The following is a 56,809-nucleotide window of genomic DNA, read 5'->3' on the forward strand; positions in this document are numbered from 1 at the left end:
AGCGGCCCTGGCGACTGTTCGGGTTCAATGGAACGGCGGACGGAGACCCAGGCTCTCCCACGGGCTTGGTGTCCCAAAGGTGCGTCGGTCTTCCATCCGCCACCGCGATCGGCATTACAGCCTCGATAGCGGATAAAGGGAAGTTACAAGGTGGCGGCAGCCGGATGAGGGGGGCCCCGGGTCGCAAACCTTTCCAAGTCGACGCAAAACAAAAAAGCCGGCGCCTTTTCAGGCAGCCGGCTTTTTCCTCCCAAGTATCCCTTTGTTAGAAGGCAAAGGCCTTCGATGTCAGTGGCGCCGATGTTGCATCCGGGCCGAAGTCGGCTTCGCCGGTGATCTGCAGCAGTTCCTGCAGCCGCTGGCGGGCGCGGTTCACGCGGCTCTTGATCGTGCCGACGGCGCATTCGCAGATTTCCGCGGCCTCTTCGTAGGAAAAGCCCGAAGCGCCGACGAGAATGATCGCTTCACGCTGGTCCGGCGGCAGCTGATCGAGCGCCTTCTTGAAATCCTGCAGATCGAGCGCGCCATATTGCGACGGATGCATCGCCATGGACTCGGTAAACAGGCCGTCGCTGTCCTGGATTTCGCGGCCGCTCTTGCGCATCTGGCTATAAAGCTCGTTGCGCAGGATCGTGAACAGCCACGCCTTCATGTTGGTGCCCATCTCGAAATGGTCCTGCTTGGCCCAGGCCTTCATGATGGTGTCTTGAACGAGATCGTCGGCGCGGTCGTGGCGGCCGGTCAGCGAGATGGCGAATGCGCGCAGGCTTGGCAGGGCTGCCAGCATCTCGCGCTTGAAGCTCGGTTGCTCTTTTTCCATCAGCTCACCCTATTCTGCCAGCTTCGCCGAGGCCATTTCGGCCTGGTCGAGCTTTTCGAGCAAATCAAGGAACCGGTCTGGAATGGCCTCATCCTGCGCCGCCGCGTAAAGCGAGCGAAGCTTCACACCGATCTGGTTGTTGGGATCGAGAATATCGCTCGCCCTTACATCCAGCCGCTGCTGATCTCTTTCTTCATTCTGCTGTGTAGCCATTAAATCGTCACTTCTCGCCTGTTGTCTGTAAAACCGGGCAGCTTTTCCGTTGAAAGCGGCTATCGACACCGATAGCACCAGCTGCCTGTTGGGCAGTTGATGCCGATACGCTGCCTAAGTCCTGCTTCAAGCTGGTGCGCCCTTTATTCGTCGGCAGGATAATGCGGCTGTCTGAAAAAAGTTCCGCAAGCTCCGGAACTTTTTTACCCGTCTCACGTTTCTGCCTCATTAGCGCCAGTTACCGGCCTACAGACGGGAGTTTTTAATGACACTTTCTACTCGAATTGCGCCGCACCTTCCTTATCTGCGTCGCTATTCCCGGGCTCTTACCGGCACTCAGACCTCTGGCGACGCCTACGTAGCCGCCGTGCTTGAGGCAATCATCGCCGACCTATCCATTTTCCCGGATACCGCGAACGACCGTGTTGCACTCTACAAACTGTTCACCAAACTGTTTGGTTCCACGGCAGTCCAGATTCCGGAACCGGCGTCTCCCTACGCCTGGGAACAGCGCGCGACCGTCAATCTCGCCAAGGTTTCTCCCCGCGCCCGCCAAGCCTTCATTCTCGCATCGGTCGAGAACTTCCGCGTCGGCGAAATCGCCGAGATCCTTGAGATCGCCGAACAGGACGTGATGGGCCTTCTGGACACCGCCTCGCAGGAAATTTCCCGCCAGGTGGCGACAGACATCATGATCATCGAAGACGAACCGCTGATCGCGATGGATATCGAGCAGATGGTCGAAAGCCTCGGCCACCGGGTCACCGGCATTGCCCGCACGCATACCGAGGCGGTTGCGCTTTACAACAAGACCAAGCCGAGCATGGTTCTCGCCGATATCCAGCTTGCCGACGGCAGTTCCGGCATCGATGCGGTGAACGACATCCTGAAGACCTCGAACGTGCCGGTGATCTTCATCACCGCCTTCCCCGAACGCCTGCTGACCGGCGAGCGTCCGGAGCCGACATTCCTTGTCACGAAACCCTTCAACCCCGACATGGTCAAGGCGTTGATCAGCCAGGCGCTGTTCTTCAATGAATCCACCAAGGTTGCAGCCTGATACCGGGTTTCCGGATGACGGAACAAAGCAATAGCCGGGGCGTTCCAGCATGACTGGTGCGCTCCGGCGGCTTTAACTGTTTCTGCAACGCTTGGTTATAAACTGACCGGCGGGTTGGCTGATGGGCCAACTTCTATCCAGCTGCACCAGACGGATCGAAGGAAAGGCGGCTTGGTGAATACGACAGAACCATTGACCGGCAAGCCGTTCCGCACGGATGGCAAGGCCGCAATGATGGAGCGGGCGCTGCGCAGCGCCGGAATCTCGATTGTCTTCCAGGACTCAAGGCTTGAGATGGCATATGCCGAGAATCTCCCCGCTCATTTCCAAGATTTATTCAGACCCGGCATGACGGACGCCGATCTGTTCGGCAGCGCCTATGGCGACTATCTCCATGCGTTGAAACTGAAGGTGCTCGACACCGGGCTCGCCACGACCGCAGAAATCGAAGTGAATGTCGGCGGCGAGATGCGCAGCTACGAGCTGAAGGTCGAGCGCGCCAGCGAACGCGACAGCCATGGCGTGCTGACGGTGCTTTCCGAAGTGACAGAAACCCGCCACCGCGAGAAGGTCCTAAAGTCGCTGCTGCGCGAACTCTCGCACCGCTCCAAGAACTTGCTGGCGATCATCCAAGGCATCGCCACACAGACGGCAAGAAACACGCTGTCGCTCGATGGCTTTCTGGTGAAATTCCGCGGCCGCCTGCAGTCGCTCTCCAATTCGCAGGACCTGATTACCGATTCCAGCTGGCGCGGCGCCTATCTGTTCGAGCTCGCCCAAAAACAGTTCGCGCCCTACTGGCCGGAGACTGCTGGCTCGCTGCCGATCTATGGGATCAACGCCCATATGACGCCGAACGCCGCCGTCCATCTCGGACTGGCGCTGCACGAACTCATCGTCAACTCCGCCTCCTTCGGCGCCATCGCCGGCGGCGCGGCGTCGATCACGCTGAACTGCCGCGAGGCGGAACTGAACGGCAGGCGGGCGATCGAAGTCACTTGGGCGGAAGCGCTGCCTGATAAGACCGAGATCCATGAATTCAGCGAAAACAGCTTCGGCAAGACAGTTCTAGAACGCGTGGTGCCTTCCTCTATGAATGGCAAGGCAGAACTGAAGCTGATCCCCGGGCGCATCGAGTACTCGCTGCTCGTTCCCGAGACCGAATTCGAAATCCTCAAGCGGGCGTGAGATAGCCCCCGTCTCCCGTTACAGCGCTGCAAACCGGACAAAGTAAAACAGCCAGTGCGAGGGCGGCGCACTGGCTGTTTTTACTCACCGGGAGGGGACCGTGAGTAAGATCCGGATGATGGGTTGGGGGCGCGCATGTTGGGTCGATGCGGTCATCATCTGGATATCCCAATAACGGCGCCGTTAACCTTTGGTTCCAACGCTGCGGAAAAAAAGTGGACTTTTGTGAATCTTTTTTTGCCTGGCCCTGAGCGCCCAGCCCCAGGCAGCATTTCAGCTCACGATTCCAAAACAAAAAACAACATGAAATCAGCCTGATAGGCTACAAAACATTCCAAAATTTTACCATTTGATAAATTTTTAGACCTGAGTTACGCTTTCCCTCACAGGCCGTTTTACCAATAATGAGGGAACTTCAATGGAACGTCTGGAAACTGGGATTCATGCCGGCCGGCTTTCGCCCGCCGAGTATGACGCGAACTTTTCCGATCTTCATCCGCGCCTCGACAAGCACGAGGCGCTGGTCGCTTCCGACCGCTGTTATTTCTGCTACGACGCGCCGTGCATGACGGCCTGTCCCACCTCCATCGATATCCCGCTGTTCATCCGGCAGATATCGACAGGCAACCCGCTGGGTTCGGCGAAGACGATCTTCGACCAGAACATCCTCGGCGGCATGTGCGCCCGCGTCTGTCCCACCGAAGAGCTCTGCGAACAGGCCTGCGTGCGCAACACGGCAGAAGAGAAGCCTGTCGAGATCGGCCGCCTGCAGCGCTACGCGACTGACGCCGCGATGAACGCCGGCCGCCAGTTCTACGATCGCGCCGCTTCCTCGGGCAAGAAGATCGCCGTCGTCGGCGCCGGCCCGGCCGGTCTTGCCGCCGCCCACCGCCTTGCGGTCAATGGCCACGACGTCGTCATCTACGACGCCAAGCCGAAATCCGGCGGCCTCAACGAATATGGCATCGCCACCTACAAGTCGGTGGACGACTTCGCCCAGAAGGAGGTCGATTACGTCCTTTCGATCGGCGGTATCGAGGTCAGGAACGGCGAGCAGCTCGGCCGCGACTTCTCGCTCTCCGATCTGCAGCAGCAATATGACGCCGTCTTCCTCGGTCTCGGTCTTGCCGGCGTCAATGCCCTGAAGGTCGATGGCGAGAGCCTGCCGGGTGTCGAGGACGCCGTCGATTTCATCGCCGGTCTGCGCCAGTCTGCAGACAAGGGCGCGATCGCCATCGGCCGCCGCGTCGTCGTTCTCGGCGGAGGCATGACGGCGATCGACGCCGCCGTCCAGGCAAAACTGCTCGGCGCCGAAGAGGTGACGATCTGCTACCGCCGCGGCAAGGAACACATGAACGCCTCGGAATTCGAACAGGATCTCGCAAGCTCCAAGGGCGTCATCATCCGCCACTGGCTGGCGCCGAAATCGATCGTCGCCAACAACGGCAAGGTCGCCGGTATCGAGGTCGAATATACCGCGCTTGCCGAGGGCCGTCTGGTGACAACGGGCGAAACCGGCGTCATCGCCGCCGATCAGATCTTCAAGGCGATCGGCCAGACCTTCGAGGCCTCCGGCCTCGGGGCACTGCGCATGGAAAACGGCCGCATCACCATCGATGCCGAAGGGCAAACCTCGATCGAAGGCGTCTGGGCCGGGGGCGACTGCGTGCTCGGCGGTGACGACCTCACCGTCTCGGCCGTGGCGCAGGGCCGCGATGCCGCCGAATCGATCAACCGCATGCTGACTGCAGGTTTGCAGCCGGCCGTTGCCGTCGCGTGAAGGGGAGAATGAACAATGGCTGATCTCCGCAATAATTTCGTGGGCATCAAGTCCCCGAACCCGTTCTGGCTGGCGTCTGCGCCGCCGACCGACAAGGCCTACAATGTCGAGCGCGCCTTCAAGGCGGGCTGGGGCGGCGTGGTCTGGAAGACGCTTGGCGAGGAAGGCCCGCCTGTTGTCAACGTCAACGGCCCGCGCTACGGCGCGATCTGGGGCGCCGACCGCCGCCTGCTCGGCCTCAACAATATCGAGCTGATCACCGACCGCGACCTCTACACCAACCTGCGCGAAATGAAGCAGGTGAAGATGAACTGGCCGGATCGCGCGCTCATCGCCTCGATCATGGTGCCTTGCGAGGAGGAGAGCTGGAAGGCGATCCTGCCGCTGGTCGAAGAGACCGGCGCAGACGGCATCGAGCTCAACTTCGGCTGTCCGCACGGCATGTCCGAGCGCGGCATGGGTGCCGCGGTCGGTCAGGTGCCCGAGTATATCGAGATGGTGGTGCGCTGGTGCAAGCAATATACCCGCATGCCCGTCATCACCAAGCTGACGCCTAATATCACCGACATCCGCAAACCGGCCCGCGCTGCGAAATCGGGCGGCACCGATGCAGTCTCGCTGATCAACACGATCAACTCGATCACCGCTGTTAATCTCGACACCTTCTCGCCGGAACCCTCGATCGACGGACGCGGCAGCCACGGCGGCTATTGCGGCCCGGCCGTCAAGCCGATCGCGCTCAACATGGTCGCCGAGATCGCCCGCGATCCCGAGACCTATGGCCTGCCGATCTCCGGCATCGGCGGCGTGACGACCTGGCGAGATGCCGCCGAGTTCCTCGTTCTCGGCGCCGGCAACGTGCAGGTCTGCACCGCAGCCATGACCTACGGCTTCAAGATCGTCCAGGAGATGATCTCCGGCCTCTCCGACTGGATGGACGCCAAGGGCCACCGCAACCTCGACGACATCACAGGCCGCGCTGTTCCGAACGTCTCGGACTGGCAGTACCTGAACCTCAATTACATCGCCAAGGCGAAGATCGACCAGGACGCATGCATCAAATGCGGCCGCTGCCACATCGCCTGCGAGGACACCTCGCACCAGGCGATCACCCAGTTCGTTGATGGCGTCCGCCACTTCGAGGTGATGGAAGACGAATGCGTCGGCTGCAATCTCTGCGTCAACGTCTGTCCGGTCGAGAACTGCATCACGATGGAAGCCCTGCCCGCCGGCGCGCTGGACGAACGCACCGGCAAGACCGTCGATCCGAACTATGCCAACTGGACGACGCATCCGAACAACCCGATGGCGAGACAGGCCGCGGAGTAAAGACTGGCGCCGCGGAGGATTTTGCTCGGCGGCGTGCCCCATCCACCTCCCTCATTCCTGTGCTCGTCACAGGGATGAGGGTGGCCGGAGGCACTCACCCCGCAAACGTCTTCCGGTACGCCCCCGGGCTCGTTCCGAGCCGCTTGCGAAAATGGTGGCGCATCGTTGCCACTGTCCCGAAGCCACTGGCGGCGGCGATGTCGTCGAGCGAGGTGGCGGCCGGTTTTTCCAGAAGTTCGCGCGCGTGGCGCAGGCGCTCCTTCAGCAGCCATTCGCCGACGCTAAGGCCTGTCGTCTTCTCGAAACGCCGCTGGAATGTGCGCTGGCTCATGCCAGCTTTTTCGGCAAGCAGGGTGATCGGCTGCTCCTCATCGAGCCTTTCGCGCATCCATTCGATCAGCGGCCCGAGCCGGATGCCTTCGCGCTCCTGCGGCACCGGCGCATGGATGAATTGCGCCTGCCCGCCCTCGCGATGCGGCGGCAGGACGAGGCGGCGGGCGACGCTGTTTGCGGCCTCGGCCCCGAAATCGCCACGCACGACATGCAGGCAGAGATCGATCCCCGCCGCACTTCCCGCCGCGGTCAGAATGCTGCCCTCGTCCATGTAGAGAACGCCGGCGTCGAAGGTGATATCGGGGTAGCGCCCCGCAATCGCGGCGACATAGCGCCAATGCGTCGTCGCCCGGCGTCCGGACAGCAGCCCTGATGCCGCCAGCACCGCGACGCCTGAGCAGAGCGACATGATGCGGGCGCCGCGCTGATGGGCAGCGCGCAGTGCGGCGATCAGATCGTCGGGTACCGGCGCATCGATCGCCCGCCAGCCGGGAACCACGATCAGGTCTGCATGTTCGAGGACGTCGAGGCCGTGATCGGCAGAGACGGTCAATCCGCCTGCGGCCAGCAACGGCCCCGGCTCGATGCCGCAGACCGAATAGCGGTACCAGCCCTCGCCCATCTCCGGACGTGGCAGGCCGAAGACTTCGTAGGCAATGCCGAATTCGAAGGTGCAGAGCCCGTCATAGGCCAGCACCGCGACATGAGGTCCATTTGGCATGATCTTTACGCTGATCGTCATCCTGGCCAATTTTGCCAAGCCATAGCATCGGCGATAACGGGCGGCAACCCGAACGAAAGGAACCGCCCATGCCAAGCCACGTCAGCGAAACCCCAGCCGCCTCGCCGGAAGCCACCGCCGCCTATTATGCCCGCAAGCTCGCCTTCGAGACGGATTGCTGGGATGTCCACGCATCGCTTGCTGCAGGCAATGCCGATTTCGTGCTGCTCGACGTCCGCTCGCCCACAATGTTTGCCGCCTCGCACATCCCCGGTGCCATCAACCTGCCGCATGGCAAGATGACAGCGCATCGCATGTCGGAATGGCCGGAGGATACGCTCTTCGTCGTCTATTGCGCCGGTCCGCATTGCAACGGCACCGACAAGGCAGCGCTCCGCCTCGCCCGTCTCGGCAAGCAGGTGAAGGTGATGATCGGCGGCATGACAGGCTGGGCCGATGAAGGCTTCCGCTTCGAGAGCGAAGCGGCCGCGGCGTGAGGATGGAAGGCTCCCGCGCGATTGCGGGAGCCGGTTTCTCAGAATTCGATGACGAGTTTGCCGAATGGGCCGCGGTCAAGATGCGCCAGCGCCTCCGGCAGTTCCTCGAAAGCGTAGCGATGATCGATGACCGGCTTGATGCCTGAAACATCGACGGCGCGGACGAGATCCTCAAGCGCCCGGCGATGGCCGACGCTGATGCCCTGCACCGTCGGTGATTTCAGAAGCAGCGGCCCGATGGGACCGGACACCTCGAAACCGTCGAGTACGCCGATGACATGGATATGCCCGCCGACGGCAACCGCCTTAAGCGCCTCGCCAAAATTGGCGCCACCGGCGATTTCCAGAATGTGATCCACACCGTAATCGCCTGTCAGGCTATAAAGCGTCTCCACCCAGTTTTCCCGCCCGAAACCGTGGTCGGCTCCGATGGCGCGGGCGCGCTCGAGTTTCTCCGCGCTGCCTGAGGTGATGAAAACCTCGGCGCCATGGGCCTTGGCGATCTGCACGCCGAACAGCGCAACGCCGCCGGTCCCCTGGATCAGCACCTTCTGTCCGGCCTTGAGATGGCCGCGCTCGATCAGCGCGAACCAGGCGGTCAGGCCGGCGCAGGGCAAGGTGCTGGCCTCGGCCGCATCGAGGCTGTCCGGCGCCCTGGCGAACCAGTCTTCGGAAAAGGTCAGATAGTCGGAAAGCACGCCGGGATAGAAGCCGCCGAGCGTGCGGTAGGGCGGGTTGCGCGCATTCCCGGCATTCGTGCCGTCGATCCAGCCGGGAGAGAAGGTCGAGATCACCCGGTCTCCCGGCTTGAAGCGCGTCACACCGGGGCCGACGGCTTCGACGACACCCGCCATATCGGAGGCCGGCACGAGGGGAAATTGCAGCGGCAACCCCATGCCGGTTTCGAGCATCAGCTTGTCGCGATAATTCAGCGAGACGGCCTCGGTCCGCACCAGAATATCGCGCCCCGAGGGATCGTCCATCCGTCCTTCCGATATCGTCAGGTTCTGTGGGCCGATGCCGTCGATCGTCCACTGCCTTATCTTGGTCATCGCATGTGCTCCTTTGCATATTCAGCGAAGAGAGCCATGCTATCGTTGAAAAGATGGCGGCAGTTGCGATATAAATTCCCAAGATAGGTTCCCTTGAGGATACAATTCATGGAAAAGCTTGGCGGTATCTCCGTCTTCGTCGAGGTCGTCGAAGCAGGCGGATTTTCAGCCGCCGCAAGCGGCCTGAACCTGACGCGATCCGCTGTCGGCAAGACGATCGCCAGGCTCGAAGAGCGCCTCGGCGTCCGCCTCTTCCACCGCACCACCCGCTCGCAGAGCCTGACGGAGGAAGGCCGCTTCTTCTACGAGCGCTGCCTGAGGGCTCTGGAAGAGATCAAGATCGGCGAAGCGCTTCTGGAGGCCGGCAAGCAGACCGTGCGCGGCAAACTGCGGGTGTCCATGCCAGTTATCTTCGGTCGGCAATGCATTGCGCCGATCCTGATTTCACTGCTCGACGACCATCCCGAACTGGAACTCGACCTGTCCTTCAACGACCGGATCATCGATCTTCTTGAAGACGGCTACGATCTGGCGATCCGCAACGGGCCGCTCAAGGACGATCAGGACATGATGGCGCGGCTCGTCGCCCACCAGCGGCTGACCGTCTGCGCCTCGCCCGATTACCTCGCCAAACACGGCACGCCGCAGTCGCTGGAAGATATCCCCAAACACGTCGGCATCATCTATGGCCGGCAGGACAAGCACCGCACCTGGGTGTTCCCGACCGACGACGAACCCTGGCGGCAGGTTCTGCCGAAATCGCGGATGCGGCTCGACGATCTCGCCACCATCTGCGACGTGGCGATCGAAGGTGCCGGCCTCGTTTGGCTGCCCTGCTGGATGGTGCGTGAGCACGTTGCCGCCGGGCGCCTGGTGCGGGTGCTGAAAGACGTGCGCCCGGTCATTTTCCAGTCGCATGCGATATGGCCGCGCTCGCCCGTCATGCTGCCGAAAGTCCGCCTCGCCATCGATGCGCTGGTTGCGAGATTGCCCGGCCTGATGGAGTGACGTTTTGAAATTTACCAAGCCGCTGAAGTGGCTGAATTTTTTATTGTATTCACTGGAAATCATGAAATGCTGCCGTATATCGCCATGATGATGCGCCGTACGGGGCGGTGCATCGGCCACCATCAACCGGATTTGCAATAACCATGTCACTTCGAACTGCGCTGCGCGCCGGCACCAGCGATTGCCACGCTGATGTTGATCAAATTTTCGGCCGGTTCGATCTCGGACGTAAAGCAGATTACGGAGCCTTCCTCTCCGCCCACGCCCGCGCCGTTCCGGCCGTTGAGATAGCGCTGGAAGAAGCCGGCATCGAGCGGCTGATCCCCGACTGGGCGGAGCGCCGCCGCCGCGATCTGTTGCTCGACGACCTCGCAGCCATGAATGCGCCGCTGCCGCCTTCTCTCGATGCGCCTTTGATGCAAGACGATGCAGCGCTTCTCGGCGCCGTCTATGTGCTTGAAGGCTCGAAGCTCGGCGGCGCGATGCTGGCCAAGGCCGTCGGCGAAGGGCTGCCATCCGCCTATCTCAGCCCCTTCGGCCCCAAGGGCGGCATGAAGGCTTTCATGGATATGCTCGATAGTGCAGGCGCCGATGAAGCGGGGGCCGTCGAGGCTGCCCGCGCCGTCTTTGCACTCTTCCGCAAGGCTGCCGAGATGGAACTGGAGATGGCCGCCTCGTGAGCGAAACCTTCGACCGCGTCGACCTGACGAATTGCGACCGCGAACCGATCCACCGCCTCGGCGCCATCCAGCCGTTCGGCTTCCTGCTCGTCTCCTCGGCCGATTGGCTGGTTGCCCGCGCTTCCGAAAATCTCGAACAGTTCATCGGCGTCAGCTACAAGGATGTACTCGGCCGCCCACTGTCCGAAGTGATCATGCCGCAGACGCTGCATACGCTTCGAAACCGCCTTGCCGTCATTAGGGGCCCTGATATCGTCGAGCGGCTTTTCGGCGTGCAATTTTCCGAGAACGGTGCTGCCTTCGACGTGGCGCTCCACATCAGCGACGGTCAGGTCATCATCGAGGCCGAGCCCTCGCAGGACGGTGCCCAGGGCGGCGCGACCATGTCGATCCGCAGCATGATGGCCCGTCTCGACCAGGCGCAGACGCTGGAAGCCTTCTACCGCGAAGGCGCCCGCCAGGCCCGAGCGCTGACCGGTTTCGACCGCGTCATGGTCTATCGTTTCGACGAAAAGGGATCTGGCGAAGTCGTCGCCGAAGCGGCGCGCCCCGGCATAGGCTCCTTCCTCGGCCTGCACTATCCGGCCTCCGACATCCCGGTTCAGGCCCGCGCGCTCTATGTCCGCAACCTCTTCCGCGTCATTGCCGATATCGATGCGACGCCTGTCGCCATCCATCCAGAGCTCGACGAGCACAGCCGCCCGCTGGATCTGTCGATGTCGATCCTGCGCTCGGTCTCGCCGATCCACATCGAATATTTGAAGAACATGGGCGTCGGCGCCTCGTTGTCGATCTCGATCATCGTCGACGGCAAGCTCTGGGGCCTGTTTGCCTGCCACCATTATTCCGCCCGCCTGCCCTCTTTCGAGCGGCGTTCGACCTCCGAGCTTTTCGGCCAGATGTTCGCCTCTCGCCTCGAAAGCCGCGAGCGACGGCTGGCGCTGGAATTCGAAACCAAGGCCCGCCAGATCGCCGACAGGCTGCTGACCTCGGTCGCCGACAATGCCAGCCTGCTCGACGACCCGACCTGGCTGATCGACGCGCTCTCGGACGCCATTCCCGCCGATGGCATCGGCGTCTGGATCAACGGCCGCTCGGCGCTGACCGGGCTTTCGCCGACGCAGGAGCAGTTCTCCGGCCTGGTGAAGGTGCTGAACCGTACCTCGTCGGGCCGTGTCTTCACCACCGACCATCTGCAGGAATTCTGGCCGGACAGCGATATCGACGGCACGGTCGCCGGCCTGATGGCGATCCCGATTTCGCGCTCGCCGCGTGACTATGTGATCCTGTTCCGCCAGGAGATCGTCCGCACCGTCCGCTGGGCTGGCGACCCGCACAAGCCGGTCGAATACGGGCCGAACGGCCCGCGCCTGACACCGCGCAAGAGCTTCGAAAGCTGGTCGGAACTGGTCCGGGGGCGCTCGCACCCCTTCACCTCGGCCGAAAAGCGCGTGGCCGATACGATCCGCGTCACGCTGATCGAGGTCATCCTGCGCCTTGCCGACGAGGCGAGTGCGGTGCGCCAGCAGGCAAACGAGCGCCAGGAAATCCTGATCGCCGAGCTGAATCACCGCGTCCGCAATATCCTCAGCCTGATCAGCGGCCTGATCCGCCAGTCGCGCACCAGCGATGGCGATATCGGCGAATATGTCGGCCAGTTGGAAGGTCGCGTTCAGGCGCTGTCACGAGCTCACGACCAGATCACCCGGGATCATTGGGCCCCGGCTTCGCTGCGCTCGCTGCTGCAGGCCGAAGCCGCCGCCTATCTCGGCAAGAATGCTGCGCGCGTGGTCATGCGCGGCGAAGAAGTGCTGCTCGGCCCGCAGGCCTTCTCGACGGCGGCCCTTGTCTTCCACGAACTCGTTACCAACAGTGCCAAATACGGCAGCCTCTGCGACAGCGGAACGGTCAGCGTCGCCTGGACCGAGGACGACACGGGCAATCTGCTGGTCGAATGGCGCGAGAGCGACGGTCCGCCGGTAAAGGCGCCGAAACGGCAGGGCTTCGGCACCACCATCATCCGCCACTCGATCCCCTACGATCTCGGCGGCAAAGCCGAGGTGCGCTATGAGCCCAAGGGGCTGCAGGCGGATTTCACCATACCGGCGAAATATGTCACCTTCGCCGATGGGCCGGTCTCGATCGTCCCGGAAGTGCGCCAGCAACCGGCCGCCAAGACCGCGACGATCATTTCCGAGAAACCGCTGCAGGGCTGCAGCATCCTGCTGGTCGAAGACAATTTGATCATCGCCATGGACGGCGAGGATATCTTCCTGCAGCTTGGCGCCAAGGATGTGACACTGGCGCCGAGCGTCTATCAGGCTCTCGAATATGTGGCGGAGAAGCATTTCGATCTCGCCGTGCTCGACGTCAATCTCGGCGACGAGACCAGCTTCCCGGTCGCCGAGAAACTGGTGCAGGCAGGCACGCCGCTTGTCTTTGCAACGGGGTACGGCGAAGCGGTCGCCAAGAACTTCAGCGGCGCCAACATCCTGCAGAAGCCCTATACGATCGAAAGCGTCGCGGCGGCGCTCGACAAGATGATGCCATTGAAGAAGGTCTGACGCTCAGACCGGCTGCACCATCAGCCCGCCGACGAAGAGCTGTTCCAGAAACCGCGCGGCATCCTCGAAGCGCCCGGCGCCGGAATGCTCCTGGCCGAGCACCGCCCGCACCTGCACGTCGAAGTCGGCGTAATGCTGGGTCGTCGACCAGATCGAGAAGATCAGGTGATAGGGATCGCATTTGGCGATCTTGCCGGCCTTGGCCCAGACGCGGATCACCTCCGCCTTCTCGTCGACCAGGCTCTTCAGCGGCCCCTTCAGCTCGTCCTCGATATGCGGCGCGCCCTGCAGCACCTCGTTGGCGAACAGCCGGCTTTCGCGCGGAAAATCACGCGCCATCTCCAGCTTGCGCCGGATGTAGCTGCGGATTTCGGATTCCGGGTTGCCCTCGGCATTGAAGGCCCTGAGCGGCTCCAGCCAGGTGAAGAGTACCCGGTCGATCAGCGCCCGGTGCATCGCTTCCTTGGTGCGGAAATAATAGAGCAGATTGGGCTTCGACATGCCCGCGGCGGCAGCGATCTGGTCGATGGTCGAGCCGCGGAATCCGCTGACCGAAAACACATCCAGCGCCGCTTCGAGGATCTGCTCTTCCTTCTCCTCCTGGATTCGCGTCCGACGCTGGGTCCTCGCTGCTCTCGGAATGGCCATATGGCTCTCGTTTCCCTCACAAATTCAACTGCTTCACTCAAGTTTTCAGAAGCAGTTTCCGGCTCGCAAATTTGTCAGTATTTTTGCTGTTTTACGTCTTGAGCCCGGCGCCGGAAGCTGTAATGTTTACCAATCGGTCAAATTATCCGTCAGATGCAAAATAAAGGCAACGTCGGATTTTCCAGCGCAAAGAAAACAAACAATCGCGCCGGGAATTGACCAAGGGAACAGACCGGACATGCTCAGCGCATGACTGATGAAAACAGGCGAGGACTTCAGATATGGTGGCAGCACCAGGCGAAAACATGCGCGTCAACGGCGACCGTCTGTGGGACAGTCTCATGGACATGGCAAGGATCGGCCCCGGTATCGCCGGCGGCAACAATCGCCAGACGCTGACCGATGCCGATGGCGAGGGCCGCAGCCTCTTCAAGACCTGGTGCGATGCCGCCGGCATGACCATGGGCGTCGACAAGATGGGCACGATGTTCGCGACCCGCCCCGGCACCGATCCTGACGCCCTGCCGGTTTACGTCGGCTCTCACCTGGACACCCAGCCGACCGGCGGGAAATATGATGGCGTCCTCGGCGTGCTCGCAGCCCTCGAGGTCGTTCGCACGATGAACGACCTCGGCATCAAGACCAAGCACCCGATCGTCGTCACCAACTGGGCCAATGAGGAAGGCGCGCGTTTCGCGCCCGCCATGCTCGCTTCCGGCGTCTTCGCCGGCGTGCACAGCATCGACTACGCCTATGGCCGCAAGGATCCTGAGGGCAAGACTTATGGCGACGAGCTGAAGCGCATCGGCTGGCTGGGCGACGAGGAAGTCGGCGCCCGCAAGATGCACGCCTATTTCGAATATCACATCGAGCAGGGCCCGATCCTTGAGGCCGAAAACAAGCAGATCGGCGTCGTCACCCATTGTCAGGGTCTGTGGTGGCTGGAATTCACGCTCACCGGCCGTGAAGCTCATACGGGCTCTACGCCGATGAACATGCGCGTCAATGCCGGTCTCGCCATGTCGCGGATCATCGAGATGGTTCAGGGTGTTGCGATGGGCGAACAGCCCGGCGCCGTCGGCGGCGTTGGTCAGGTGTTCTTCTCGCCGAATTCCCGCAACGTGCTGCCCGGCAAGGTGGTCTTCACCGTCGATATCCGCACGCCTGATCAGGCCAAGCTCGACCGCATGCGCGCAAAGATCGAGGGCGAAGCCGCGAATATCTGTGAAGCACTCGGCGTCGGCTGTTCGATCGAGGCCGTCGGCCATTTCGACCCTGTTACCTTCGACCCCGTCCTGGTCGGCCGCGTCCGCGATGCCGCCGAGAAGCTCGGCTACTCCCACATGAACGTCATCTCCGGCGCCGGCCACGACGCCTGCTGGGCCGCCAAGGTGGCGCCCGCGACCATGGTCATGTGCCCCTGCGTCGGCGGCCTCAGCCACAACGAGGCGGAAGAGATTTCCAAGGAATGGGCGACGGCGGGTGCCGATGTGCTGTTCCATGCGGTGGTCGAGACGGCGGAGATTGTGGTGTGAAACAATTGCGCCTATATTCCGAAGGAAAATTGCCGCCAACGGAGGCCGGTGAATGTCTACCGACAACCTCATACTTGAGCACTTGCGTGCCATCCGGGGCACCGTCGAACGGCTCGCCGACGACATGCAGGTCGTCAAGCAGCGTCTCGGCATCCTCGAACATCAGTATGCGACCATTTCGACACGGCTCGACCGCATCGATGAACGCGTCTTGCGGATCGAAAAGCGGCTTGATCTCGTCGAGGCATAGCCCCCTCGAGCATTTACCGAACATCACCCGACTGCTTCGCACGCAACCTCTCCACTAGGGGATGCGATCGGTCACCTGACTCAATAAGAACAGGGAACAGCCATGACCACAGTCATCAAGAATGGAACCATCGTCACCGCCGACCTGACCTACAAGGCCGACGTGAAGATCGAAGGTGGCAAGATCGTCGAGATCGGGCCGAATCTTTCGGGCAACGAGGTGCTCGATGCATCCGGCTGTTATGTCATGCCCGGCGGCATCGATCCGCATGTGCATCTCGAAATGCCCTTCATGGGCACCTATTCCTCCGACGATTTCGAGAGCGGCACGCGCGCCGCTCTTGCCGGTGGCACGACAATGGTCGTCGATTTCTGCCTGCCTGATCCCGGCCAGTCGCTGCTCGATGCGTTGAAGCGCTGGGACAACAAGTCGACCCGCGCCAATTGCGACTATTCCTTCCACATGTCGGTGACCTGGTGGGGCGAGCAGGTCTTCAACGACATGAAGACCATCGTGCAGGAAAAGGGCATCAACACCTTCAAGCACTTCATGGCCTACAAGGGCGCGCTGATGGTGAACGACGACGAGATGTTCGCCTCGTTCTCGCGCTGCGCCGAGCTCGGCGCGCTCCCCCTCGTCCACGCCGAAAACGGCGATGTCGTCGCCGCCATGCAGCAGAAGCTGATGGACGAAGGCAACAACGGGCCCGAGGGACACGCCTATTCGCGCCCGGCCTCGGTCGAAGGCGAAGCGACGAACCGCGCCATCATCATCGCCGATATGGCGGGCGTCCCGCTCTATGTCGTCCACACCTCCTGCGAACAGGCCCACGAAGCGATCCGCCGCGCCCGCCAGAACGGCATGCGTGTCTATGGCGAACCGCTGATCCAGCACCTGACGCTCGACGAGACCGAATATTTCAACAGGGACTGGGACCACTCCGCCCGCCGCGTCATGTCCCCGCCCTTCCGCAACAAGCAGCATCAGGACAGTCTCTGGGCCGGACTTTCCGCCGGTTCGCTGCAAGTCGTCGCGACCGACCACTGCGCCTTCACCACAGACCAGAAGCGCACCGGCCTCGGCGACTTCCGCAAGATCCCGAACGGCACAGGCGGCCTTGAAGACCGCATGCCGATGCTCTGGACCTATGGTGTCGCCACTGGCCGCATCACCATGAACGAGTTCGTCGCCGTCACCTCGACGAATATCGCCAAGATCCTCAACGTCTATCCGAAGAAGGGCGCGATCCTCGTCGGCGCCGATGCCGATATCGTCGTCTGGGATCCGAAGCGCTCCAAGACGATCTCGGCCAAGAGCCAGCAGTCGGCGATCGATTACAACGTCTTCGAAGGCAAGGAAGTCACCGGCCTGCCGCGCTACACGCTGACCCGCGGCGTCGTCGCCATCGAGGAGTCGACCATGAAGACGCAGGAAGGCCACGGCCAGTTCGTCAGGCGCGAACCCTTCCAGGCCGTCAACAAGGCGCTCTCCACCTGGAAGGAGCTGACCGCTCCCCGCAAGGTGGAACGCACCGGAATCCCGGCAAGCGGGGTGTGATCCATATGCGCGGCCAAGTCATTCTGACGATTGTTTCATTGGCCGCGCTCTCCACCGCGGCTTTCGCCGATACGCTGCCGATCAAGGGCAGCTACGGCAACAAGGACGGCTGCGCCTACGCCAAATCGGGCGAAAGCACCGGCTCCGACAACTTCTTCCTGCTGACCTCCGAGGCGATCACCACGGCCGCCTCCTATTGTGAGATCAAGAAGCTCGTGAAGACCGAGGGCAAGAATTTTACGGCCACGGTCTCCTGCCAGGCCGAGGGTGAGGAAGGCGAGAGCGAGGACACGGCGAAGATCACCTCCGGCCCCAAGGGCTATACGATCGGCTTCACCTCGGACGCCGCCATCAATTGGGGGCCGCTGCCGCTATGCAAGTAGCCTCAATCCGGCACGATAGTGTCGAGCGCGGGCAAGAGCACGACGCTCTCCTGCTCGTTGGGATCTGTCCGGGCGATGATCGCCGTGCAGGGCGTGCTGCTCAGATTGGCGGGCAGATGCGGAACGCCGGCCGGAATGTAGAAAAGCTCGCCGGCATGGACGATGACATGGTTCTCAAGGTTGTCGCCATACCACGTGTGCGCCTCGCCGGAGAGCATGTAGATCGCCGTCTCGTGCGCCTCATGCAGATGCGCCTTGGCCCGCACGCCGGGCGGGATCGTCAGGAGATGCATGCAAATGCCCTTGGCGCCGACGGTCTCCGCGGCAATGCCTTCGAAATAGCTGAGCCCCTGCTTGCCGTCATAAGCGTGGCTGGGGCGAACAATGTGGCAGGTGGGCTTTGACTTAGCGTCCATTCTCATCCTCCATGGACTTTGCCGCGGCGTGTGAAACCGGGCGGCAGCATAACATGCAAACCGCGCAGGCGCGGGGAAAACAGGACTGGTAACATCTCGATGCAAGCAGCCTCCGTCGTATCCGCCAAGGATCTCTGTCTCACCTTCCAGACGAATGACGGGCCGGTGCATGCGCTGAGCAACGTCAATCTCGACGTCAACAAGGGCGATTTCGTCTCCTTCATCGGCCCATCCGGCTGTGGCAAGACGACGTTCCTGCGCGTCATCGCCGATCTGGAGAAGACGACATCAGGCGAGATCAGCGTCAACGGCATGACGCCGGAAGAAGCCCGCAAGACCCGCGCCTACGGCTATGTCTTCCAGGCCGCAGCACTCTATCCCTGGCGGACGATCGAGAAGAACATCGCCCTTCCCCTTGAGATCATGGGTTATTCGAAAGCCGACCAGAAGAAGCGCATCTCTGAGGCTCTCGAGCTCGTCGAGCTTGCTGGCTTCGACAAGAAATTCCCCTGGCAGCTGTCAGGCGGCATGCAGCAGCGCGCCTCGATCGCCCGCGCACTCGCCTTCGACGCCGACCTGCTGTTGATGGACGAACCCTTCGGCGCGCTGGACGAAATCGTCCGCGACCATCTGAACGCCGCTCTGCTGAAGCTCTGGGCCCGCACCAACAAGACGATCTGCTTCGTAACCCACTCCATTCCGGAAGCCGTCTACCTCTCCACCAAGATCGTCGTCATGTCCCCCCGCCCCGGCCGCGTCACCGATATCATCGACTCGACGCTGCCGAAGGAACGCCCGCTCGGCATCCGCGAGACGCCGGAGTTCCTGGAGATCGCGCATCGGGTGCGCGAGGGTTTGAGAGCGGGGCATAGTTATGAGTGAGCTGATGTTTGAGGCCGTGGTTACCCCCCTCTGCCCTGCCGGGCATCTCCCCCACAGGTGGGGAGATCGACTCGTGGCAGACTTCGCGCCAAGCATCACCGTTGGAGCGAGCGGGTGCGCCCAGCTAATCTCCCCCCTTGAGGGGGAGATGTCCGGCAGGACAGAGGGGAGTAACCCCACCCTCTTAACTCAGAGGGTATCCGCATGAAACCCGACACCCTCAAGGACAAGATCGTCCCGGTCCTGACCATCCTCGCCGCCCTCGTCGTCATCTGGTACATCGCAGCCGTGTTCATGAACGCGCCGTTCCAGCGCGACATGGATAGCCGCAACAATATCACCCCGACGACATCGGAGTTCATCTCCGCCACGCTCTCCCAGCCGAAGCCGATCCTGCCTGCCCCGCATCAGGTGGCGCAGAACGTCTTCGAAAACACCTTCCTCAGAAAGCTCTCGAGCAACCGCAGCCTCGTCTATCATGCGGGCGTGACGCTCTCCTCGACGGCGCTCGGTTTCGCGCTCGGCACCATGCTCGGCATCCTGATCGCCGTCGGCATCGTCCATATCAGGGCGCTGGACCGCAGCCTGATGCCGTGGATCATCGCCTCGCAGACGGTGCCGATCCTGGCGATCGCGCCGATGGTCATCGTCGTGCTCGGATCAATCAACATCACCGGGCTGATCCCGAAAGCGCTGATCTCGACCTACCTGTCCTTCTTCCCCGTCGCCGTCGGCATGGTGAAGGGGCTGCGCTCGCCCGAAGTCATGTATCTCGACCTGATGCGCACCTATAATGCCAGTGCTGCGCAAACCTTCTGGAAGCTGCGGGTGCCGGCCTCGGTTCCCTTCCTCTTCACCTCGATGAAGGTCGCGATTGCCGCCAGCCTCGTCGGCGCCATCGTCGGCGAATTGCCGACCGGTGCCGTCGCCGGGATCGGCTCGAAGCTGCTCGCCGGTTCCTATTACAGCCAGACCATCGACATCTGGGCGGCGCTGGTTGCGGGTTCCGTGCTGGCGGCACTGCTCGTCGCGATCGTCGGGCTCGCCGCCAAGATCGTCGATCGCGCCATGGGCGGGAGGCCGGCATGAAGTATCTGACGCTTTCCTGGCAAAGCGCGCTGGCGCTGCTCTTCTGTATCGGCGCCATCGTTTCGCTGCCGCTGCTGGCGGACGGCGCTCCCGCCCCGTTCAGCAGCCAGACCACGACGCTTGTCGTCATCATTATCGCCGCCGCAGCGCTGATTTCGCTGACGGCGCTGCCACCGCTCTATTCGGCGACCGTGCTGCTGCTGGCTTCCTTCGACGCCGCCTGGCTGCTGCTATCGGGCATCACCGGCAACGAGGGCATGGCGACGAAAGCCTTCTTCCTGCTGATCGCTGCCGCTTGGCTGCTCGCCTGGCGCTGCGTCACGCTGCTGTCGGATCTGAAACCCCTGTCGAATACGGGCAAATCCTTCCTGCGGCTGTTGATCCCGGCGATCTTCGGCGCCTGGATCCTGATCCTCTGGGAGGCGGCAACGCGCGGCGGCGGCATCCCCTTCGTCATCCTGCCGCCGCCGAGCACCATCGGTGTGCGGATCGCCAATTCTCTGCCGATCCTCGGCGAGGACGTGCGCCAGACGATCTTCAAGGCCGTGCTGTTCGGCTATGTCGTCGGCTGCGCCTCCGGCTTCATCGTCGCGATCCTCGCCGACCGCGTCGCCTTCCTGCGCCGCGGGCTGCTGCCGATCGGCAACATGGTCTCGGCCCTGCCGATCATCGGCGTGGCGCCGATCATGGTCATGTGGTTCGGCTTCGACTGGCCGTCGAAGGCCGCTGTCGTCATCATCATGACCTTCTTCCCGATGCTGGTGAACACGGTGGCGGGCCTTTCCGCCTCCGGCGCCATGGAGCGGGACCTGATGCGCACCTACGCATCCGATTACTGGCAGACGCTGCTGAAGCTCAGGCTTCCCGCCGCCATGCCGTTCATTCTCAACGCCCTGAAGATCAACTCGACGCTGGCGCTGATCGGTGCCATCGTTGCGGAATTCTTCGGAACCCCTATCGTCGGCATGGGCTTCCGCATCTCCACCGAGATCGGCCGCATGAATGTCGACATGGTCTGGGCCGAGATCGCCGTCGCGGCGGTGGCTGGCTCGGTTTTCTACGGCGTCGTCGCCCTTGCCGAACGGGCGGTGACTTTCTGGCATCCGTCTATCCGTGGTGGCTAGGCGTCGCTTTGTTCCCGCAAATGGGATTGGGGCATAACTTCAGAGGGAAAAAAGAAAATGAAGAAGTTGATGGTTGCAATGATGGCGAGCGCCATGTCGCTTGCCGCCGCTAACGCGATGGCGGCCGACAAGGTGACGCTGCAGCTGAAGTGGGTCGCGCAGAGCCAGTTCGCCGGCTATTACGTCGCCAAGGACAAGGGCTATTACGAAGAAGAAGGCCTCGACGTCGATATCAAGCCGGGCGGTCCTGACATCGCCCCGGAACAGGTGATCGCCGGCGGCGGCGCCGATGTCATCGTCGACTGGATGGGCGGCGCCCTGGTTGCCCGCGAGAAAGGCGTTCCGCTGGTCAACATCGCCCAGCCCTACCAGAAATCGGGTATGGAAATGATCTGCCGCAAGGACGGCCCGATCAAGACCGAAGCCGATTTCAAGGGTCATACGCTCGGCGTCTGGTTCTTCGGCAACGAATATCCGTTCTTCGCCTGGATGAACAAGCTCGGCCTGAAGACGGAAGGCGGCGCCGATGGCGTGACCGTGCTGAAGCAGAGCTTCGACGTCCAGCCGCTGCTGCAGAAGCAGGCCGACTGCATTTCCGTCATGACCTACAATGAATACTGGCAGGCAATCGATGCCGGCCTGAAGCCTGAAGACCTGATCGTCTTCAACTACAGCGCCATGGGCAACGACCTCCTGGAAGACGGCCTCTACGCCAATGAGGACAAGTTGAAGGACCCGGCTTTCAAGGAAAAGATGGTCAAGTTCGTCAAGGCCTCGATGAAGGGCTGGAAATACGCGACCGAAAACCCGGATGAAGCAGCAGGCATCGTCGTCGATGCCGGCGGCCAGGACGAAAACCACCAGAAGCGGATGATGGGCGAAGTCGCCAAGCTGATCGGCGACGGCAGCGGCAAGCTCGACACGACGCTCTACGATCGCACCGCCAAGGCTCTTCTCGACCAGAAGATCATCACCAAGGAGCCATCCGGCGCCTGGACGCACGACATCACCGACGCCGCTTCCAAGTAAGCGGAATAGGCGACATCACGGCGAGCGCGCGGAGAGATCCGCGCGTTTTCTGTTTTTTTAACGTCGATTGAAATTATTTGGCGTGCGCGTGTCGCATCTGCCATGTCTCGATCGTCTTCAGATTATACGCTGCGATCAATCATCGGAATGCAAACATAACCTGACGGTGATTGATCTATACGTAAACGGTAATTAATGTGCCGCTCATGGGGAATTGTTTTCTAGCGGTCTTGTACGTCGCGCAAACCGATACCACGTACAAAACCAGATTTGCCGGACCGGGGACTTCTCTGTATGAGAGACGGCAAATGCGGGAATACCTCTGAGTAGTTAGACAGAGACGGGAATGGCCTGTTCGCAAGCTGCAGCATCGCTGCGCCGATTTTGGCCGGACATTTTGACATAATTGGATGACGACGCATGGCACGCACGCTTGAAATACTACGCGCCTCCACCCTTTTGATCGCCATCATGGCGGTATCGCCGGTCTTTGCCCAGGAGGCCGAAACGGCCACCACGAAGCCGAAGCAGAACCTTCCGGCCATCGTCGTCACCACGGCGAAGACCCGCGCGCTCGTCGATCGCGTCGTCGCGACGGGCACCGTCAAGGCCGTCGAGGAAGTCTATATCCAGCCGCAGGTCGAGGGCCTGTCGATCAGCTCGCTGAATGTCGATGTCGGCGACAAGGTCGCTGCCGACAGCACGATCGCCACGCTGAACCCCGATTCCCTGCTGTTGCAGAAGAGCCAGATGCAGGCGACCAAGGCCAAGGGCGAGGCATCGCTTGCTCAGCTTCGCGCCCAGCTGGTCGAAGCCCAGGCCAATGCCTCCCAGGCCCGTCAGCAGCAGGACCGCGCCCAGGAAATGGTCAAGAAGGGCACCGTCTCGACCGCAACGGTCGAACAGGCCGATGCGGCTGCCGCCTCCGCCAATGCCCGCGTCAGCTCCGCAGAGCAGGCGATCGAGGTCGCCCAGGCCGATCTGAAGGTCACCGACAGTCAGATCGCCGATGCCGACCTGAAGCTCGCCCGCACCGACGTGAAGACGCCGGTTGCCGGCACGGTTGCCGCCAAGAACGCCAATGTCGGCGCCATCGCATCCGGAACCGGCGATCCGATGTTCACCATCATTCGCGACAACGATATCGAACTTGTCGCCGAAGTCGGCGAAAACGACATCATGAAGATCCAGCACGGCCAGAAGGCGACGATCTCGCTTGCCGGCAGCCGCGAGAAACTCGCAGGCTCCGTGCGCCTGGTCTCCCCGACCGTCGATCCGACCACCCGCCTCGGCCTGGTGCATATCCTGATCGACGACGACAACAAGGCGCGCTCCGGCATGTATGGCAGCGCCGAAATCATCGTCAACACGGCTGAGAACGTGGCGCTGCCACTGTCAGCGGTGCTGACGACGAACGAGGGCTCGTCCGCCCGCAAGGTCGAGAACGGCGTGGTGAAATTCGCCGCCGTCGAGACCGGCATCCAGGACGGTGCCTTTGTCGAAATCACGAAGGGCCTGAAGGACGGCGAGGAAGTCGTTGCCAAGGCCGGTGCCTATGTCCGCGACGGTGATCACATCACCCCTGTCCGCGAACAGCCTGCTGCTTCCAACTGAGAGACGGCCCGATGAACTTTTCAGCCTGGTCCATCCGAAATCCCGTAGCGCCGCTGCTGCTCTTCGGCCTGCTGCTTTTTGTCGGCATCCAGTCCTTCAACAAGCTGCCGATCACCCGTTTCCCGAATATCGACGTGCCGCTGGTCTCGATCGTCGTGACCCAGAGCGGCGCTTCGCCCGCCGAACTCGAAATGCAGGTGACCAAGGAGATCGAAGACGCGGTCGCCTCGATCACCGGCATCGATGAAATCCAGTCGACGGTGACGGACGGCCAGTCGCAGACCGTCGTGATGTTCCGCATGGAAGTGCCGACCGAGCAGGCCGTGCAGGACACCAAGGACGCGATAGACCGCATCCGCAGCGATCTTCCGGCCAATGTCGAAGAGCCGATCGTCTCCAAGGTCGATGTCGAGGGACAGGCGATCCAGACCTTCGCCGTCTCCTCGCCCGACATGACGCTCGAGGAACTCTCCTGGTTCGTCGACGACACGATCAAGCGCTCGCTGCAGGGCCAGAGTGGCATCGGCCGCGTCGACCGTTACGGCGGCGCCGAGCGCGAAGTGCGCATCGAGCTTAACCCCGACAAGCTGAACGCCTATGGCATTACCGCGGCCAGCGTGAACCAGCAGCTGCGCGGCACCAATGTCGACCTCGGCTCCGGCCGCGGCCAGGTGGCAGGCAGCGAGCAAGCGATCCGCGTCCTAGGCGACGCCCGCAATGTCGCGGAGCTTGCCAACACCACGATCGCGCTGCCGAACGGCCGTTTCGTCAAGCTGACCGATCTCGGCGCCATCAAGGACACCTATCAGGAGCCGAAATCCTTCTCGCGCTTCGACGATACGCCTGTCGTGACCTTCGGCGTGTTCCGCTCCAAGGGCGCCAGCGAAGTCAGCGTCGCCGAGACCGTGGCGCAGAACCTCGACAAGGTGCGGGCCGAGAACCCGAATGTCGGCATCGAGCTGATCAACGATTCCGTCTATTTCACCTATGGCAATTACGAAGCCGCCATCCACACGCTGCTCGAAGGCGCGCTGCTGGCCGTCATCGTCGTCTTCCTGTTCCTGAGGAACTGGCGCGCAACGCTGATCTCGGCGATCGCGCTGCCGCTGTCGGCGATCCCGACCTTCTGGATCATGGACCTGATGGGCTTCTCGCTGAACCTCGTCAGCTTCCTGGCCTTGACGCTGGCGACGGGTATTCTCGTCGACGATGCGATCGTCGAAATCGAAAACATCGCCCGCCATATCAAGATGGGCAAGACGCCATACCGGGCGGCGATCGAGGCAGCCGACGAAATCGGCCTCGCCGTCATCGCCACGACGTTTACGATCATCGCGGTCTTCGTGCCGGTGTCGTTCATGCCCGGCATTCCGGGCCAGTACTTCATCCAGTTCGGTCTGACCGTCGCCTTCTCGGTGTTCTTCTCCCTTGTCGTCGCGCGTCTGATCACGCCGATGATGGCCGCCTATCTGATGCGCGCCGAAGACGGCCAGGAGGATCATCACGATAACGACGGCGCCTTCTTCCGGGGCTATACCCGGCTGATCCGCGCCACCACCGGTCACTGGTGGAGCCGGTATGCGACGCTGATCGCCGCCATCGGCTTCCTCATCGGATCGGTCTTCCTGCTGTCGCAGGTTCCGGGCAGCTTCCTGCCGCCGGAAGACGCTTCGCGCATCGTGCTCTCCGTCGAGCTGCCGCCGAATGCGACACTCGATGACACTGACAAGACCAGCAATGCGATCTATGAGCGCGTCAAGGATATCGACGGCGTCGAAAGCGTCTTCGTGCTCGGCGGCGCTTCGCCGAAGGGCGATCTCGAGCTGCGCCGCGCGACGATCACCCTGTCGCTCCACAAGCTCGATCAGTCGCTGGTCAAGAAGCTGGTCAACGACGTGCTCGGCTCCATCCCGGTCATCGGTCCGCATCTGCCGAAGGTCGAGGTTCACGGCCGCGTCCGTCCGCAGTGGGATATCGAAAAGGAAGTCTTCGCCAAGGTGAAGGACATTCCTGACGTTCGCATCCTCAAGCTCAACGACCGCGGCGAACGCGACCTGTCGTTCAACTTCCTCTCCAAGAACGATCAGGACCTCAACGAGGCCGTCGGTCTTCTGGAATCGAAGCTGCGCGCCGATCCGCTGCTCGCCAATGTCAGTGCCGATGGCGCCCTGCCCCGTCCGGAACTGCAGGTCCGCCCGCGCAAGGATCAGGCCGCCCGTCTCGGCATCACGCCGCAGCAGATCTCCGAGACCATCCGCGTCGCCACCATCGGCGACGTCGATGCCGCACTCGCCAAGATCTCGCTCGACGACCGGCAGATCCCGATCCGCGTCCAGGCATCGCTCGACATGCGCCGCGACCTGCAGGCGATCCGCGCCCTGAAGATCCAGACCGCCAGCGGCGGCAGCGTGCCGCTCTCGACGGTCGCCGACATCGACTATTCGGAAGGTGTCAGCTCGATCAAGCGCAACAACCGCTACCGCGTCGTGGCCATCGGTTCCGACCTGCCGCAGGGCGTGGCGCTGGATACTGCTTCGGCCCGCTTCCTGGAGATCGTCAAGGACACCAAGATCCCGTCCACGGTGCAGCTCGTCGAAAGCGGCGACACCAAGGTGCAGAAGGAAATGCAGCAGAGCTTCGTCAACGCCATGTTGATGGGCCTGATGCTGGTGCTTGCGGTGCTGATCCTGCTCTTCAAGAACGTGATCCAGCCCTTCACCATCCTGTTCTCGCTGCCGCTGGCAATCGGCGGCGTGGCAGTCGGGCTGCTGGTCACCAACAATCCGCTGTCGATGCCGGTTCTGATCGGCATCCTGATGCTGATGGGCATCGTCACCAAGAACGCCATCCTGCTCGTCGATTTCGCCATCGAGATGCGCCGTCACGGCCTGTCGCGTGTCGAAGCCATGGTGGAGGCCGGCCGCAAGCGTGCCCGCCCGATCATCATGACCTCGATCGCCATGTCGGCCGGCATGCTGCCGTCAGCCATGGGCGTCGGCGAAGGCGGCTCGTTCCGCGCGCCGATGGCGATCGCGGTCATCGGCGGCATCATCGTCTCGACAGTGCTGTCGCTCGTCGTCGTCCCCTCCTTCTTCCTGATCATGGACGATCTCTCCCGCCTGCTCGGCTGGATGTTCGGCCGCCTCGTCGGCAAGAAGGATGTGGAAGAGCCCACCTTGTCCCGCGAGGAACTGACCGAAGCCGTCGGTTCGCTCAAGGACCGGGTGAGCGCGATCGAGAACCCGGAAGCCAAGCAGAAGAACGCCAACAGCAACGGCAAGAACGTCTTGCGCCTGCCGCCGTTTGCGGCAGAGTGAGCTTCGCTACAGAAAACAAAAGGCCGGGCTCGACGCCCGGCCTTCTTGTTTGCGGGATGGCGCACAGACCACCACGTTTCCCTCATCCCTGTGCTCGTCACAGGGATCCAGCCGGCCCAAGTTCTTGGGCCGAAAAGACTCTTTCCGCCACGCAGACGCGCGGCGACTGGATTCCTGTGACAAGCACAGGAATGGGAGCATTTTGGTTGCCGCCCCTCACACCTCCTCCACCCGCAACTGCGCCACCTGCTTCTCTCCGCCGTTGAGATAGGAGGCAATCAAATGCCCCGCCGAAACGGCAGCGACACACAGCATCACCGAGGCGGCGATATTCACCCCTGCCCGCGTCATGGCGCCCGAGCGGATCAGATCGAGCGTCTGCAGGCTGAAGGACGAGAAGGTCGTGTAGCCGCCGCAGAGACCGATCATCACGAAGAGCCGCATGTTCTCCGACACCGGAAAACGGCCATGCGCCAGCGTCAGCGTGCCGAACAGGCCGATGATGAACGAGCCGGTGATGTTGATGATGATCGTGCCCCAAGGCAGGTTGCCGCTGATCGGCGCCGCCAGGACCGAGATCAGATATCGCGCCAGGGTGCCGAGAGCGCCTCCGGCCATGATGATCAAGCAGGTATAGAGTGACATGCACGCCTCATTATATCGGCGGGCAGTAGACACACTCCCACCGTCGATTGAAATCGCGGTAGGAGTCATCAGCCATCACGGCGGTTATCGGGGGCACTCCATCCCCATCGCGAACACGATAATCGCCGGAGGCCGGAGATGCAACAGGCTCAGGCTGCGTCACTTTGCATCGCTGTGGCCGCGTCTGGCCACAGCGTCCATATCACCTGCCGGAACGTATCAGGCCGAAAAGCCGCCATCGGCGACAATCTCGGCGCCGGTGACGAAGGCGGCGCCAGGGCTTGCGAGATAGGCGACGACGCTGGCGATCTCGTAATCCTTACCGTAGCGGCCAACGGCGATGCCGGGACCGACGATCTGCGAAATCGGTCCGCCATCCGGGTTCATGTCGGTATCGGTCGGGCCGGGATGGACGGTGTTGACGGTGATCCCCTTCGGCCCGAGATCGCGAACCAGGCTGCGATTGAACCCGGCGACGGCGCCCTTGGTCAGCGTGTAGAGCGACGCGGTCGGAAAGGCCGCGTAGCGCACCATCGACGAGCCGATATGAATGATGCGGCCGCCGGGCTTCATCCGGCGCACAGCTTCCTGTGTCGCCACGAACATGCCGGTGACGTTGACGGCAATCATCCGTTCGTAATCCGAAAATGTCGTCTCCTCGATGGCGCCGCCGAGCGCGATGCCTGCATTGTTGACGAGAATGTCGATCGCGCCGAAGGCTTCCCCGGTCTTTGCCACCGCGGCCCGCACCGCAGCGGGTTCGCCGGCATCGGCCTGGATTGCGATGGCTCGTCCGCCACCAGCCTCGATATCCTTGACGACAAGCGCGGCGCGGTCGGGCGAGGCATGGTAGGTGATGGCAACCGCCGCCCCATCCGCCGCCAGCCGTCTGGCGATGGCAGCGCCGATCGAGCGCGAGCCACCGGTGACGAGTGCTGCCTTGCCTGACAGGGGTTTCGATAGATCGGTCATTTCCTGAACTCCAGTTTTGTTTCGATGGAGTGGAATATGGCCAGTCTATTCCATTGCGATTAGCGGGTAATGGATTTAATAAATTTCAAACAATCGTTGAAAGTGAAGAGATGGAATCTCTGATCAACCTGGAATCCTTCGTCAGGACGGCGGAGCTCGGCAGCTTTTCCGCCGCGGCGCGACGGCTGGCGGTGACGCCTGCTGCCGTCAGCCGCAACGTCGCCGTGCTCGAGGCAAATCTCGGCATCCGGCTCTTCCAGCGCAGCACCCGCAGCCTGACGCTGACCGAAGCGGGCGAGCGCTTTCTGCAGGCGATCGGCGACAATCTCTCCGGCCTGCAGAACGCCATCGCTTCGGCGGCATCAGATGAAGCGGCGCCTTCGGGCACGTTGAGAGTGAGCATGAGCCCGACGCTCGGCATCGGCTATATCCTGCCGTTGCTGCCGGATTTCCTGACGCGCTATCCGCTGATCCGGCCGGAATGGATGTTCGAGAACAGGCAGGTCGACCTGATCGCCGAGGGCTATGATGCGGCGATCGGCGGCGGCTTCGAACTGGCGCCGGGCGTGATCGCCCGCACCCTTGCCCCTGCCCACATCATCGCCGTCGCTTCCCCCGCCTATATGCGTGGGAAATCGCCACCCGAGGAACCGTCGGACATGGCCAGGCTCGACGGCATCGTCATGCGTGCCAACCGCACCGGCAAGATCCGCCTGTGGCAGATGCGCAACGTCGCCGGCGACGAGCAGACGGCGGCGCCCAGAGAGCGGGTCGTGGTCGACGATCCGGCAGCCATGCGCGAGGCCGCGCTGATGGGCATCGGCGTGGCGATGATCGCCAAGCCGGACGCGCTGCCGCATCTGGAACGTGGCGACCTCATCCGTGTTGTCCCGCGATGGTATGTCGATGCGGGACCGGTCTCGATCTACTATTCGGGCAGGAAACTTCTGCCGCTGAAGACCCGCGTCTTCATCGATTTCGTTCTCGAAGCCTCGCGGCGGGAAAACTGGGCAGAACGCTTCACCGGAAGCCTCGGCGAGCATGGCCCCTGACGCTTCCGCGTCAGAGCCCGCCATGCTCCTTGAGGAAGCTGACAATCGAGCCGATACCATCGCCGCGTTTCATGTCGGAGAAGACGTAGGGACGGGTTGCCCGCATGCGCGTCGCGTCGCGATCCATCACATCCAGATCGGCACCGACATAGGGCGCCAGATCCTTCTTGTTGATGACGAGAAGGTCCGACTTGGTGATCCCAGGCCCGCCCTTGCGGGGGATTTCCTCGCCCTGGCAGACGGAAATCACATAGATCGTGATATCGGCGAGGTCAGGCGAAAAGGTCGCCGCCAGATTGTCGCCGCCGGACTCGATGAAGACAACATCGAGATCGGGAATGCGCTGGTTCAGCCCGGCGATCGCCTGCAGATTGATCGTTGCATCCTCGCGGATGGCCGTATGCGGGCAGCCGCCGGTCTCGACGCCGACGATGCGGTCCGACGGCAGCGCCTGCATGCGCATCAGCGCTTCGGCATCCTCGGTCGTGTAGATGTCGTTGGTGACGACGGCGACAGAATAATCGTCACGCATCGCCTTGCAGAGCTTCTCCGTCAGCGCCGTCTTGCCGGAGCCGACAGGCCCGCCGATGCCGACGCGGAGAGGTCCGTTTCTCGATTTCATAGATGTCACTCCAATTCACCCGATGATAGCGCCCGGCCATCACGCCTGCCACCGGCAAATGACGCAGATGCCTGCCTTACGAGCGGAAAAGTCTGGTGCTCTGGGTCTCGTGCCGCAGCGTCGAGATATCGGCCTGAACGGCCGCCGAACCGAGATCGTCGGTCGTCGCGGCCGAGGCCTTTCTGGCGATCTTGGCAATGACAGGCTCGAGCTTCGCCAGTATGCCGACACCATCCTTCTGACCGCCGACACCGAGGCGGATACCGGCCGAGACGGCCTGCGAGACATAGGCATGCAGGAAAGCGGCCAGCGCCTTGTCGAGCGCAACATCATGGGCGCCCGCGATGGCGCCGACGGCAACGGGATAGGCCACCTGCTGCGGCAGCCGCTCAAAAACAGGGTCCGGCCAAGCCCGCGCTGCGGTGAGGAAGGCATCGCCGAGCAGCATCGTTTCCTGATGCCGTTCCCGAGAGCCGGCGAGCGCTTCGGCAAGTGCGGCGAGATCGCCGATCGCAGCCGCATCGCCCTGCCCGCGCCAGGCAGCGGAAAAGATCACGGCATCGTTCCAGATGCCGCCATGGGTCAGCAACGTCGAAATCCACGTCTCGAGGCCCGCGGCATCGGTGACGAGGCCGTCATGAACCGCGCGCTCCAACCCGCCCGAATAGGCGAATGAGCCGACCGGGAAGGCCGGCGACAGCCACGCCATCAGGCGCAGCAGCGCCTGGAGATCATCCGCTTGCGTCATCGCCGCTCAGTCGTGAGAGTGATGGTGTCCGTCACCATGCTTGTGGTCGTGATCATGATGGTCATGATCGTGGTCGTGGCCATGCTTATGGTCATGGTCGTGACCATGATGATCGCCGTGATCGTGACCATGGTGATCGTGACCGTGGCTGTGATAGGCGCCGCGGGCAGGCTGGAAGGGCTCGGTGACTTCGAGAACCAGCGCGCCAAGGCCCTGCAGCATGGTGCGGATCACGTGGTCGCGCAGGATCAGGATGCGATCGTCCTCGATCTGCGCGGCCAGATGCCGGTTGCCGAGATGCCAGGCAAGCTCGATCAGGTGGACGCCATTCTTGCCGCGGATTTCGAACAGCTTCTCGTCCGCCGCCAGGATTTCGATCAGCTCGCCATCGTCGCGCACCAGAAGGTCCCCATTGGCGAAGAGCACCGGATCCTTGAGGTCGAGCATCACCATGCCGCCACTTTCCAGATGCAGCAGCTTGCGGCGCAGGTGGCGCAGATCGTGCGGCAGCTTCACCTGCTCGATCGGGTGGGAGGACGGCGTGCCGGCGGGGAGATAGGATGTTACGCGTTGCATGGGACTTATCCATTTTGCAGAGACCGTGACCTTGCAAAATAGCGGGCGGCGGCGCAAGCGCCAATCCCGCCCGGGGAGTGGCTAAATGCCGTAGGCGCGCTGCGCGCCGTCATAGCCGGCATCGTCGTCGCCCTGAACGGCAAGACCGTTCTCCACCAGGCGGCTGTGCCAGGCGTGGTGCAGACCTTCGCTCTCGTGGACGACGCGGTTTCGCCCGAGCGCCTTGGCGAGATAGAGCGCCTTGTCGGCCGAGGCATAGACCGCCTCCTTGTTCCGTCCCGGCTCGAGGTCGGCGATCCCGGCCGAGATGGTGATCGGCACGGTGCAGCCGTCGGCAGTGATCGGCTGGCAGGCGATCTGCGTTTTCACCTGCTCCACGCGCTCGAGCCGCGCCGCCAGCGGAAAACCGGTGACGATGACGCCGAATTCCTCTCCACCGAGGCGCGCGACCACCGAGCTGTCGTTGAAGGCCGTCGCCAGGATTGCCGAGATGGCGATGATCACGGCGTCGCCGCAGGCATGGCCGAAGCGGTCGTTGATCGCCTTGAAGCGATCGACGTCGAAGATGACGAGCGACGCATCGGCTTCAACCGTTGCCAGCGCCTCGGTAAAGGCGCGGCGGTTCAGCAGGCCTGAGAGCATGTCGGTGCGGCTGAGCTTTTCGAATTCCGCCCGCGAGATCGTCAGGTGATGCAGCGCAAAGCCCGCGATCAACGACAGGAGACCACAGGCCGCCCCGCCGAACAGCCATGAAAACACGATCCCGAGGCTCAGCGAATGGGCAAGCGACAGCGGCAGCAAATCGAAGAAGGAAAGCGGCGGCAGCACGATCAGCATGATGACGGCGGAGAGGATGATGGCGGAAAAGCTCATCTTCAGCGCGAAGCTGAAAATGGTGCCGCGATGCTGAAAATTGCCGAGCCCCATCTGGAGYATCATCCAGTTTTTCATGCGAATCGACCTCCAGCCCCGGCACCCCATGGCATTTGATTAGAATGCATTTGCTGCCGGGTTCTTAAGCCGATCGTTAAGATTTGAGCGAGTTCGGCCGAATTAATGAAGTTGCATTTTCACGGGCAGGCGGCACCCGCCCTCAACCTGAATCAGAACTGCTGAACGCCTGATTAAATCTCTGATATCACGCGCATTTCAGTCCACACCGATGCGCTGATGAAAGCCACGTTTCGAGCACGAAGATTTCCCGGAATTTCTGCAACCACCCGGAGAATGCCGTTAACGAAACGCTTTCGGCAGCCCTCCGTGCCTCAGAACAAGAAGTAGCGCTGTGCCATCGGGAGAACGGTCGCCGGTTCGCAGGTCAACAACTCGCCATCGGCCCTGACTTCATAGGTCTCTGGATCGACCTCGATATGCGGCGTCAGGCTGTTGTGGATCATCGACGCCTTGGAAATTCCGCCGCGCGTGTTCTTCACGGCGACGAGATTCTTGGCAACACCGAGCCGTCCCTTGAGGCCTGCATCCAGCGACGCCTGCGACACGAAGGTGACCGACGAGGTGGTGCGCAGCTTGCCATAGGCGGCAAACATCGGCCGGTAATGCATCGGCTGCGGGGTCGGGATCGAGGCGTTCGGATCCCCCATGGGCGCCGCCGCGATCGAGCCGCCGAGCAGCACCATCTCCGGCTTGACGCCGAAGAAGGCGGGGTTCCACAGAACCAGGTCGGCGCGCTTGCCGACCTCCACCGAGCCGATCTCGTGGCTGAGGCCCTGAGCGATTGCCGGATTGATCGTGTATTTCGCGATATAGCGGCGGACGCGGAAATTGTCGTTCTCGCCCTTTTCTTCCGGCAGGCGGCCACGCTGACGCTTCATCTTGTCGGCCGTCTGCCAGGTGCGGATCGCCACTTCGCCGACCCGGCCCATGGCCTGGCTGTCGGAGGAGATGATCGAGAAGGCGCCGATATCATGGAGGATATCTTCGGCGGCGATCGTCTCCTTGCGGATCCGGCTTTCGGCGAAGGCGATATCTTCGGGGATCGACGGCGACAGATGATGGCAGACCATCAGCATATCGAGATGCTCGGAGATCGTGTTGACCGTGTAGGGCCGCGTCGGGTTGGTGGAGGACGGGATGACGTTCGACTGGCCGCAGATCTTGATAATATCGGGCGCGTGCCCGCCGCCGGCACCCTCGGTATGGAAGGCATGGATGGTGCGACCCTTGAGCGCCTCGATCGTGTCTTCCACGAAGCCGCTCTCGTTCAGCGTATCGGTGTGAATCATCACCTGGATGTCGTATTCGTCGGCCACCGAAAGGCAGCAGTCGATCGCCGCCGGCGTAGTACCCCAATCCTCATGCAGCTTCAGCGACGAGGCCCCGGCCAGCACCATTTCTTCGAGTGCCGCGGGAAGAGACGCGTTGCCCTTCCCCGCCAGCGCCAGGTTCATCGGAAAGCCGTCGAAGCTCTCGATCATCCGCTCGATATGCCAGGCACCGGTGCAGGTCGTTGCAAGCGTGCCATGCGCCGGGCCGGAGCCGCCGCCCAGCATGCATGTGATGCCGGACATCAGCGCTTCCTCGATCTGCTGCGGGCAGATGTAATGGATATGCGCATCCATGCCGCCGGCCGTGACGATCTTGCCCTCGCCCGCGATCGCTTCCGTCGATGGGCCGACGATGATGTTGACGCCCGGCTGCGTGTCGGGATTGCCGGCCTTGCCGATCGCCACGATGCGCCCGTCCTTCAGCCCGATATCGGCTTTCACGATCCCCGTGTGATCGATGATCACCGCATTGGTAATCACGGTATCTACCGCGCCCTGCGCCCGCGTCGCCTGACTCTGCCCCATGCCGTCGCGGATCACCTTGCCGCCGCCGAACTTCACTTCCTCGCCATAGGTCGTGAAGTCCTTGTCGATCTCGATGAACAGCTCGGTATCGGCCAGCCGGACCTTGTCGCCGACAGTCGGTCCGAACATGCTGGCATAGGCGGCGCGGGAGATCTTGTGGGGCATATGTCAGGCTCCTTGGGAGGAAGAATGAGATTGTTCGGCGGCGTATCGTTTCAGCCGCCCGGCAGCGATATATCCATCGACAAGCTGCCGCTCGGCAGCAAAAGGGTGGCCGTCCCAGCCTGCATGACCGAACCCCGCAAGCCCGATATCGGCGCCAGGGAACCGGCGGAAGGCTTGGGCTATCGCGATCAAGCCAGTGCTCGGCACGACATAAGGCTCGGGGTGAAAGGCGGCGAGCGCATCGTCCACCGCCTCATGAATCACTTTCTCAACGACCACATGCCGTTTGCCAGCTTCCTTGCAGAAGGCTTTGAACTGACTCGTGTAATCGTCACAGAAATCGTCGAGCTCGGGATGCGAGAGGGCGAGCGGCGCCCGCATCTCCGCAAACTTTTCCGGGTCGCGCACGCACCAGATTTCGGTCGCTTCGACGACGCCAGCCAGTGTCCGCCAGCCGGTATCCCCGGTCATCGCCTTGCCCGGACGGCCGGTATTGCAGACCGCAACAGCATCGGTGCGGCCGGGGCTTGCGGCATAGGATCGGCACTCGTTGAAGCGGATGACAAAATCGGCCGCAGCGATCGCCGCGCGCCCCTCGTCTCCCACCTCTCCGTTGCCGACGATCATGATCTTCTGTCCCACCTCAGTTGCCGCCCAATGCGTCGGCAAGCGCCTTTAATTCCTTGGTTCTGGTGTCGCTGAGATTGGCGAGGCACCCGGCCACCAGCATCGGCTCCATCGTTCCGCCGCGGGCCTGAAAGCCTTCGGCCTCGCATTGCGCATCGCGATAGGAGATCCAGGCGCGCTGCGCGGTGAGCAGCGCCTTCTCGGCACCGCGATCGTTCTCGTCCAGATCCTCGTCGGTCGCAGCCGCGGCAGTGCGCGTTTCCTTCCACTGGGCGTTCAGCGCCTTGTCGGCCTCGCCATAGCGATCCTGTTCGCAGCTCGTCATCTCCGCCTGCGTCTCAGGGTTCTTGCAGTCGGTCTCCTCCTGCGCGAATGCGCCAGAAGCCATTATTACGCCGCCCGCCAATGCAAGCAGGCCGATCACCAAACGCATCATTTCCTCCCGTTTTCTGTTATTTTTTGTGCTTCAAAGCTTGCCCATGACGAGCTGGCGGAAGCCATAGACCTCGCGTTTGCCCGCGAGCGGGATCAGCGTCACCTCGCGCGTCTGGCCCGGCTCGAAACGGACAGCGGTGCCCGCGGGAATGTCCAGCCGCATGCCATGCGCCTTCTCGCGTTCGAAGGAGAGCCCCGCATTGGTTTCGGCAAAATGATAGTGGCTGCCAACCTGCACCGGGCGATCGCCGGTGTTCGACACCACGATCGTCAGGGTCGGTGCGCCGGCATTGAGTTCGATGTCACCGCTTGCGGCAATGATTTCGCCTGGGATCATGTCTTTCTCCTCACGCAGCCTTCTGGGGCGTGCAGCCTTCGGCCTTCAATACACGTTTGGTCGACGCCGGATTGTTGGCGAGCTTCCCGACCGGGCGGACCGGGCGGCGGGTGAATTCGCCACCGCAGTTCGGGCATTTGCCGCCGAGCACGTCTTCGGCGCAAGCAGCGCAGAAGGTGCATTCGAAGCTGCAGATCATCGCCTCCAGACTTTCCGGCGGCAGATCCTTGTCGCAGCATTCGCAGTTCGGACGCAGTTCCAGCATCGCGGCCTCCTTAGCGGATCGGTTCGTGGACGGTGACGAGCTTGGTACCGTCAGGAAATGTCGCCTCGACCTGCACGTCGTGGATCATCTCGGCGATGCCTTCCATCACCTGATCGCGGCCGACGACATGAGCGCCGGCCTCCATCAGATCGGCGACGGAACGCCCGTCACGCGCGCCTTCGACGACGAAATCGGTGATCAACGCGATGGCTTCCGGATGGTTGAGCTTGACGCCGCGCTCCAGCCTGCGGCGCGCCACCATCGCCGCCATGGAGATCAACAGCTTGTCTTTTTCTCTCGGAGTGAGGTTCATCGTTCATCCATTCCAGCTGAATTACAGGTTCCAGACTTTCGGCACCGGCGCGCCGTTGCGCAAGGCGGATATGACCGGAATCAGGATTTTTCTGAGCGCGAAACCATCCGCTGCCGCAGCGCGCACGACAAGCTTGCCATTCCACGCGCTGGCGCCGGCCATATGCCCTTCGAGTAGCGGGCGCACCTTGGCGAGATAGCTGTCGGCCAGCGGACCGGCATAGAGCATCGTCGCAAACGCCACCTGGCCGCCCAGAACCGGCGGCAGCGCCGTCAGCGCGCCGACCGCGCCGTCGAGCCGGAGTTCCTCGGCATGAATGAGCTTACCCGCCCGGCGGATGCGCCAGCGGTCGCGGAAGAGACCCGTGACCATCGCCTCGCCCATCGCCTTGCGGCCGAGCAGGATGGCTTCGACGGCCAGAAACTCCGCGGTGTCGTCGAGATCGACATCGAGGCGGCGAAACAGCGAGGCGCGGTCGAACAGAATGGTTTCCTGCGGCAGCCAGTCGACACGCGATCCGGCACCGGCGCTGATCACGGTATTGACCTCGGCAGTGCCTGCCGATGCCTTGTAGATCTTCTCGCAGGCCTGGGTGGTGACGTCGATGCGCGTGCCGGGACCGGCGACGACGCTCCAGTTCATCCGGTCGCCACCGGTCAAACCACCGGCGGTGTTGATGATAACGGCTTCCATTGAGGCATCGAAGGTGTCAGGCAGCCGGATCTTCGCCGCACCTTCCTGATAGAGCTCGCGAAGCCGCGTGCGCCCATCCAGCGCCTTGGCGGCCAGATGCCCGCGTCCCTCGGCTCTTTGCGGTCTGGTGCTTGCCGCAGCGATCGTCATTCCATCCCCTTGAACATCCGCCGTTCATCCGGCTGTTCTCATTCAATGCGCTAAACAAGTGAAAGCAAGCAATTCCCGTGCCGCCCGCAATCGCCTTCGCCGCAAAGCCGGACGGCTCGCCCCGGAACCGAGATTGCCGAAGAAAGCGGCAATTGCCGCTCAGACGGTCAGGTGGCGGCGGGCCTCCGGCGTATCCAGCGTTTCCGCCAGGCCTTCATGGACGATCTCGCCGCGATCCATGATGTAGACGTAATCGGCAAGCTCACGGCAGAAATCGAGATATTGCTCGACCAGCAGGATCGCCATGCCGGTGGAATCCCGGAGGTAGCGGATCGCCCGGCCGATATCCTTGATGATCGACGGCTGGATACCTTCGGTCGGCTCGTCGAGCACCAAAATCTTCGGCCGCGTCACCATGGCCCGGCCGATCGCCAGCTGCTGCTGCTGCCCGCCGGAAAGATCGCCGCCGCGACGGGACAACATCGACTTCAACACCGGGAAGAGGCTGAAGATATCATCGGGGATGTTGCGGTCGCGGCGGCCAAGCGGAGCAAAGCCGGTCTCAAGGTTCTCCTTGACGGTCAGCAGCGGAAAGATCTCGCGCCCCTGCGGCACATAGCCGATGCCCTGCTTGGCACGGGCAAAGGGCGGCAGACCGTTGAGCGCGGTATCGTTGAAGGTGACGCTTCCGGCCGAGAGCGGGTGCTGGCCGGTGACGGCGCGCAGAAGAGAGCTCTTGCCGACGCCGTTGCGGCCGAGCACGCAGGTGATCTTGCCCATCTCGGCCTTGATCGAGATGCCGCGCAGGGCCTGGGCCGCGCCGTAGTGGAGGTTTGCGTTTTCGACTGTCAGCATGGTTGTTCCCTATGATCGCTTAGGGTTGGGGTACCCCCCTCTGCCCTGCCGGGCATCTCCCCCACAGGTGGGGAGATTGGCTGGGCGCACCCGCTCGCTCCAACGTTGATTGTTTGATGAGACGCCCGCCACGAGTCGATCTCCCCCCTTGTGGGGGAGATGCCCGGCAGGGCAGAGGGGGGTATCACGCCCACGACGTTCACGACGACCATCCTCACCGCCCCAGATAATTCTCGATCACCTTCGGATCGGAACTGACAAAATCGATCGACCCTTCGGCCAGCACCGAGCCTTCGGCGAGGCACGTCACCTTGACCCCGAGATCGCGGATGAAGCCCATGTCGTGTTCGACGACGACGACCGAGCGGGTCTTGGCGATCTCCTTAAGCAGGATCGCCGTCTCCGCCGTCTCCGCGTCGGTCATACCCGCCACCGGCTCGTCGACGAGCAGCAGCTTCGGTTCCTGGGCGAGCAGCATGCCGATCTCCAGCCACTGCTTCTGGCCGTGGCTGAGATTGGCCGCGAACTCATCGCGGCGATGCGTCAGGCGCACGGTCTCGAGGATTTCATCGATGCGCGCCTTGTCATCGCCCGAGAGACGGTAAAACAGCGTCGGGAAGACGCCGCGCTTGCGGTTCAGCGCCAGTTCCAGATTGTCCCAGACGGTATGGCTTTCGAAGACCGTCGGCTTCTGGAACTTGCGGCCTATGCCGAGCTGGGCGATATCGGCTTCGTCGAGTTTCGTCAGGTCCGTCTGGCCGTTGAAGAACACCTCGCCTTCGTCGGGCCGGGTCTTGCCGGTGATGATGTCCATCATCGTCGTCTTGCCGGCACCGTTCGGGCCGATGATCGCGCGCAGTTCGCCGGGCTCGATGACGATCGACAGCGAATTCAGCGCCTTGAAGCCATCGAACGAAACCGAGACGCCGTTCAGATAGAGCACGCTGTTGGGTTTGATATCGGGGATCATCCGCGCCTACTCCGCTGCCTGGATTTTTGCATCGACGCCGTCCTCAAGCGAGGGAGGCGTGGCCTCCGTCCGCGGCTTGCGCCTGCCGATATACTGCGCGGCCGTGCCGACAATGCCCTTCGGCAGGAACAGCGTGACGGCAACGAAGAGACCGCCGAGCGCAAACAGCCAGAACTCGGGGAAGAGACCGGTGAAGATAGTCTTGCCGCCATTGACGAGGATGGCGCCGATAATCGGCCCGATCAGCGTCGCCCGGCCGCCGACCGCCGTCCAGATGACGACTTCGATCGAGTTGGCAGGCGCGAATTCGCCCGGATTGATGATGCCGACCTGAGGCACGTAGAGAGCGCCGGCGATGCCCGCCATCATCGCCGAGACGACGAAGGTGAACAGCTTGAAATGCTCGACACGGTAGCCGAGGAAGCGAGTGCGGCTTTCCGCATCACGCACGCCGACCAGTACCTTGCCGAACTTCGAGCGAACGATCGCCGAGGCAATCATCAGCGACAGCGCCAGGAAGATCGCGGTTGCGGCAAACAGGCTGGCGCGGGTGCCGTCGGCCTGGACGTTATAGCCGATGATTTCCTTGAAATCGGTCATGCCGTTGTTGCCGCCGAAGCCCATGTCGTTGCGGAAGAAGGCCAAGAGTAGTGCGTAGGTCATCGCCTGGGTGATGATCGACAGATAGACGCCGTTGACGCGCGAGCGGAAGGCGAACCAGCCGAAGATGAAGGCGAGCAGGCCGGGCACGGCGACGACCATGATCGCCGCGAACCAGAAGTGATCGAAGCCGTACCAGAACCACGGCAGTTCCTTCCAGTTCAGGAACACCATGAAGTCGGGCAGGATGGGATCGCCATAGACGCCGCGCGAGCCGATCTGGCGCATCAGATACATGCCCATCGCATATCCACCGAGCGCGAAGAAGGCGCCGTGGCCGAGCGAGAGGATGCCGCAGAAGCCCCAGACGAGATCGAGCGCCAGCGCCAGCAGCGCATAGGTCAGATACTTGCCGAACAGCGCCATGATATAGGTCGGGATATGCAGCGGATTGTCCGGGCCGGTGAGCAGGTTGAGCACAGGCACCAGAACAGCGACCAGAAGCAGGACGGCGATGGCTATCGAGATCTTGCGATCGAGAGACCGGAGAAGGAAAGCTGTAATCATGCTTCCACCGCCCTTCCTTTGAGTGCGAAGAGCCCGCGGGGACGCTTCTGGATGAAGAGAATGATGAGAACGAGCACCAGGATCTTGCCCAGCACCGCGCCGGCGAAGGGCTCCAGGAACTTGTTGACGACGCCGAGCGACAGCGCGCCGACCAGCGTGCCCCAGAGATTGCCGACGCCGCCGAAGACTACGACCATGAAGCTGTCGATGATGTAGCTCTGTCCGAGGTTCGGCGAGACGTTGTCGATCTGGCTGAGCGCCACCCCGGCGATCCCGGCGATCCCTGACCCAAGCCCGAAGGTAAAGGCATCGACCCAGCCGGTACGGATGCCCATCGAGGACGCCATGCGGCGGTTCTGGGTGACGGCGCGCATCTGCAGGCCGAAGGCCGAGCGCTTCAGCAGCATCAGCAGCGTCACGAACACCGCCATCGAGAAGACGATGATCCACATGCGATTCCAGGTGATCGACAGACCGCCGAATTCGAAGGCGCCGGACATCCAGCTCGGATTGCGCACCTCGCGGTTGGTCGGACCGAAGATCGATCGCACCGCCTGCTGCAGGATGAGCGACACACCCCAGGTGGCGAGCAGCGTTTCCAGCGGGCGACCGTAGAGATAGCGGATGACGAGGCGCTCGATGACCAGGCCAACGAAACCGGTGAAGAGGAAGGCTGCCGGCACGGAGAAGGCCAGCGAATAGGTCGCCATGCCCGGGAAAGTCGAGGTGATATATTCCTGCACCACATAGGTCGTGTAGGCGCCGATCATCACCATCTCGCCATGCGCCATGTTGATGACGCCCATGACGCCGAAGGTGATTGCAAGGCCGATGGCGGCGAGCAGCAGCACCGAGCCGAGCGACAGGCCGTACCAGACGTTCTGGACCACATCCCAGACGGCCAGGCTGCGCTTGATGCCGTCGATATCCGACTGGATCGCCGGCTTCAGGTCGTCAGGCGCGGTTTCCATCGCCGTCGTCAGGATCGTCATGGCGTTGCGGTCGCCGCGGGCGGCGATCGTGTCGATGGCGGCCTTCTTGTCCTCGGCGCTGACGTCGCTCTTCAGCATCATCACCGCGCGGGCGGCTTCCATCGTGTTTTTGACTTCGCCGTCCTTCTCACCCGCAAGCGCCGAATTCAATAGATCGAGATTGGAGGGATCGGCGTCCTTGAGCAGCCCCTGAGCGGCGGCGAGCCGCGCGGAACGATCCGGGCTCAGCAGCGTCAGTGTGCTCATGCTGGTGGCGATGATGCCGCGCAGCGAGTTGTTGATCTTGACCTTGGACATGTAGTCCGGATCGATATCGGCGACGGCTTCGCCGCTGATCGGATCGGAGAATGTCGGTTCGTCATCCGTGCCGCCCTGCAGCAGAACCGGGCCGCCCTCATCGGAATTCACATAAAGCTGGCCGTCGCTGAGCTGCTGCAGGATCTGGCCGACATGCGGATCCTTGGAAGCGACGAGCGCCTTGATGGCCGCCTCCCGGGCATCGAAATCACCGGCGCCGAGCGCATTGACGAGGGCATGGACATCCTCTTGCGCCTTCAGTGCCGAGGAGAAGACCGGCAGCGCGAGGAGGAGTGTGAAAAGAACGATCTTGATGGCGCGATACATCGGCTTTCTCGCCTGGATTATCGTTGGCCTCTGGGGCACCAACCGTTTGGGACGGAGCTTCCGCCCGGAACATGGAAGTCCGGACGGAAGGCATCAGGCAGGTATCGGATCGGCTAACTCAAGACCCCTTGCCGCCGCACTTGCCGGTCGCAACGTTGAAGTTGCCGCAGTTCATCGGCTTGCGCCAATCGGAGATCAGGTCCTTGGAGTCAGGCAGGTAATCGGACCATTCGTCACCGACGACGGCAGGCGTCTGCTTGACGATTTCGAACTGGCCGTCGCCCTGGATTTCGCCGATGAGAACAGGCTTCGTGATGTGGTGGTTCGGCATCACGGTCGCAGTGCCGCCGGAGAGGTTGGGAACGGAGACGCCGATGATGGTGTCGAGAACCTTGTCGGTATCGGTGGTGCCGGCAGCCTCAACAGCCTTAACCCAGGCGTTGAAGCCGATATAGGCTGCTTCCATCGGGTCGTTGGTCACGCGCTTGTCGTTCTTGGTGTAGGCGTGCCATTCCTTGATGAACTTCTTGTTGGCCGGGCTTTCGACCGACTCGAAGTAGTTCCAGGCTGCCAGGTGGCCGACGAGCGGCTTGGTGTCGAGACCGGCAAGCTCTTCTTCGCCGACCGAGAAGGCGACGACAGGGATGTCGGTTGCCTTGATGCCCTGGTTGCCGAGTTCCTTGTAGAACGGAACGTTGGCGTCACCGTTGATCGTCGAGACGACCGCCGTCTTCTTGCCAGCCGAACCGAATTCCTTGATCTTGGAAACCTCGGTCTGCCAGTCGGAGAAACCGAACGGCGTGTAGTTGATGATGATGTCTTCCTTCGGAATGCCCTTGGATTCGAGATAGGCTTCCAGGATCTTGTTGGTCGTGCGCGGATAGACGTAGTCGGTGCCTTCAAGAACGAAGCGCTTCACGCCTTCCTTTTCCATCAGGTAATCGACCGCCGGGATCGCCTGCTGGTTCGGAGCAGCACCCGTGTAGAAGATGTTGCGCGAGGATTCTTCACCCTCGTACTGGACCGGGTAGAAGAGGATCGAATTCAGCTCTTCGAAGACCGGCAAAACTGACTTGCGCGACGAGGACGTCCAGCAGCCGAAGACGGCCGCGACCTTGTCCTTTTCGATCAGCTCGCGGGCCTTTTCGGCAAACAGCGGCCAGTCGGACGCCGGGTCGACGACGACGGCTTCGAGCTTCTTGCCGAGAAGGCCGCCCTTCTTGTTCTGCTCGTCGATGAGCATCAGCATGGCGTCCTTGAGCGTCGTCTCGGAGATGGCCATGGTGCCGGAGAGCGAGTGCAGGACGCCGACCTTGATCGTGTCGTCGGCAGCGACTGCCCCATGGAATGCGGCCGTGGCCGACATGACGGCGCCGAGAACGGCACCTGAAACATATGATCGCAGATTCATCTTGTGATCCCCTCTTCTTGTTCGACAACAGGCCGAAACCGGCGGTTAACTGTTGCTTAAGGGACTATCCGGTGCTGCACTGCGAAAACACATACGTAATATGACGTAGGCACCGGGGCTAAATCTGCACGCTTATGCTGCGCTGCACCCTTAAGCGTCGCGCCCATCCATGTTACGGAAGAGTGACAAGGGGAACGAAGGGACCGGCACACTCGCATGGCAGCGCGGCAACGCATCATTCCGGTCAGGCGCGAATATAACCGCTGGGTCGCCAACCAGACGCTGGAAGACTACGCGCTGCGCTTCACCGCAAAGAGCGCCCGGCAATTCTCTTCGCAGCGCATCTCGCAGACGGCGATCGGCGCCATCTCGTTCCTCGCGCTGGAAGCGATCGGCGGCGCGATCACGCTGTCCTACGGCACCACCAACGCCTTCTACGCCATCATCGTCGCCTCGATCGCCATGCTCGCCATCGGCCTGCCGATCAGCCGCTATGCGATCCGCCATGGCGTCGATATCGACCTGCTGACCCGCGGCGCCAGCTTCGGCTATATCGGCTCGACCATCACCTCGCTGATCTATGCGAGCTTCACCTTCATGCTCTTCGCCATCGAGGCGTCGATCATGTCCGGGGCGCTGGAGCTGACGCTCGGCATACCGCTGTGGATCGGCTACATCATCAGCGCCGTCATGGTGATCCCGCTGGTGACCCATGGCGTCAAGCTGATCAGCCGCTTCCAGCTGATGACCCAGCCCTTCTGGATCGTGCTGAACATCCTGCCCTTCATCTTCATCGCCTTTCTCGACTGGGAGAAGTTCGATGTCTGGCGCGCCTTTGCCGGCATCCGCCATGCCTCGGGACCGCCGGGCACGGTCGCCGATTTCAATCTCGTCGAGTTCGGCGCCGCCTCGGCCGTCATCCTGGCGCTGATGTCGCAGATTGGCGAACAGGCCGACTTCCTGCGCTTCCTGCCGCCGGATGGTCAGCGCAAGTGGCGTCATCGCCTCGCTGTCTTCCTCGCCGGTCCTGGCTGGGTGATTATCGGCGCGCCAAAGCTGCTGGCCGGCTCCTTCCTCGTGGTGCTGACCTTCACCGCCGGTGTGCCTGTCGACCGCGCCGCCGATCCGGCGCAGATGTATCTCACCGCCTTCGGCTACATGATCCCCTGGCACAATGCGGCTCTTCTGCTGATGGCCGCCTTCGTCGTCGTCTCGCAGCTGAAGATCAACGTGATGAACGCCTATGCCGGCTCGCTTGCCTGGTCGAACTTCTTCTCGCGACTGACACACAGCCATCCCGGCCGCGTCATCTGGCTGATCTTCAACGTCGCCATCGCCCTGCTGCTGATGGAACTCGGTATCTACAAGCTGCTTGAGGAAACGCTCGGCATCTTCTCGATTATCGCCATGGCCTGGCTCTGCACCATCTCGGCTGATCTCTTCATCAACAAGCCCCTCGGCCTCGCCCCTCCCGGCATCGAATTTAAGCGTGCCCATCTCTACGACATCAACCCGGTCGGCCTCGGCGCCATGACGCTGTCGGCGACCGTGGCACTCATCGCCCATTTCGGCGCCTTCGGGGCGATCGCCGCCTCGCTGGCGCCCTATATCACGCTGGTCATTTCGCTCATCGCCTCGCCGCTGATCGCCTGGGGCACCAAGGGCAAATACTATCTGGCCCGCAAGCCGCGCCACAGCTGGAAGAACCTGACCAGCATCACCTGCTCGGTCTGCGAACATCCATTCGAGCCCGAGGACATGGCCTGGTGCCCGGCCTATGCCGCGCCGATCTGCTCGCTCTGCTGTTCGCTCGACAGCCGCTGCCACGACATGTGCAAGCCAAACGCCCGGCTGAATGCGCAGATCGGCACCGTCGCCAAGGCGCTGCTGCCCGAAACGGTCATCGAGAAACTCACCACCCGCCTGGGACGCTACGGCATCGCCGTCATCCTGGCGCTGACCGCGGTCGGCGCGATCCTGGCGATGATCGCCCATCAGGTGGCCTCGGCCTCGCCGGAGACCGCCGAGGTCGTCAACCGCACGATCCTGATCGTGTTCTTCGTCTTCGCGGTTATCGCCGGCGTCGTCTGCTGGTTCTATGTGCTCGCCCATGACAGCCGCGTCGTTGCCGAGGAGGAATCCTCGCGCCAGAACACGCTGCTACTCAAGGAAATCGCCGCCCACAAGAAGACCGACGCCGCCCTGCAGAATGCCAAGGAAACCGCAGAAGCCGCCAACCGCGCCAAGAGCCGCTATGTCGTCGGCCTCAGCCACGAACTGCGCACGCCGCTGAATGCCGTCCTCGGTTACGCTCAGATCCTGGAGCGCGACGAAACCATTCCGGCGCCGCGCCAATCCTCGATCAAGGTCATCCGCCGCTCGGCCGAGCATCTCTCCGGCCTGATCGACGGTCTGCTCGATATTTCCAAGATCGAGGCGGGCCGCCTGCAGGTCTATTCCAACGAGATCAACATCCAGGATTTCCTCGACCAGATCATCGACATGTTCCGCCCGCAGGCACAGGCGAAGGGTCTCACCTTCCATCACTATCGCTCGCCCTCGCTGCCGCAATTCGTGCGCACCGACGAGAAGCGGCTGCGCCAGATCCTCGTCAACCTGCTGTCGAACGCCATCAAGTTCACCGACGAGGGCACGGTGACCTTCGATATCGGCTATCGCAGCCAGGTCGCAACCTTCACCGTGTCGGATACCGGCCGCGGCATCGCCGGGCACGATCTCAGCCGCATCTACGAACCCTTCCAGCGCGGCGAGGCCGAAAGCATCCGGCCTATGCCGGGGCTTGGCCTCGGCCTCACCATCACCCGGCTCCTGACCAACACGCTCGGCGGCGAGATCTCGGTCGAGAGCGAGAAGGACAAGGGCTCGACCTTCCGCGTCCGTCTGATGCTCTCGGCCGTCACCCGCGAAATCCTCGCCCCGCCGCAGGAAAAGAAGATCGTCAGTTATGACGGCCCGCGCCGCACCATCGTCGTCGTCGACGACAACGAGGACCACCGCGAGATGATGCGGGAAATCCTGGCACCGCTCGATTTCGTGGTGCTGACGGCAGCCAGCGGACCGGATTGCCTGACGTTGATCGAAGGCATCAAGCCGGACCTCTTCCTCGTCGACATCTCCATGCCCGGTATGAGCGGCTGGCAGCTTGCGTCGCGCCTGCGCGAAAGCGGCCAGACGTCACCGATCCTGATGCTCTCGGCCAATATCGGCGATGCCGCCGCGACCGCCGAAAGCGACGACAGCCACAATGATGCGATCGGCAAGCCCGTCGATATCAAGCAGCTGCGCGACAAGCTCGCTTTGCATCTCGGCCTCAAATGGACCTATGCCGATAGCGCCCCGCCGCCTGCAGCGCCCGCCAAACCGCCGCTGGTCAGCCCGGGTGCGCCCCATATCGAGGAACTGATGCGCCTTTGCGAGATCGGCTACATCAGGGGGATCGAAGCCAAGCTCAATGACCTTGCCAAGGACGAAGCAAATCAGCCATTGACCGATGAACTGCGAGCCTATGTCGGCGCCTTCGATCTCGACGGCTTCATGACCTTCCTGCACGGCTTCGACGAAAAGGTAGAGACCATTGGCTGACACGGCCCAACCCCGCGATATCGTCCTGCTTGTCGATGATTCCCCGGAGGCGCTCGGCTTCCTGACCGATGCGCTGGAACAGTCGGGCTTCTCCGTGCTGATCGCCACGTCAGGAACGGCGGCGCTCAACATCGTCGAGCGCATCACCCCCGATCTCATCCTGCTCGATGCCGTCATGCCCGTCATGGATGGTTTCGAGACCTGCCGCAAATTGAAGGCCAACGCCGCAGTCGGCCAGGTGCCGGTCATCTTCATGACCGGGCTGACGGAGACCGAACACGTCGTCCATGCACTGGAATCCGGCGGCGTCGACTATCTCACCAAGCCGATCAATATCGACGAACTGCGCGCCCGCATCCGCGTCCATCTGCGCAATGCTCGCTCGGCCCAGAGCGCCCGCGTCGCCCTCGACGCCGCCGGACGCCATCTGCTCGCGGTCAAGGGCAATGGCGCCATCCACTGGTCCACCCCGCAGGCCACCCGGCTCGTCAACGCCGCCATGGGCAGCGACGACGGCATGGAGGTGTTAACAGCGCATATCGCCGCCTGGATGAAGGACCGCATGGGAACCGGCCGCGACACAGCCTTCTCCGTCACCCACGCGGGCCAACCCGTGCTGCAGCTCGCCTTCCTCGGCACCATCGGTCCCGACGAATACCTCTTCCGCCTCACCGCCGTCAGCCAGCGCAGCGACGACGCGGTGCTGCGCCAGCATTTCTCGTTGACCCAGCGGGAGTCGGAAGTGCTGCTCTGGATCGCCAAGGGCAAGGCCAACAGGGACATCGGCGAGATTTTAGGGCTATCGGCGCGGACGGTGAACAAGCATCTCGAGCAGATCTATGTGAAGCTTGGGGTCGAGAACCGGGCGTCGGCGGCGGTGAAGGCGGCGCATGTGTTGCATGAGGGGTGATGGTGGGGTTCGCTTGAGTCTTGAGACTTCGAGCAAGAACGCCCCCCTCTGCCCTGCCGGGCATCTCCCCCACAGGTGGGGAGATTGGCTGGGCGCGCCCGCTCGCCCGACATCTAACGATGTAGGCCGCGAATAGGTTCAGTCATAGAGTGTGGGGAGCCCGCCACGAGTCATCTCCCCACCTGTGGGGGAGATGACCGGCAGGGCAGAGGGGGGCGAACTTGCTCAGGTGGAAAAGACCACCCTCCTCACACCACCCGATCCGCCGGCTCCCGGCCCTCGAAGAACGCCGTGACATTGTCCACCACCTTCATCCCCATCGCCGTGCGCGTCTCCTCCGTCGCACTGCCGAGATGCGGCAGCAGCACCACATTCTCCATCGCCTTTAGCGCCTCCGGCACCTGCGGCTCCGCCTCGTAGACATCGAGCCCGGCCCCGCGGATCGTCCCGTCGCGCAAGGCCGCAATCAGCGCCGCCTCATCCACCACGTCGCCACGCGCCGTATTGATCAGGAACGCACCCTTCTTCATCGCCGCGAAGCGCGCCGCGTTCATCAGGTGCCGGTTCTCGGCTCCACCCGGGCAATGCAGCGAGACGAAATCGGCGGCAGCAAGCACGTCCTCGACGGTGGCGAGCTGGCGCGCACCATAACGGGCCGCTTCGGCCTCATCGACTTTCGAGCGATTGTAGAACACCACGTCCATGCCGAAACCGAAATGGCAGCGCTGGGCGAAGGCCTTGCCGATGCGGCCGAAGCCGATGATGCCGACGGTCTTGCCGGAGACCTTGGTGCCGATCATGTGGGTCGGGCACCAGCCCTTCCATTCATTGGCGCGGACCTGCCGGTCACCCTCCCCGCCACGGCGGGCAACATCGAGCAGCAGCAGCATGGCGATATCGGCGGTGCAGTCGGTCAGAACGCCCGGCGTATTGGTGACGGCAACGCCCTTGGCCTTGGCCGACGCGATATCGATGTGATTGTAGCCGACACCAAAATTGCCGAGGATTTTCGTACGGATCTCGCCCCCGAAGACGGATGCCGGCAGCTTGTCGGAGACGGTCGGCAGCACCGCGTCGTAATCGGCCAGCGCCTGACGCAGCTGATCGGCGGTCATCGGCACGTCAGCTTCGTTGAGGGTCACCTCGAAACGTTCGGCAAGAGCGGCCTCGGCGGCGGCGGGCCAGCGGCGGGTGACGAGAATGCGCGGTCGGGACATCGAAATTTCCATTCTGAATTCTGGCAGGGCGTGAAAGCTAGCCGATCATTTCAGAATTGAAAACGTCACTCCGCCGCGAAACCGTCGCCAAAAACAAAGAAGCCCGGTCGAAACCGGGCTTCCTCTAAACGGTCGGAACCGTGCAAGCGATGCTTACTTCGCAGCCTGCGGGAAGTAGCTGTACTTGCCGTCCGGGCCCTTCTTCCATTCGTACATGATGTAGCCCGGGAGCTTCGGGTCGCCCTTTTCATCGAAGGACATTTCGCCGAGAACGGTCGGGAACGGACCCTTTTCCTTCATGGCCTTTGCAACGGCTTCCGGATCGTTAGAACCAGCGGCCTTTGCAGCGCCTGCGATCGACTGCATCGCAGCGTAGGAGTAGAGGGTGTAAGCTTCCGGGTTGAAGCCGGCAGCCTTGAACTTCTCGACGAGGTCCTTGTTGGCCGGGTTCAGCGTCGGATCCGGGCCGAAGGTGTTCAGCGTACCTTCAACAGCGTCGCCAGCGATCGAAGCCAGTTCGTTCGAAACGATACCGTCACCCGATACGAGCGTTGCCTTCAGGCCCTGGTCCTTTGCCTGGCGGATGATGAGACCAGCTTCGGTGTGGAGACCACCCCAATAGATGATCGAAACGCCGGCTTCCTTCATCTTGGCGATGAGGGCCGAGAAGTCCTTGTCGCCGACGTTAATGCCTTCGTACACGACTTCGGTGATACCAGCGGCGTTCATAGCCTTCTTGGTTTCGTCAGCGAGACCCTGGCCGTAAGGCGTCTTGTCGTGAACGACAGCGATCTTGGCGTCCTTGAAGTGGTCGGCAAGATACTTGCCGGCAATCGCGCCCTGCTGGTCGTCACGGCCGCAAGTACGGAACGTGTTCCAGAGACCACGCTCGGTGAACTGCGGGTTCGTAGCAGCCGGGGTGATTTCGAGGATGCCGTTTTCAGCGTAAACTTCAGAAGCCGGGATGGAAACGCCCGAGTTGAAGTGACCGACAACGAACTTGACGCCGTCAGCAACGAACTTGTTCGCTACCGAGATGCCCTGCTTAGGGTCGGAGACGTCGTCGCCGAGCTCGACCTTGATCTGCTCGCCGTTGATGCCGCCAGCAGCGTTGATATCAGCGGCTGCCTGTTCGGCACCCTTCTGAAGCTGTGCACCGAACGCAGCGTTCGGGCCCGTCAGCGGACCACCAACACCAACAAGCAGGTCAGCCCGCGCAGCGCCGCTGAAAGCAACCATCGCGGAAAGAGCTACTGCTGACAGAAGATACTTCTTCATGTTTTTACTCCCAATTTTTGGGCGGGTTCCGGTCCTAGACCCAGCGCATTACCCACCATCGTTTGCGCCGGGAAAGCTGTTCCTCTCTGGGGGCATGAACCGGTGGCGTTGTGCCTTGCCGGCCATGAGCCATGCCCTTCGATTTCTTATCAGTGGCGGATTTCCGTTTTAACTCCAAGACTTCCGGGTACCGCCGCTGAGGCAATTCATGCCTAGTTTCAACGGGCTGTCAATGTTTGTTCTTCCACGAGAAGGCGGAAGTTTTTTCGTACAGCCAGTAATAGTTGTTGACCATCTGATTGGTGCGGCGGAAGCGGAAGCCGGCCGTCGAGAAGACGAGCAGCAGCACGAAATCGATGATGTAGAAGAAGGCGCTCAGCATCGGGCCGTTGAACAGCGCGTGATGCAGGAACTGCATCACCCAGGCGAGCAGGAAGGTATAGGCGATCACCAGCGGGTAATCGCTCCAGCCTTCAGCCGCGGCCTTTCCGGCGCGCCACGCGGTCCAGAAACCGATGAGCATGACGAGCGCGCGGATAACCGTCCTGACGCCCATATCCGGTTCGAAGAAAAGTCCCTGCATATCAAAGTCTCCCTTCTGCCCGGATCAATGCCGCCCGCCTTCGAGATAGGCGGCACGGACTTCGGGATTGGCAAGCAGTTCCTTGCCGGAACCGCTCATCGTCACCTTGCCGTTCACCATCACGTAGGCGCGATGCGAAAGCTTGAGGGCAGCAAATGCGTTCTGCTCGACGAGGAAGACGGTCAGGCCTTCGGTTTCGTTGAGCTTCTTGATCGCCTCGAAAATCCCCTTGACGATCAGCGGCGCCAGGCCGAGCGACGGCTCGTCGAGAAGCAGAAGCTTCGGACGGGCCATCAGCGCGCGGCCGATCGACAGCATCTGCTGCTCACCGCCCGAAAGCGTGCCGCCGCGCTGCGTCTGGCGCTCCTTGAGGCGCGGGAACATCACGAAGATCTTTTCGAGATCCTCGTGGAAATATTTGAGGTTATCGAGACCTGCGCCCATCTGGAGATTTTCCAGAACGGTCATGCGCGGGAAGATACGACGCCCTTCCGGCGACTGGGCGATACGCAGACGCGCGATCTCGTGGGTCGGCATCTTGGTGATGTCGCGGCCCTCGAAAATGATCGAGCCGGTACGTGCCTGCGGGCTGCCGCAGATCGTCATCATCAGCGTCGACTTGCCGGCGCCGTTGGCACCGATCAGGCTGACGATTTCACCCTTCTTGACTTCGACATCGATGCCGGCGAGAGCGCGGATATTGCCGTAATAGGTCTCGACACCCTGAACACTAAGAAGCTGTTCCCCAGCCATCAGAATGCGCCCCCTTCTACGGTCGCGATGACCTCTTCAACTTCTTCGTCTTCGACACCGAGATAGGCCGCAATGACCTTCGGGTCGTTCTTCACGTGATCGGGCGTACCGTCGGAGATTTTCTGGCCGTATTCGAGAACGACGACGTGGTCGGAAATTTCCATGACCACCGACATGTCGTGCTCGATGAGCAGGATCGAGGTTCCGGTATCGGCGCGGATGCTGCGCAGCAGCTCGTTGAGTGCCAGCGATTCGCGCGGGTTGAGACCCGCCGCCGGTTCGTCGAGGCAGAGCAGTTCCGGACCGGTGCACATGGCGCGGGCGATTTCCAGGCGGCGCTGGGCGCCGTAGGGCAGATCGCCTGCCGGATCGTCGGCGCGATCGGTCAGATCGGCCTTGTCCAGCCAGTAGCGTGCAAGCTCGATCGAGGCAGCCGCTTCCTTCTTGTAGCTGCCGATACCGAGCAGGCCGAGGATCGTGTAGCCGGACGCCTTCATCAGCTTGTTGTGCTGGGCGACGAGCAGGTTTTCCAGAACCGTCAGACCCGAGAACAGACGAATGTTCTGGAAGGTACGGGCGACCTTGGCTTCCTTGGTGATGCGGAAATCCGGAAGGCGCTCGAGCAGATACTGCTTTCCGCTCTTCTGGTTCATGGTGATCATGCCCATCGTCGGCTTGTAGAAGCCGGTGATGCAGTTGAACACCGTGGTCTTGCCTGCGCCGTTCGGGCCAATCAGGGCGGTGATGTCGCCGCGCTTGGCTTCGAAGGACAGATCGTTGATGGCCATCAGGCCGCCGAACTTCATCGACAGGTGCTCGACCTTGAGCAGGGTATCGTTGGACATTGTTTCTACAGGGCTCATCAGCCGTGGCCCTCCTTGGTGAAGCTTCCGGATACCGCCTTGCGCTCCTTGAGGAAGGCGGTCGGTTCACGCGAGCCGACGAAACCGCGCGGCTTGAAGAGCATGACCACGACCATGGCGAGGCCGAAGAGCAGCATGCGGTAGAGTTCCGGCGTGAAATCGGGACCGAAGACGACCTTCAGGAAGTCCATTTCGCGCAGCACTTCCGTGCCGCCGACCATGACAACCGCGGCAATCGCGATACCCGTCAGCGAGCCCATGCCGCCGAGGACGACGATGGCGAGGATGACGGCCGATTCCAGGAAGACGAAGGATTCAGGCGAGACGAAGCCCTGGCGCGCTGCGAAGAACGAGCCGGCGAAGCCGCCGAACATGGCGCCCGTCGCAAAGGCGGTGAGCTTGGTCGTCACCGTGTTGATGCCGAGCGAGCGGCAGGCAATTTCGTCTTCGCGCAGAGCTTCCCAGGCGCGGCCGATCGGCATGCGGCGAAGCCGGATGGTGACGTAAGCCGTGACGAGGCAGAGCGCCAGGATCAGATAGAATAGGAAGATCTTGTAATAGGCAGACGACATCGGCAGGCCGAGAAGCTTGGCAAAGCCGCCGGCGGACGCATCGAACGGAATGCCGAACAGCGTTGCCTTCGGAATGCCGGAGATGCCGAACGTACCCTTGGTGACATCGGTCCAGTTGATCAGCACCAGACGGATGATTTCACCGAAGGCCAGCGTCACGATGGCGAGGTAGTCGCCGCGCAGACGCAGGACCGGGAAGCCGAGGATGATGCCCCAGAGCGCAGCGAAGATGCCCGACAGCGGCAGCAGCACCCAGAAGGACAGGCCGAAATAGCTGGAGAGCAGCGCGTAGGAATAGGCGCCGACCGCATAGAAGGCGACATAGCCGAGGTCGAGAAGACCGGCGAGGCCGACGACGATGTTCAGACCCCAGGCCAGCATCACGTAGATGAGGATCTGGATACCGAAATTGTCGACCCACTTCAGCGAGCCCTGCGCACCGACGAGCGCGTAGATCACGACCGGGTAAAGCAGCAGGGCAACCAGCGCGATCTTCAGGAAGTGCGTGTGGAAGAAGCTCTTTTCCGTCGAGATATCGAGCTCGCCCTGCTTAGCCTTGGCAAGCTTGCGGCGATTGATGTTCGGCTGGATGAAGACGACCATGACGAAGCGGCCGATGGCGGCGATTGCGACGAATATCGCAAGCAGGCCCCAGCGCTGGACGATGATCAGTTCGTTGTTGATGTTCTGCTGCGTGCCGAGACCGACATAGAGAACGAACAGGCCGAGCGAGACGAGACCGGTGAAGAAAGCTTCACGGATACCCTTCTGGACAAGCCCGGCCTCGGGCTTGCCTGTGGAAGTTTCAATGTTTGCCATGACGATTATACCTTCTCGACTTCCGGCCGTCCGAGAATACCGGTCGGCTTGAAGATCAGGACGAAAGCCAGGATCGCGAAGGTCGCGACGTCCTTGTAGGCGATGGTGAAGTAGGCGGACCAGAGCGACTCGATGAGACCGATCAGCAGGCCGCCGAACACTGCGCCCGGCAGCGAACCGATACCGCCGAGAACGGCAGCCGTGAACGCCTTGACGCCTGGGGTGAAGCCATCGGTGAACGAGGCGACACCGTAATACATCAGGTACATCGTACCGGCGACGGCAGCGAGTGCGGCGCCCATGATGAAGGTGATGGAAATCGTCTGATCGACATTGACGCCGAGCAGAGCGGCCATCTTGCGGTCCTGCTCAGTCGCGCGCTGGGCGCGTCCGAGCGCCGTGCGGTTGACGAGGTACCAGAAGCCCGCGAGCAGCACGACCGTAATGACGATGATGATGATCTGCTTCAGCGAGACCGAGATGCCGCCAATATCGTAGACCGAAGTGACCAGCGGCGGGATCGGCTTGTTGCGCGGGCCCTGCGTCACCTGGATGAAGTTCGAAAGCGTGATCGACATGCCGATCGCGGTGATCAGCGGCGCCAGGCGGAAGGAACCGCGCAGCGGACGGTATGCAACTCGCTCGATCGTCCAATTCCACAAACTCGTCATCAGCATCGCAACAACAAGCATCGCCAGCAGAAGAACTGCTACCGGAAGACCTGCGAAAATGGATGTGAGAACGAGAAAGACGATAAGAGCAGCGAAACCACCAAGCATGAAGACATCGCCATGGGCGAAATTGATCATGCCGACAATGCCGTAAACCATCGTATAGCCAATAGCGACCAGACCATAGATGGATCCAAGAGTCAGCCCATTGAAGAGCTGCTGGATAAAGTACTCCATATGTCATTTCCCCTGGATGCGAACCAACATGGCTGCATCTCTTTTTGGTTAGGGCTCCGCTTTTAAATCGAAACCTCGTAGCCGCATGCATAGCGCTTTCAGGGAAAATGTGAAGACAAAAAGGCTGCGCTGAATCAGATTCTTGCTCAAACGGACGCAAATGGCGCGTTACGGATCAATTTCCACACTAAAAAGGCATTATATGACAAAAATTTAGCCAGAAACGGCCTGTGGATTAACCATTGCGGCGCTTTTGTGATCCGGCACCGGTTCCGGCCAACGAAAGCTATTCCACAAAAATGGAATTCGAAGCAAATTCCGACCGCGCGGCTGACGATTGGGTGAAAACCATTCCGCTGCCTGTCTGCTTTCATAGCGGTTTTCCGCGGCGTGCAAAAGTCTGGCCTCAATCTTATATTTAAAGTTATATTCGACGCTTCGCCGGGGGCCCTTCCCGGTCCGAAAGATTCTGAAACGTGATGTTGCCGACATTCGAAAATGCAGCTCTCGAAGCAGGGCGGAAGATCATCGAGATTTTCCGTGCGGGCTATCACGTCTCGACCAAGGCCGATGAGACGCCGGTAACGCTGGCCGACCACGAAGCCGAAAAGATCATTCTCGCGCATCTCACCAGGCAATACCCTGACATTCCCGTCATTGCCGAAGAATCGGTGGCTGCAGGCCATATCCCTGATATCGGCGAGAAGCCGTTTTTCCTCGTCGATCCGCTGGATGGCACGCGTGAGTTCGTCGACAAGCGCAAGGAATTCACGGTCAACATCGCCTATATCGAGAACGGCATCCCGGTCGCGGGCATCGTCTATGCCCCAGCGCTGGGCGTCGCCTTTGCCGGCGAATCGGGCAGCGCCGAGAAACTGCATGTGGGCCAAGACTTCACGGTCGACAGGCGCGAAACCGTGACCGTCCGTGACGAGCCGGAACACCGGCTGGCGCTGGCAAGCCGGTGCCACAACAGCCCGGCGACCGACAGCTTTCTGGCCAAGCACGACATTTCAGAATGCACCAATATCGGTTCGTCGCTGAAATTCTGCCTGCTGGCCGAGGGCAAGGCAGATGTCTATCCGCGCTTCACCCGGACGATGGAATGGGACACGGCGGCGGGCGATGCCGTTTTGCGCGCCGCTGGCGGCACGACCCTGACGCTCGACGGGCTGCCGCTGACCTACGGCAAGATCGGCCGAAAGGGTGAGCCTGACTTCGTCAATCCGGATTTCATTTCCTGGGGAAGCCGGAAGCGCGCGCTTCGCCGCGCATGACACCGCAAGAATCAGCTTGAACATCAACAGCGGCAGCGGGCCTTCGTCCCCGGCCGCCACAGCGGATCTAAGATCGGCAGCACCCGACGCCCCGGCGCAATGGAGATTGCTGCATGTCCGAGATTACCGCCAATCTTGCCCTCCCCTATATTCTACCCTCTCAGGCACAGAAGCATGTGACGCATAACGAGGCCCTGCAGCTGATCGATGCGGTCATCCAGCTGACAGTCACAAGCGAAGCCTCGGCACCGCCCGAAGCGCCGGAAGAAGGCAGCTGCTATCTGATCGCAGCAGACGCGGCAGGGATCTGGGCCGGGAAAAAGGGGCGGCTTGCGTTCCGCCAGGACAGCGCCTGGCTCTATATCGCGCCGCGCGGGGGATGGCGGGCGTATTTTGCCGCCACCGGAAAATTCCGGATTTTGGTCGATGGCACGTGGAGCGATATCGCACCGCCGCCCTCCGACCTGCCGCTTCTCGGATTGAACGCGACAGCCGATCTGCAAAACCG

General features: G+C 62.0%; 54 protein-coding genes and 1 riboswitch (1 of these 55 cut by a window edge). Of the genes, 23 read left to right on the forward strand and 31 right to left on the reverse strand.

From position 1 onward, the window contains the following. Positions 1-265: 265 nt before the first annotated feature. Both AC1DIJ_RS22880 and AC1DIJ_RS22885 read right to left on the reverse strand, forming a co-directional pair. Positions 266-820: an RNA polymerase sigma factor gene (locus AC1DIJ_RS22880; protein WP_112390457.1), complete on the reverse strand. Its 555-nt coding sequence runs from the start codon at positions 818-820 to the stop codon at positions 266-268. A 9-nt stretch (positions 821-829) separates the two neighbouring features. Continuing rightward, a complete protein-coding gene (locus AC1DIJ_RS22885) occupies positions 830-1,033 on the reverse strand; it encodes a NepR family anti-sigma factor (RefSeq protein ID WP_112390456.1) in 204 nt (67 codons plus the stop codon). 265 nt (positions 1,034-1,298) lie between these two features. On the opposite strand from AC1DIJ_RS22885, the gene AC1DIJ_RS22890 reads away from it, so the two are divergent. From AC1DIJ_RS22890 to preA, 4 genes are all read left to right on the forward strand, one after another. Next, positions 1,299-2,093: a response regulator gene (locus AC1DIJ_RS22890; RefSeq protein ID WP_112390455.1), complete on the forward strand. Its 795-nt coding sequence runs from the start codon at positions 1,299-1,301 to the stop codon at positions 2,091-2,093. Positions 2,094-2,285: 192 nt separating this feature from the next. Continuing rightward, positions 2,286-3,281: a sensor histidine kinase gene (locus AC1DIJ_RS22895; RefSeq protein ID WP_477831566.1), complete on the forward strand. Its 996-nt coding sequence runs from the start codon at positions 2,286-2,288 to the stop codon at positions 3,279-3,281. Positions 3,282-3,699: 418 nt separating this feature from the next. Further along, on the forward strand, positions 3,700-5,061 hold the full coding sequence (locus AC1DIJ_RS22900) for an NAD(P)-dependent oxidoreductase (protein ID WP_112390454.1): 1,362 nt from the start codon (positions 3,700-3,702) through the stop codon (positions 5,059-5,061). Between the two features lie 15 nt (positions 5,062-5,076). Next, a complete protein-coding gene (gene preA, locus AC1DIJ_RS22905; protein WP_112390453.1) occupies positions 5,077-6,390 on the forward strand; it encodes an NAD-dependent dihydropyrimidine dehydrogenase subunit PreA in 1,314 nt (437 codons plus the stop codon). A gap of 94 nt (positions 6,391-6,484) precedes the next feature. Here the strand turns inward: preA and ftrA are convergent, their stop codons facing one another. Beyond that, positions 6,485-7,465: a transcriptional regulator FtrA gene (gene ftrA / locus AC1DIJ_RS22910; protein WP_112390452.1), complete on the reverse strand. Its 981-nt coding sequence runs from the start codon at positions 7,463-7,465 to the stop codon at positions 6,485-6,487. 68 nt (positions 7,466-7,533) lie between these two features. Between ftrA and AC1DIJ_RS22915 the strand changes: the two genes are divergently transcribed. Further along, positions 7,534-7,941: a rhodanese-like domain-containing protein gene (locus AC1DIJ_RS22915; RefSeq protein ID WP_112390451.1), complete on the forward strand. Its 408-nt coding sequence runs from the start codon at positions 7,534-7,536 to the stop codon at positions 7,939-7,941. Positions 7,942-7,979: 38 nt separating this feature from the next. On the opposite strand, the gene AC1DIJ_RS22920 is transcribed toward AC1DIJ_RS22915, so the two are convergent. Next, positions 7,980-8,993: a zinc-dependent alcohol dehydrogenase family protein gene (locus AC1DIJ_RS22920; RefSeq protein WP_112390450.1), complete on the reverse strand. Its 1,014-nt coding sequence runs from the start codon at positions 8,991-8,993 to the stop codon at positions 7,980-7,982. A gap of 108 nt (positions 8,994-9,101) precedes the next feature. Here AC1DIJ_RS22920 and AC1DIJ_RS22925 point away from each other — a divergent pair, with 108 nt between their 5' ends. From AC1DIJ_RS22925 to AC1DIJ_RS22935, 3 genes are all read left to right on the forward strand, one after another. Beyond that, entirely contained in the window at positions 9,102-10,001 is a 900-nt protein-coding gene (locus tag AC1DIJ_RS22925) for a LysR family transcriptional regulator (protein WP_112390449.1), read from the forward strand. Between the two features lie 143 nt (positions 10,002-10,144). After that, a complete protein-coding gene (locus AC1DIJ_RS22930; RefSeq protein WP_112390448.1) occupies positions 10,145-10,681 on the forward strand; it encodes a biliverdin-producing heme oxygenase in 537 nt (178 codons plus the stop codon). Beyond that, positions 10,678-13,245 (forward strand): HWE histidine kinase domain-containing protein, encoded by a 2,568-nt coding sequence (locus AC1DIJ_RS22935; protein ID WP_112390447.1) that lies wholly within the window; start codon positions 10,678-10,680, stop codon positions 13,243-13,245. Before AC1DIJ_RS22930 ends, AC1DIJ_RS22935 begins: the two co-directional genes overlap by 4 nt. A 3-nt stretch (positions 13,246-13,248) precedes the next feature. On the opposite strand, the gene AC1DIJ_RS22940 is transcribed toward AC1DIJ_RS22935, so the two are convergent. Next, positions 13,249-13,893: a TetR family transcriptional regulator C-terminal domain-containing protein gene (locus tag AC1DIJ_RS22940; RefSeq protein ID WP_112390446.1), complete on the reverse strand. Its 645-nt coding sequence runs from the start codon at positions 13,891-13,893 to the stop codon at positions 13,249-13,251. Between the two features lie 281 nt (positions 13,894-14,174). On the opposite strand from AC1DIJ_RS22940, the gene AC1DIJ_RS22945 reads away from it, so the two are divergent. From AC1DIJ_RS22945 to AC1DIJ_RS22960, 4 genes are all read left to right on the forward strand, one after another. Next, positions 14,175-15,428 carry a Zn-dependent hydrolase gene (locus AC1DIJ_RS22945; protein ID WP_112390445.1) on the forward strand — a complete coding sequence of 418 codons (1,254 nt, stop codon included), beginning with the start codon at positions 14,175-14,177 and terminating at the stop codon, positions 15,426-15,428. Between the two features lie 52 nt (positions 15,429-15,480). Next, positions 15,481-15,678: a hypothetical protein gene (locus AC1DIJ_RS22950; protein ID WP_112390444.1), complete on the forward strand. Its 198-nt coding sequence runs from the start codon at positions 15,481-15,483 to the stop codon at positions 15,676-15,678. Between the two features lie 102 nt (positions 15,679-15,780). Next, positions 15,781-17,235 (forward strand): dihydropyrimidinase, encoded by a 1,455-nt coding sequence (gene hydA, locus AC1DIJ_RS22955; protein WP_112390443.1) that lies wholly within the window; start codon positions 15,781-15,783, stop codon positions 17,233-17,235. A 5-nt stretch (positions 17,236-17,240) separates the two neighbouring features. Further along, complete coding sequence (locus AC1DIJ_RS22960) at positions 17,241-17,618, forward strand: hypothetical protein (RefSeq protein WP_112390465.1); 378 nt, start codon at positions 17,241-17,243, stop codon at positions 17,616-17,618. 2 nt (positions 17,619-17,620) lie between these two features. Here AC1DIJ_RS22960 and AC1DIJ_RS22965 read toward each other — a convergent pair whose 3' ends face one another. Then, positions 17,621-18,034 carry a cupin domain-containing protein gene (locus tag AC1DIJ_RS22965; protein ID WP_112390442.1) on the reverse strand — a complete coding sequence of 138 codons (414 nt, stop codon included), beginning with the start codon at positions 18,032-18,034 and terminating at the stop codon, positions 17,621-17,623. A 99-nt stretch (positions 18,035-18,133) separates the two neighbouring features. Between AC1DIJ_RS22965 and AC1DIJ_RS22970 the strand changes: the two genes are divergently transcribed. The 6 genes from AC1DIJ_RS22970 to AC1DIJ_RS22995 all read left to right on the forward strand — a co-directional run bounded on the left by AC1DIJ_RS22970 (position 18,134) and on the right by AC1DIJ_RS22995 (position 27,089). Then, positions 18,134-18,916: an ABC transporter ATP-binding protein gene (locus AC1DIJ_RS22970; protein WP_112390441.1), complete on the forward strand. Its 783-nt coding sequence runs from the start codon at positions 18,134-18,136 to the stop codon at positions 18,914-18,916. A 204-nt stretch (positions 18,917-19,120) separates the two neighbouring features. Beyond that, complete coding sequence (locus AC1DIJ_RS22975; protein ID WP_112390440.1) at positions 19,121-20,005, forward strand: ABC transporter permease; 885 nt, start codon at positions 19,121-19,123, stop codon at positions 20,003-20,005. Then, on the forward strand, positions 20,002-21,129 hold the full coding sequence (locus AC1DIJ_RS22980; RefSeq protein ID WP_112390439.1) for an ABC transporter permease: 1,128 nt from the start codon (positions 20,002-20,004) through the stop codon (positions 21,127-21,129). The genes AC1DIJ_RS22975 and AC1DIJ_RS22980 overlap by 4 nt, the downstream gene beginning before the upstream one ends. 57 nt (positions 21,130-21,186) lie before the next feature. Continuing rightward, positions 21,187-22,158 carry an ABC transporter substrate-binding protein gene (locus tag AC1DIJ_RS22985; protein ID WP_112390438.1) on the forward strand — a complete coding sequence of 324 codons (972 nt, stop codon included), beginning with the start codon at positions 21,187-21,189 and terminating at the stop codon, positions 22,156-22,158. Positions 22,159-22,578: 420 nt separating this feature from the next. After that, on the forward strand, positions 22,579-23,772 hold the full coding sequence (locus AC1DIJ_RS22990; RefSeq protein WP_112390437.1) for an efflux RND transporter periplasmic adaptor subunit: 1,194 nt from the start codon (positions 22,579-22,581) through the stop codon (positions 23,770-23,772). A gap of 11 nt (positions 23,773-23,783) precedes the next feature. Then, positions 23,784-27,089 carry an efflux RND transporter permease subunit gene (locus AC1DIJ_RS22995; RefSeq protein ID WP_112390436.1) on the forward strand — a complete coding sequence of 1,102 codons (3,306 nt, stop codon included), beginning with the start codon at positions 23,784-23,786 and terminating at the stop codon, positions 27,087-27,089. Positions 27,090-27,305: 216 nt separating this feature from the next. Here AC1DIJ_RS22995 and crcB read toward each other — a convergent pair whose 3' ends face one another. Together crcB and AC1DIJ_RS23005 are read right to left on the reverse strand one after the other, a co-directional pair. Next, positions 27,306-27,734, reverse strand: a complete 429-nt coding sequence (gene crcB / locus AC1DIJ_RS23000) for a fluoride efflux transporter CrcB (protein WP_112390435.1) — start codon at positions 27,732-27,734, stop codon at positions 27,306-27,308. A gap of 52 nt (positions 27,735-27,786) precedes the next feature. Further along, positions 27,787-27,849, reverse strand: a riboswitch (Fluoride riboswitch). Positions 27,850-27,953: 104 nt separating this feature from the next. Then, a complete protein-coding gene (locus AC1DIJ_RS23005) occupies positions 27,954-28,706 on the reverse strand; it encodes an SDR family oxidoreductase (RefSeq protein ID WP_112390434.1) in 753 nt (250 codons plus the stop codon). Positions 28,707-28,816: 110 nt separating this feature from the next. On the opposite strand from AC1DIJ_RS23005, the gene AC1DIJ_RS23010 reads away from it, so the two are divergent. Beyond that, positions 28,817-29,758: a LysR family transcriptional regulator gene (locus tag AC1DIJ_RS23010; RefSeq protein ID WP_112390433.1), complete on the forward strand. Its 942-nt coding sequence runs from the start codon at positions 28,817-28,819 to the stop codon at positions 29,756-29,758. Between the two features lie 10 nt (positions 29,759-29,768). On the opposite strand, the gene ureG is transcribed toward AC1DIJ_RS23010, so the two are convergent. From ureG to urtA, 16 genes are all read right to left on the reverse strand, one after another. Further along, positions 29,769-30,380 (reverse strand): urease accessory protein UreG, encoded by a 612-nt coding sequence (gene ureG / locus AC1DIJ_RS23015; protein ID WP_112390432.1) that lies wholly within the window; start codon positions 30,378-30,380, stop codon positions 29,769-29,771. A gap of 76 nt (positions 30,381-30,456) precedes the next feature. Then, complete coding sequence (locus AC1DIJ_RS23020; RefSeq protein WP_112390431.1) at positions 30,457-31,128, reverse strand: urease accessory protein UreF; 672 nt, start codon at positions 31,126-31,128, stop codon at positions 30,457-30,459. A 6-nt stretch (positions 31,129-31,134) separates the two neighbouring features. Then, entirely contained in the window at positions 31,135-31,704 is a 570-nt protein-coding gene (locus AC1DIJ_RS23025) for an urease accessory protein UreE (protein WP_112390430.1), read from the reverse strand. A gap of 81 nt (positions 31,705-31,785) precedes the next feature. Further along, entirely contained in the window at positions 31,786-32,655 is an 870-nt protein-coding gene (locus tag AC1DIJ_RS23030) for a GGDEF domain-containing protein (RefSeq protein WP_477831560.1), read from the reverse strand. A 314-nt stretch (positions 32,656-32,969) separates the two neighbouring features. Next, positions 32,970-34,679 (reverse strand): urease subunit alpha, encoded by a 1,710-nt coding sequence (ureC, locus tag AC1DIJ_RS23035; RefSeq protein ID WP_112390428.1) that lies wholly within the window; start codon positions 34,677-34,679, stop codon positions 32,970-32,972. A gap of 3 nt (positions 34,680-34,682) precedes the next feature. Then, positions 34,683-35,306 (reverse strand): Urease operon accessory protein, encoded by a 624-nt coding sequence (locus tag AC1DIJ_RS23040; protein WP_112390464.1) that lies wholly within the window; start codon positions 35,304-35,306, stop codon positions 34,683-34,685. Between the two features lie 16 nt (positions 35,307-35,322). Further along, entirely contained in the window at positions 35,323-35,739 is a 417-nt protein-coding gene (locus AC1DIJ_RS23045; protein WP_112390427.1) for a lysozyme inhibitor LprI family protein, read from the reverse strand. A 33-nt stretch (positions 35,740-35,772) separates the two neighbouring features. Then, entirely contained in the window at positions 35,773-36,078 is a 306-nt protein-coding gene (locus AC1DIJ_RS23050; RefSeq protein WP_112390426.1) for an urease subunit beta, read from the reverse strand. A 10-nt stretch (positions 36,079-36,088) separates the two neighbouring features. Further along, positions 36,089-36,343 (reverse strand): DUF1272 domain-containing protein, encoded by a 255-nt coding sequence (locus AC1DIJ_RS23055; protein WP_112390425.1) that lies wholly within the window; start codon positions 36,341-36,343, stop codon positions 36,089-36,091. A gap of 10 nt (positions 36,344-36,353) precedes the next feature. Continuing rightward, positions 36,354-36,656: an urease subunit gamma gene (locus AC1DIJ_RS23060; protein ID WP_112390424.1), complete on the reverse strand. Its 303-nt coding sequence runs from the start codon at positions 36,654-36,656 to the stop codon at positions 36,354-36,356. Positions 36,657-36,677: 21 nt separating this feature from the next. Next, complete coding sequence (locus AC1DIJ_RS23065) at positions 36,678-37,499, reverse strand: urease accessory protein UreD (RefSeq protein ID WP_112390423.1); 822 nt, start codon at positions 37,497-37,499, stop codon at positions 36,678-36,680. Between the two features lie 159 nt (positions 37,500-37,658). After that, positions 37,659-38,354: an urea ABC transporter ATP-binding subunit UrtE gene (gene urtE, locus AC1DIJ_RS23070; protein ID WP_112390422.1), complete on the reverse strand. Its 696-nt coding sequence runs from the start codon at positions 38,352-38,354 to the stop codon at positions 37,659-37,661. A 214-nt stretch (positions 38,355-38,568) separates the two neighbouring features. Continuing rightward, entirely contained in the window at positions 38,569-39,324 is a 756-nt protein-coding gene (urtD, locus tag AC1DIJ_RS23075) for an urea ABC transporter ATP-binding protein UrtD (protein ID WP_112390421.1), read from the reverse strand. Positions 39,325-39,330: 6 nt separating this feature from the next. Then, complete coding sequence (gene urtC / locus AC1DIJ_RS23080; protein WP_112390420.1) at positions 39,331-40,491, reverse strand: urea ABC transporter permease subunit UrtC; 1,161 nt, start codon at positions 40,489-40,491, stop codon at positions 39,331-39,333. Next, complete coding sequence (gene urtB / locus AC1DIJ_RS23085; RefSeq protein WP_112390419.1) at positions 40,488-42,107, reverse strand: urea ABC transporter permease subunit UrtB; 1,620 nt, start codon at positions 42,105-42,107, stop codon at positions 40,488-40,490. Before urtB ends, urtC begins: the two co-directional genes overlap by 4 nt. 118 nt (positions 42,108-42,225) lie before the next feature. Further along, a complete protein-coding gene (gene urtA, locus AC1DIJ_RS23090; RefSeq protein WP_112390418.1) occupies positions 42,226-43,518 on the reverse strand; it encodes an urea ABC transporter substrate-binding protein in 1,293 nt (430 codons plus the stop codon). 216 nt (positions 43,519-43,734) lie between these two features. On the opposite strand from urtA, the gene AC1DIJ_RS23095 reads away from it, so the two are divergent. Together AC1DIJ_RS23095 and AC1DIJ_RS23100 are read left to right on the forward strand one after the other, a co-directional pair. After that, positions 43,735-47,121 carry an ATP-binding protein gene (locus AC1DIJ_RS23095; RefSeq protein ID WP_112390417.1) on the forward strand — a complete coding sequence of 1,129 codons (3,387 nt, stop codon included), beginning with the start codon at positions 43,735-43,737 and terminating at the stop codon, positions 47,119-47,121. Then, entirely contained in the window at positions 47,114-48,031 is a 918-nt protein-coding gene (locus AC1DIJ_RS23100) for a response regulator transcription factor (RefSeq protein ID WP_112390416.1), read from the forward strand. Before AC1DIJ_RS23095 ends, AC1DIJ_RS23100 begins: the two co-directional genes overlap by 8 nt. Before the next feature lie 248 nt (positions 48,032-48,279). Here the strand turns inward: AC1DIJ_RS23100 and AC1DIJ_RS23105 are convergent, their stop codons facing one another. The 7 genes from AC1DIJ_RS23105 to AC1DIJ_RS23135 all read right to left on the reverse strand — a co-directional run bounded on the left by AC1DIJ_RS23105 (position 48,280) and on the right by AC1DIJ_RS23135 (position 55,024). Continuing rightward, complete coding sequence (locus AC1DIJ_RS23105) at positions 48,280-49,248, reverse strand: 2-hydroxyacid dehydrogenase (protein WP_162706085.1); 969 nt, start codon at positions 49,246-49,248, stop codon at positions 48,280-48,282. 153 nt (positions 49,249-49,401) lie between these two features. Continuing rightward, entirely contained in the window at positions 49,402-50,526 is a 1,125-nt protein-coding gene (locus AC1DIJ_RS23110) for a branched-chain amino acid ABC transporter substrate-binding protein (RefSeq protein WP_112390415.1), read from the reverse strand. A gap of 229 nt (positions 50,527-50,755) precedes the next feature. Continuing rightward, positions 50,756-51,109, reverse strand: coding sequence for a DUF6867 family protein (locus tag AC1DIJ_RS23115; RefSeq protein ID WP_112390414.1), 354 nt, complete (start codon positions 51,107-51,109; stop codon positions 50,756-50,758). Between the two features lie 24 nt (positions 51,110-51,133). After that, entirely contained in the window at positions 51,134-51,862 is a 729-nt protein-coding gene (locus tag AC1DIJ_RS23120; RefSeq protein WP_112390413.1) for an ABC transporter ATP-binding protein, read from the reverse strand. Continuing rightward, positions 51,862-52,725: an ABC transporter ATP-binding protein gene (locus AC1DIJ_RS23125; RefSeq protein ID WP_112390412.1), complete on the reverse strand. Its 864-nt coding sequence runs from the start codon at positions 52,723-52,725 to the stop codon at positions 51,862-51,864. Before AC1DIJ_RS23125 ends, AC1DIJ_RS23120 begins: the two co-directional genes overlap by 1 nt. After that, the gene (gene livM, locus AC1DIJ_RS23130; protein ID WP_112390411.1) at positions 52,725-54,116 is read right to left on the reverse strand and encodes a high-affinity branched-chain amino acid ABC transporter permease LivM; all 1,392 of its coding nucleotides are present in this window, start codon (positions 54,114-54,116) and stop codon (positions 52,725-52,727) included. Before livM ends, AC1DIJ_RS23125 begins: the two co-directional genes overlap by 1 nt. Before the next feature lie 5 nt (positions 54,117-54,121). Next, the gene (locus tag AC1DIJ_RS23135; protein WP_112390410.1) at positions 54,122-55,024 is read right to left on the reverse strand and encodes a branched-chain amino acid ABC transporter permease; all 903 of its coding nucleotides are present in this window, start codon (positions 55,022-55,024) and stop codon (positions 54,122-54,124) included. Positions 55,025-55,503: 479 nt separating this feature from the next. On the opposite strand from AC1DIJ_RS23135, the gene cysQ reads away from it, so the two are divergent. Further along, positions 55,504-56,301 carry a 3'(2'),5'-bisphosphate nucleotidase CysQ gene (cysQ, locus tag AC1DIJ_RS23140; protein WP_112390409.1) on the forward strand — a complete coding sequence of 266 codons (798 nt, stop codon included), beginning with the start codon at positions 55,504-55,506 and terminating at the stop codon, positions 56,299-56,301. Positions 56,302-56,414: 113 nt separating this feature from the next. Then, a protein-coding gene (locus AC1DIJ_RS23145; protein ID WP_477831561.1) for a DUF2793 domain-containing protein crosses the window boundary here: on the forward strand, positions 56,415-56,809 show its beginning. It continues 640 nt past the right edge of the window; 395 of the gene's 1,035 nt are visible here — the first part of the coding sequence; the start codon lies at positions 56,415-56,417; its stop codon lies beyond the right edge, outside the window.

It is taken from the genome of Rhizobium sp. 10N427, from assembly GCF_056394605.1.

Coding starts and splice junctions, on each gene's coding strand:
- AC1DIJ_RS22880 (WP_112390457.1), bottom strand. CDS start 820: ATGGAAAAAGAGCAACCGAGCTTCAAGCGCGAGATGCTGGCAGCCCTG.
- AC1DIJ_RS22885 (WP_112390456.1), bottom strand. CDS start 1,033: ATGGCTACACAGCAGAATGAAGAAAGAGATCAGCAGCGGCTGGATGTA.
- AC1DIJ_RS22890 (WP_112390455.1), top strand. CDS start 1,299: ATGACACTTTCTACTCGAATTGCGCCGCACCTTCCTTATCTGCGTCGC.
- AC1DIJ_RS22900 (WP_112390454.1), top strand. CDS start 3,700: ATGGAACGTCTGGAAACTGGGATTCATGCCGGCCGGCTTTCGCCCGCC.
- preA (WP_112390453.1), top strand. CDS start 5,077: ATGGCTGATCTCCGCAATAATTTCGTGGGCATCAAGTCCCCGAACCCG.
- ftrA (WP_112390452.1), bottom strand. CDS start 7,465: ATGACGATCAGCGTAAAGATCATGCCAAATGGACCTCATGTCGCGGTG.
- AC1DIJ_RS22915 (WP_112390451.1), top strand. CDS start 7,534: ATGCCAAGCCACGTCAGCGAAACCCCAGCCGCCTCGCCGGAAGCCACC.
- AC1DIJ_RS22920 (WP_112390450.1), bottom strand. CDS start 8,993: ATGACCAAGATAAGGCAGTGGACGATCGACGGCATCGGCCCACAGAAC.
- AC1DIJ_RS22925 (WP_112390449.1), top strand. CDS start 9,102: ATGGAAAAGCTTGGCGGTATCTCCGTCTTCGTCGAGGTCGTCGAAGCA.
- AC1DIJ_RS22930 (WP_112390448.1), top strand. CDS start 10,145: ATGTCACTTCGAACTGCGCTGCGCGCCGGCACCAGCGATTGCCACGCT.
- AC1DIJ_RS22940 (WP_112390446.1), bottom strand. CDS start 13,893: ATGGCCATTCCGAGAGCAGCGAGGACCCAGCGTCGGACGCGAATCCAG.
- AC1DIJ_RS22945 (WP_112390445.1), top strand. CDS start 14,175: ATGGTGGCAGCACCAGGCGAAAACATGCGCGTCAACGGCGACCGTCTG.
- AC1DIJ_RS22950 (WP_112390444.1), top strand. CDS start 15,481: ATGTCTACCGACAACCTCATACTTGAGCACTTGCGTGCCATCCGGGGC.
- hydA (WP_112390443.1), top strand. CDS start 15,781: ATGACCACAGTCATCAAGAATGGAACCATCGTCACCGCCGACCTGACC.
- AC1DIJ_RS22960 (WP_112390465.1), top strand. CDS start 17,241: ATGCGCGGCCAAGTCATTCTGACGATTGTTTCATTGGCCGCGCTCTCC.
- AC1DIJ_RS22965 (WP_112390442.1), bottom strand. CDS start 18,034: ATGGACGCTAAGTCAAAGCCCACCTGCCACATTGTTCGCCCCAGCCAC.
- AC1DIJ_RS22970 (WP_112390441.1), top strand. CDS start 18,134: ATGCAAGCAGCCTCCGTCGTATCCGCCAAGGATCTCTGTCTCACCTTC.
- AC1DIJ_RS22975 (WP_112390440.1), top strand. CDS start 19,121: ATGAAACCCGACACCCTCAAGGACAAGATCGTCCCGGTCCTGACCATC.
- AC1DIJ_RS22980 (WP_112390439.1), top strand. CDS start 20,002: ATGAAGTATCTGACGCTTTCCTGGCAAAGCGCGCTGGCGCTGCTCTTC.
- AC1DIJ_RS22985 (WP_112390438.1), top strand. CDS start 21,187: ATGAAGAAGTTGATGGTTGCAATGATGGCGAGCGCCATGTCGCTTGCC.
- AC1DIJ_RS22990 (WP_112390437.1), top strand. CDS start 22,579: ATGGCACGCACGCTTGAAATACTACGCGCCTCCACCCTTTTGATCGCC.
- AC1DIJ_RS22995 (WP_112390436.1), top strand. CDS start 23,784: ATGAACTTTTCAGCCTGGTCCATCCGAAATCCCGTAGCGCCGCTGCTG.
- crcB (WP_112390435.1), bottom strand. CDS start 27,734: ATGTCACTCTATACCTGCTTGATCATCATGGCCGGAGGCGCTCTCGGC.
- AC1DIJ_RS23005 (WP_112390434.1), bottom strand. CDS start 28,706: ATGACCGATCTATCGAAACCCCTGTCAGGCAAGGCAGCACTCGTCACC.
- AC1DIJ_RS23010 (WP_112390433.1), top strand. CDS start 28,817: ATGGAATCTCTGATCAACCTGGAATCCTTCGTCAGGACGGCGGAGCTC.
- ureG (WP_112390432.1), bottom strand. CDS start 30,380: ATGAAATCGAGAAACGGACCTCTCCGCGTCGGCATCGGCGGGCCTGTC.
- AC1DIJ_RS23020 (WP_112390431.1), bottom strand. CDS start 31,128: ATGACGCAAGCGGATGATCTCCAGGCGCTGCTGCGCCTGATGGCGTGG.
- AC1DIJ_RS23025 (WP_112390430.1), bottom strand. CDS start 31,704: ATGCAACGCGTAACATCCTATCTCCCCGCCGGCACGCCGTCCTCCCAC.
- ureC (WP_112390428.1), bottom strand. CDS start 34,679: ATGCCCCACAAGATCTCCCGCGCCGCCTATGCCAGCATGTTCGGACCG.
- AC1DIJ_RS23040 (WP_112390464.1), bottom strand. CDS start 35,306: ATGATCGTCGGCAACGGAGAGGTGGGAGACGAGGGGCGCGCGGCGATC.
- AC1DIJ_RS23045 (WP_112390427.1), bottom strand. CDS start 35,739: ATGCGTTTGGTGATCGGCCTGCTTGCATTGGCGGGCGGCGTAATAATG.
- AC1DIJ_RS23050 (WP_112390426.1), bottom strand. CDS start 36,078: ATGATCCCAGGCGAAATCATTGCCGCAAGCGGTGACATCGAACTCAAT.
- AC1DIJ_RS23055 (WP_112390425.1), bottom strand. CDS start 36,343: ATGCTGGAACTGCGTCCGAACTGCGAATGCTGCGACAAGGATCTGCCG.
- AC1DIJ_RS23060 (WP_112390424.1), bottom strand. CDS start 36,656: ATGAACCTCACTCCGAGAGAAAAAGACAAGCTGTTGATCTCCATGGCG.
- AC1DIJ_RS23065 (WP_112390423.1), bottom strand. CDS start 37,499: ATGACGATCGCTGCGGCAAGCACCAGACCGCAAAGAGCCGAGGGACGC.
- urtE (WP_112390422.1), bottom strand. CDS start 38,354: ATGCTGACAGTCGAAAACGCAAACCTCCACTACGGCGCGGCCCAGGCC.
- urtD (WP_112390421.1), bottom strand. CDS start 39,324: ATGATCCCCGATATCAAACCCAACAGCGTGCTCTATCTGAACGGCGTC.
- urtC (WP_112390420.1), bottom strand. CDS start 40,491: ATGATTACAGCTTTCCTTCTCCGGTCTCTCGATCGCAAGATCTCGATA.
- urtB (WP_112390419.1), bottom strand. CDS start 42,107: ATGTATCGCGCCATCAAGATCGTTCTTTTCACACTCCTCCTCGCGCTG.
- urtA (WP_112390418.1), bottom strand. CDS start 43,518: ATGAATCTGCGATCATATGTTTCAGGTGCCGTTCTCGGCGCCGTCATG.
- AC1DIJ_RS23095 (WP_112390417.1), top strand. CDS start 43,735: ATGGCAGCGCGGCAACGCATCATTCCGGTCAGGCGCGAATATAACCGC.
- AC1DIJ_RS23105 (WP_162706085.1), bottom strand. CDS start 49,248: ATGTCCCGACCGCGCATTCTCGTCACCCGCCGCTGGCCCGCCGCCGCC.
- AC1DIJ_RS23110 (WP_112390415.1), bottom strand. CDS start 50,526: ATGAAGAAGTATCTTCTGTCAGCAGTAGCTCTTTCCGCGATGGTTGCT.
- AC1DIJ_RS23115 (WP_112390414.1), bottom strand. CDS start 51,109: ATGCAGGGACTTTTCTTCGAACCGGATATGGGCGTCAGGACGGTTATC.
- AC1DIJ_RS23120 (WP_112390413.1), bottom strand. CDS start 51,862: ATGGCTGGGGAACAGCTTCTTAGTGTTCAGGGTGTCGAGACCTATTAC.
- AC1DIJ_RS23125 (WP_112390412.1), bottom strand. CDS start 52,725: ATGAGCCCTGTAGAAACAATGTCCAACGATACCCTGCTCAAGGTCGAG.
- livM (WP_112390411.1), bottom strand. CDS start 54,116: ATGGCAAACATTGAAACTTCCACAGGCAAGCCCGAGGCCGGGCTTGTC.
- AC1DIJ_RS23135 (WP_112390410.1), bottom strand. CDS start 55,024: ATGGAGTACTTTATCCAGCAGCTCTTCAATGGGCTGACTCTTGGATCC.
- cysQ (WP_112390409.1), top strand. CDS start 55,504: ATGTTGCCGACATTCGAAAATGCAGCTCTCGAAGCAGGGCGGAAGATC.